This window comes from Mycobacterium gastri (assembly GCF_002102175.1).
GTDB classification, from domain to species: Bacteria; Actinomycetota; Actinomycetes; order Mycobacteriales; family Mycobacteriaceae; genus Mycobacterium; species Mycobacterium gastri.
The window spans coordinates 1-56,320 of the sequence record NZ_LQOX01000103.1 but is presented as its reverse complement, the minus strand read 5'-3'; the positions used below and the strand labels follow the sequence as shown (position 1 = coordinate 56,320).

Here is a 56,320-nt window from a genome sequence, read left to right as displayed (position 1 = left end):
CGGGGTCGACGTGGTGGTCGTTGACGACCACGGGGCCGGGTGTTCGGCGTCGCTGCGGGAGGCACTGCAACGGGTGGACCCGCAGGCCGCCGGCATCGTGTTGATGCTGGGCGACCAGCCGGGCGTGGATCGCGCGACGCTGCGGCAGCTGGCGACCGAGGGACCGGCCGCCGAGATCATGGTGTGCCGCTACGCCGACGGCATCGGACATCCATTCTGGCTGGGCCGCAACATCTTCGGTGAGCTGGCGCAACTGCACGGCGACAAGGGGGTGTGGAAGCTGATGGAGTCGGGCCGGCACCAGGTGCGCGAACTCACGGTCGACGGTTCGGTGCCGCTCGACGTGGACACCTGGGACGACTACCGGCGGCTGGTGACATCGTGATGTTCACCGACCCCGACGACGTCGTCCACCGGTTCGACGCGCACAACTACCTGCTCGACATGGGGACCGCCTCGGCGATCTATCTCGCGGTCACCCTCGGCAGACCGCTGCTGCTGGAGGGCGAACCCGGCGTCGGCAAGACGACGGCCGCCAAAACCCTTGCCGCGGTGCTGGATACAACACTGGTACGGCTGCAGTGTTATGAGGGGCTGACCGCGAGCGAGGCGCTGTATGACTGGAACTACCAACGTCAGCTGCTGGCCATCCGGCTCGCCGAAGCGCAGGGCACCGGTATTCAGGAGGCAGATCTCTACACCGAGGCCTACCTGGTGGACCGGCCGATCCTGCGCTGTGTCCGCCATCGCGGCCCGACCCCACCGGTGCTGCTGATCGACGAGATCGACCGGGCCGATGACGAATTCGAGGCGCTGCTGCTGGAATTCCTCGGCGAATCCGCCGTCACCGTCCCGGAGTTGGGCACCTTCGTCGCGCAGCGGCCGCCGGTCGCGGTGCTCACCTCCAACCGCAGCCGGGACCTGCACGACGCGCTGCGGCGGCGCTGTCTGTACCACTGGATCGACTACCCGGAGCCGGCCCGGGCCGCCGCGATCGTCCGCCGGACGGTGCCCGGGGCCACCGCGCCGCTGATCCAGCGTGCCACCCAATTCGTCGGCCGCACCCGCGATCTCGACCTGGACAAGCCGCCCGGCGTGGCCGAGACCATCGACTGGGTGGCGGCCCTGGTGTCGCTGGGTGTCGCGGATCTGGTGGACCCGGGCGCGCTCGCCAGCCTGGGGGCGCTGGCCAAGACACCCGATGACCGTACGCTGATTCGTGACGCGTACACCGCTTTCACCGAGTGCAGCCGGACATGAGAGGACCCGCAGCATGAAGATCGCCAACGAGTTCAGCGTCAGCGCCCCGATCGAACAGGCCTGGGACGTGTTATGCGATCTCGAGAAGGTGATCCCGCTGATGCCCGGGGCGCAACTGACCGGCCACGACGGCGACGACTACCTGGGCAAGGTCAAGGTCAAGGTGGGCCCGGTGACCAGCGAATTTAGTGGCAAGGTGCATTTCGTCGAGCAGGACCGCGACCAGCACCGCGCGGTGATCGACGCCAAAGGCAAGGAAGCCCGGGGCACCGGCAACGCGGCCGCCACCGTCACCGCCCGGCTGCACGAGGCGGGTGAGCGTACCCAGGTGACCGTCGACACCGACCTGAAGGTCGTCGGCAAGCTGGCCCAATTCGGCAGCGGAATGCTGCAGCAGGTCTCGGAGAAGTTGCTGAGCCAGTTCGTCGATTCGCTGGAAGCCGAACTCGCGGCGACGGGCCCGGCAACCGCGACCGGCCCTGAGCCCGCGGCCGGCCCCGCGCGCTCAGCAGGCCCTGCCGCCGCCGAGCCCGCTCCGATCGACCTGCTGGAGCTCGCCGGCGCCGACCGGCTGAAGAAGTACGCTGCGGTGGCGCTGGCGGTGACGGCCGTGCTGGTGCTGCTCTGGGTGCTGCGCCGGCGGCGCTGACAAGATGAACACGCCCATCGACACGCCGTTGTTGCGGGGCGTCGATCTGGCGGCGTTCGCGGCCGCCATGGTGGCACGGCTGCGCAGCGCTGGGGTCCACGTATCCGCAAGCGGCCCAGCAAGTTTCGTGCAGGCGTTGCGCCAGCTGGGGCCGCACGCCGCGGCGACGCTGTACTGGGCCGCCCGGTTGACCCTGGTGAACCGGATGGAAGATCTCGTCGCCTTCGATGCGGTGTTTACCACGGTGTTCGGCGCCGTCGACGTTGATGCCGCCGGGCCGCCCGCGCCGTCGCTACCGCTCGGTGGCCCCCGCACCCCCGCGGCCGGGACCGTGCACCGCGCCGGCAGCCGATCCGGCGGCGGCGCCGACGGTGTGCCCTGGGCCACCCGGACCAGCACCGAGGAGACCGGCGCCCGCGGCCCCAGTGTCCAGCTGCCGCAGTACCTGCCCAGCCGCATCGCTGCCCTGGCCGACGAACCGTTCGAGCGGTTCGATCCCGACGACCTGAGGCTGCTCGGGACTTGGCTGGAGACCGCGGTGCAACGCTGGCCGCGTCGGCGCAGCCTGCGGTTGGAGTCCAGCCGACACGGCAAGCGCATCGACCTGCGCGCGACCATGAACGCGTCTCGGTCGACCGGCTGGGAGGCGATGCTGCTGGCGCGTAGCAGGCCGCGCCGCCGACCGCGGCGGATTGTGCTGGTCTGCGATGTGAGCCGGTCGATGCAGCCCTACGCCGCGATCTATCTGCATCTGATGCGAGCCGCAGCGCTGCGCCAGGCGGGAATCCGGCCCGAGGTGTTCGCCTTCTCGACGTCCCTGACCCGGCTTACCGCGGTGTTGTCGCATCGCTCGGCCGAGGTCGCGCTGCAACGGGCCAATGCCAAGGTGACCGACCGCTACGGCGGCACGTTCATCGGCCGCAGCGTCGGCGCCCTGTTGGCCCCGCCCTACGGTAATGCGTTGCGCGGCGCGGTGGTCATCATCGCCTCCGATGGCTGGGACAGCGATCCCCCCGAGGTGCTGGACCACGCGCTGGCCCGGGTGCGTCGCCGTGCCGAGCTGCTGATCTGGCTCAACCCGCGCGCCGCGGCGGCGGAGTTCCGGCCCCTGACCGGTTCGATGGCGGTGGCGCTGCCCTATTGCGATCTTTTTCTGCCGGCACATTCCCGGACCGGATTGCGCCAGCTGCTCTTGGCGCTGGCCAGGACGCCAGCCCGATGAAGTCATTCGACACTGAGTACGCCGCCGGCGACCACTTTGTTGCGCGAGTTGTCTTTGAGGGCGACACCCGAGCGGCCAAGTTTGCGGGCTTCCGAGATGAGCGCCGCAGCGGTTGCCGCGGCCGTTCGATAATCAAGGCCGTCGGGCGGGTGGATGTTGGAGATGCAGTTGCGCTCCGCGTCGGTGAGTCCTGGCGCCGGCATATGGGTCAGGTAGATGCCGAGACTGTCCGTAACCGATAGTCCAGGGCGTTCGCCGATGATCACGAGCAGTGTTTTCACCCCGAGGGCGTGACCAATCTGGTCGCCGAGGGCGACGCGCGCCTGGGTTGCGATCACCAGCGGGGCAATGCGATACCGGCCGTTGAATTCGCGGACCAGCGCCTCAACCACGCCGACCGCGTGGTTAGTGAGCGCGGCGGGTGAGAGCCCGTCGGCGAGCACGATGCCGATGTCCGCGCCGGTTTTCGGTACGGCGGACAAATCTTTTGGGCTGCGACCGAGGTCGGGCCGGCGGAGGTACTCACTTCGTGAGGTGGCCATACTTTGCACCTGCAGTGGCGCGCCCAGGTCGATTTCGCGGATTTGCTTGGTGAGGCTGTCGACATTGAGCGGGTCATGGACGGCGTCACGCGCGGCGGCGTGAGCGGCTTGGAACTCTAGGACGTGCCGCGTCGGTACCGAGTTTCCCGCACGTCCAAGTCCGATCCGTGCCTGGGTGGTGTCCCGCAACGGTGCCCAAACGTCTTCTGCGGGTGCGGAATCCGACATGCCCATCAACCGGAGGCCAGGGCGCGTAATGGCGAGTTCGCGAGATCGATAGGCAGAATTCGGCCGTTGGTGTCGGCCATGCCCAGGCCGGCCAGCCAAGCTTCGAATTCAGGCGCAGGGCGCAAACCCAGCGCTTGCCGCACATACAACGCATCGTGAAATGACAGGCTTTGATAGCCCAGCATGATGTCGTCGGCGCCGGGGACAGCGATAACGAAGGCGGCACCCGCTACGCCCAGCAGGGTCAGCAGCGTGTCCATATCATCCTGGTCCGCTTCGGCGTGGTTGGTGTAGCAGACGTCGACGCCCATAGGTAGGCCGAGCAGTTTCCCGCAGAAGTGGTCTTCGAGCCCGGCACGGATGATCTGCTTACCGTCGTAAAGGTATTCAGGTCCAATAAATCCGACGACGGTGTTGATCAATAGCGGCTGCAGCGCTCGGGCCACCGCGTAGGCCCGAGCCTCCAACGTCTGCTGGTCGACGGGCTTGCCCCCCACGCCGAGGTGGGCTCCAGCCGACAGGGCCGACCCCTGTCCCGTCTCCAGGTACATCACGTTGTCGCCGACTGTGCCGCGGTGGAGTGATCGGGCAGCCTCGTTGGCTTCCAACAACATTGCGATGGTGACGCCGAAACTGGAATTGGCGCCTTCGGTGCCTGCGATCGACTGGAACACGAGGTCGACGGGCACGCCCCGGCCGATCAGTTCCATGGTGGTCGTCACGTGGCACAGCACGCACGACTGGGTGGGGATGCTAAAGCGTTGCCGGATGTCGTCAAGTTGGAAGAGCAGCTCCGAGGTTGCGTGTGGTGAGTCGGTGGCCGGGTTGATGCCGATCACCGCATCTCCGCATCCCATCAGCAGGCCGTCGAGCACCACCGCCGCGATTCCGCGAGGGTCGTCGGTCGGATGGTTAGGCTGCAGCCGAGTGGCCAACCTGCCCGGCAACCCGATGGTGGTGCGGAAGGCCGCGGTAGCGGTTGCGGCCGCGGCGACCAGAATCAAATCCTGGTTGCGCATCATCTTTGAGACCGCGGCAATCATTTCTGGGGTAAGGCCGGGGGCGATTGCGGCGATTCGTGTCGCGCTGTCGTCTCGGGCGGCCGTATCCAGTAGCCAGTCCCGAAAACCGCCCACAGTCAGGTGGGCGAGCGGGCTGAACGCCTCGCGATCGTGGCTGTCGATGATCAGGCGGGTAACTTCGTCGGTTTCATAGGGGACCACGACATCGGTGAGAAACGTGGTCAGGGGTATGTCGGCGAGCACCCATGCGGCCGCGGCACGTTCGGCATCATGCTCGGCGGCGCAGCCGGCGAGCTGGTCACCGGACCGCAATGGCGTTGCTTTCGCCATTACATCGACCAGACCATCAAACGTGTAGGTGGTACCTGCAACAGTGTGTCGGTAACTCATCACAGTGTGCTCTCGGAATATTCGAATCCGGCCAATTCTTCGTCTGGGGAGTTGGCGACCAGTCGGTGCCGACTACAGAAGGCGAAATAGAGTATGGATGCTGAGAATACCCCGAGACGGTAAAGCGCAGCCACGCTGAACGACTCCACCACCATCAGTTGCGGCCGGTTCGACGGCACCCGCCGACGTCCTCCGACGTCCTCCGGCGTCGACGTTGTCGCCCTCCGCCGGGAGCATTCTCGACCCCGGACGGCGAATCGCACAGCCGGAAGCCGAAAACCCCGAAGTCATCGCGAATCTGAGCATGTCGGCAGCACATGGTTATTCCGACGGTGGAGGCGCCATCGCGCCGCCGGCGCATCCGCTGTTGCGTCGGCACGAGCTAATCAGTTTGGGCCCCAAGCTGTTTCGAACGGTGCTGGGCACCGCGCTGATTGCGGAGGCCATAGTAGTGGCAGCATTGCATGGATCACGTTCGCACGATGTGAGCTTCGGAGACTAGGTAGCCGTCACAGACAACAGGGTGAGCATTACCTGCCCGGCACTCTTAACCCGCTCAATGGATGTTCCGTGGAATATCGGATCCGTCGCTGACCGTAGCCAGGGCTAAGGCAGGATTTAACCCATGGACCAGCTCTGGGCAAACCGGGCCGCCACCTCCGAAGCCGCCGTCACCCAGCGGCACCTCAGACGGCTTTGGGCGATGCCGGGGACGCAGCTGGGCGTGGTGGCCTGGCCAGCGGCCCGCAAAGACCGACTGTTCGGCACCTGGCACTACTGGTGGCAGGCGCATCTGCTGGATTGCCTGCTCGATGCGCAGCTGCGCGACCCACAGCCGCAGCGGCACATCAGCATCAACCGGCAGGTCCGCTCGCATCGGCTGCGCAACAATTTCTCCTGGACCAACAGCTATTACGACGACATGGCGTGGCTGGCGCTGGCCCTGGAACGCGCCGCCCGGATCGCCGGGGTGCAGCGGCGGCGCGCGCTGCCGAAGCTGGCCGCCCAGTTCGTCAACGCATGGGCACCCGAGGACGGCGGCGGCATCCCGTGGCGCAAGCAGGACCAGTTCTTCAACGCCCCCGCCAACGGCCCGGCCGGGATATTTCTGGCCCGCTATGACGACTGGCTGCAGCGTGCCCAGCAGATGGCCGACTGGATCGACCGCACGCTGATCGACCCGGAGACGCAGCTGGTGTTCGACGGCATCAAAGACGGGTCGTTGGTCCGCGCCCAGTACACCTACTGCCAGGGTGTGGTGCTCGGTCTGGAGACCGAATTGGCGGCCCGCACCGGCGACCAGCGCCACTTCGCCCGGGTGCAGCGGCTGGTGGCAGCCGTGGACCAGCACATGGCGCCGGCTGGTGTGCTGCGCGGCGCCGGGGGCGGCGACGGCGGCCTGTTCGCCGGTATCACCGCCCGCTACCTGGCGCTGGTGGCCACCACGTTGCCGGGCGACTCCGCCGACGACGTCGCGGCTCGCCGCAGCGCCGCCAAGATAGTGCTGTCGTCGGCGAAATCAGCGTGGGACTACCGGCAAACGGTGGACGGGTTGCCGGTGTTCGGGGCCTTCTGGGACCGTGACGCCGAGCTGCCCACCGCGGGCGGACAGCAGGCGCAGTTCGTCGCGGGAGCGGTGAACAGCTCCGAGATCCCGGAGCGCGATCTGTCGGTACAGCTGTCGGGCTGGATGCTGATGGAGGCCGCCCACAGCGTCGCCGGCGTCGGCTCACTCGGGTAGTGCGGCCTCGTTCTTGTCGCGCCGCCGTGACCGGTAGGTACGCCATGCCGCCGTCATCACCGGCAGCAGCGAGACGAACAGAATGCCCAGGATGATTTTTTCCAGGTTGTGGTGCACGAACGGCACGTTGCCCAGGAAGTAGCCGGCCAGCGTCGCACCCGCGCCCCAGGCGATGCCGCCGACGATGTCGAACGCGAGAAATACCGGATAGCGCATGTAGGACACGCCGGCGACCACCGGGACGAAGGTCCGCACGAACGGCGCGAAGCGGGCCAGGATGATCGTCCAGGGCCCGTATCTTTCGAAGAATGCGTGTGACTCGGTCACGTAGTGCTTCTTGAAGAACCGCGAATCTTCCTTCTTGAACAGCGCCGGCCCGATCCGGCGGCCGATGAAGTACGCGTTCTGATCGCCGAGCACCGCCACCACAGCTACCGCCGGGGCGAGCACCCCGATGGTGACCGGCGGGTTGGTACTCGCGGCCAACAGCCCGCCGGTGAACAGCAGCGATTCCCCGGGTAGCAGCGGAAACAGCAGGCCGGTCTCGATGAAGACGATGATCAAGATCCCGGGCAGCACGGCGGATCCGAAAACCCCGTCGGCGCCCAACCAGTACATCGGGTCGAGGATGTCCGGCAGGGCCGTCACGGCGGTGCTCACGATGTCCCAACATACCGGGCCAGACCCACCGGCCTGGACACAAACTGGTGAGTTGCAATACTGATTAGACCCAGCATTCTTCGAGGAGGAAGTTTATGCCCATTGCAACGCCCGAGGTCTACGCCGAGATGCTGGGACGTGCCAAGGAGAACGCGTACGCCTTTCCGGCCATCAACTGCACGTCGTCGGAGACCATCAACGCCGCGCTCAAAGGCTTCGCCGACGCCGGCAGCGACGGCATCATCCAGTTCTCCACCGGGGGTGCGGAGTTCGGCTCCGGTCTCGGCGTCAAGGACATGGTGATCGGTGCTGTCGCGCTGGCCGAGTTCACCCATGTCGTCGCGGCCAAGTACGCGATCAACGTCGCGCTGCACACCGATCATTGCCCCAAGGACAAACTCGACAGCTACGTGCGGCCGCTGCTGGCTCTCTCGTCGGATCGGGTGAGCAAGGGCGGCAATCCGCTGTTCCAGTCGCACATGTGGGACGGCTCGGCGGTGCCGATCGACGAGAACTTGGTGATCGCCCAGGAGCTGCTCAAAGCGGCGGCGGCGGCCAAGATCATCCTGGAGATCGAGATCGGCGTGGTGGGCGGCGAAGAGGACGGCGTCGCCAACGAAATCAACGACAAGCTCTACACCACCCCAGACGATTTCGAGAAGACCATCGACGCGCTCGGCGCGGGTGAGCACGGCAAGTACCTGCTGGCCGCGACGTTCGGCAACGTGCACGGCGTTTACAAGCCCGGCAACGTCAAGCTACGTCCCGACATCCTGGCCCAGGGGCAGAAGGTGGCGGCGGCCAAGCTCGGATTGCCCGAAGACGCCAAGCCGTTCGATTTCGTCTTCCACGGCGGGTCCGGCTCGCTGAAGTCCGAGATCGAGGAGGCGCTGCGCTACGGCGTGGTGAAGATGAACGTCGACACCGACACCCAGTACGCGTTCACCCGCCCGATCGCCGGTCACATGTTCACCAACTACGACGGCGTGCTCAAGGTCGACGGCGAAGTAGGCGTCAAGAAGGTCTACGACCCGCGCAGCTACCTCAAGAAGGCCGAGGCTTCGATGACCGAGCGGGTGATCGAGGCCTGCAACGACCTGCACTGCGCCGGAAAGTCGCTCGCCGGCTGATTTCCATTCCGCGAGCAGTCGCAGACTCGCACAAATCCGCCATGTCCGGTGCGATTGTGTGTCTGCTCGGCGTCTGAGTTAGTTGCTCGGGGACTGGCAGATCTTCCACTGGTCGTCGCGGAACTGCAGATCGAGGCTGCGTGTCGAGCGGACCTGCGGGTCGTAGGCCATGAACGTGGTGACATTGGCCTCGGCGTGTTGGCCGTTGACGACAACCTGGTCGATGCTGGCGATCACCGGATACTGCTTGGCCGCCGAAACCCGTCGATAGGTTTCGCTCCAGGAGCGTTCGTCGTAGTCCACGTAGCCGTCGCGGGTGGTGCCGCAGGTGATGCTGCGCAGCGTGGTCAGGTCGCCGGTCTGGATTGCCACGTCGAAGCTCTGAATGGTCTGCCGCACCTGGTCTTCCTGCGACACCTTCGAGTGCTTGCCGCGGGTGAACAGTACCGTGCCCAGGATGGCGATGGCCGCCACCGCCAGCACGATCACGACAATCGCCAACACCCAACCCCAGTTGCGTTGTCTCAACGGCGGCTTGCCGCCGCGAGGCGGAATCGACTGTGGCGTCGCGGTTTTCGGTGGTCCGCCGATCGGCGGTGGGGGACCGGGCGGTGCCGGGGAGGTGTGGAAGACCTCGGTGGCCGGCTCGGGAGAGGTGGCGATGACCTGGGTCTCCTTCGCGTCGAAGCCCGGCGCGGTAAAGCGGCGTTCGCGCGGCAGGTCCGCGTTTGCCGATCCCGGATTGTTCTCCGGGTCAGATGTGGAGATCACCACGGTCTCGGTTTCGGCGTCGTCGGGGATCAGAGGCTGGCGCTCGGTGCCTGCGGCGCCTTCATTGCCGGCCGACTGGCCCCCGGTTTCGGTGTCGCCGCGGTCGGGTTCGGGTGCGTTGGGCATAAGCGCTGTTGTCCTCCCGCTATCGAGTGGGTAGTTCGGAGCTTAGCGATTCGACCCCCGGTTCGCCTGATCGCCGAGGTGGGGCGGGGTCCTTGGGAAATGACCACCGGCCCTAATAGGGCGGATGGGCAAAGTTGCAGAATAGGCGTCATGACGCCGATGGATGATCTTCTAGGGCCTGATCCGATCCTGCTTCCCGGCGACAGTGACGCAGAGGCCGAGCTGCTGGCCGGAGAAAACCCGGGCATCGTCGCCGCCGCACATCCGTCGGCGTCGGTGGCCTGGGCGGCGTTGGCCGAGGAGGCGCTCGGCGACGACAAGGCCATCACCGCCTACGCCTACGCCCGTACGGGCTACCACCGGGGCCTGGACCAGTTGCGTCGCAACGGCTGGAAGGGCTTCGGTCCGGTGCCCTATTCGCACCAGCCCAATCGAGGCTTTCTGCGCTGCGTGGCGGCGCTGGCGCGAGCCGCCGACGCCATCGGGGAAACCGACGAGTACGACCGGTGCCTGGACCTGCTGGACGACTGCGACCCCGCCGCGCGCCCGGCGCTGGGCCTCTGACCGGGTTGGTCACCGCAGGTCATCGACGACGTAGATGTAGGCGGGTGCGTCGGGTCGGTGCATCGACACGCCGTACAACTCGGCTGTGAAGCCGCGACGGAGCATGCTCCGATACGCCAGGCCACGATTGAGGTTGACGCCCGCTTCCACTCGGCGCATGCCCTGTTGCACGGCAAGCGTTTCGCAGGCATCCAACAACTGCCCGAAGACGTGGTCGGCTGGTGCCCTCGGGCTGACGGCGGCGAACTTGATGTAGCAGGTGTCGGCGCCGGCCTCGGTACCGGTGTCCAGGTGACAGACCGCGAATGCGTCCACCGAGTCGCCGCTACCGAGCGGCACGGTGTCGCCCAATTGCTGGGCGTCGACCGACTCAATTTCGGCGCTGACGCCAGGCCGGCGTAGATGTCGTCGGTCAGGGCACGACAGGCGTCGATCAGACCGTTCCGTTCGCCGGCTCCGGCCTGCGAGGGCCTGGTGAACGAGACGGCCGCCGGCTCGGCGGCTGTCGTGGCGAGCAGCCCGGTCAAGAACCGAGGCCAGAAGCCGAACTTCTGGTACAAGTGGATGTGGCCAGGGCTGTGGGCGAACGTGAAGAGCTCCGCCGCGGTCACGTTCCACGAGTCGATCAGATCCATCGTGGCGGTCATCAACTGCTGGGCGATGCCTTGATTCCACAGCTGCGGTGTCACTGTCAGCGGTCCGAAGAACGCGAAACTGCCCCACCTGGTCACGAAATTCGAACCCACCACGGCGCCGTTCACCTCGGCGGCGAGCGCGGCATCCGGATCGGCACGCCAACGCGTCCGGACGTACTCACGGTCCGCCCAGAAGGTCTGCGGGTCGGGCACCCTCATGAACGTCGCGAATGCTCGTCGGCAGATTGCGCTCGCCGTCGGCAGGTCGGCTTCACGCGGCGAACGAATCAGGCGATCAGTCATGGTTACAGGTTGGCAGCGCAGTATCCGGCATCCTCGGGCAGCTCTACCTGAACGGTGGCGTGCTTCAACCCCCGGGCGTAGAGCACCGCACGCGCGTCCCGCAGCACTGTGGTCAACTGGCCGTCGCTGGTCAGGTGCGCGGTGACCATGTCCTTACCCGGCGAAAGTGTCCACACGTGCAGGTCGTGCACGTCGGTCACGCCGTCCAGGGAGTACAGCGCAGTACGGAGTTCCGACACGTCGATGTGGCTGGGCGACGACTCGGAAAGGATGCGCAATGCCGCGCGGGCCAGCGACAGCGCCCTGGGCGCTACCCACAGCGCGACCAGCACGGCCACCACCACGTCGGCGTAGGGCCAGCGCGTCGTGACGGTCACCACGCCGGCGATCAACACGCCGAAGCTGCCGACGGTATCGGCCACGACTTCTGTGTAGGCGCCCTTGACCGCCAGGCTGCCCTCGGAGTGGGGCCGCAACAGCATCGCCACGACGAAGTTGGCGACCAGGCCCGACAGCGCCACCACGATCATCGGCATCCCGGGTACCGCGGGAGTCTCGCGAAGACGGTCCACCGCTTCGTAGAGGATGAATAGCGCGACCCCGATCAGCAGCACCGCGTTGGCTACCGCGGTGAACACCTCGGCTCGATGCCAGCCGAAGGTGCGATCCGGTGACGAGCTGCCCCGCCTGGCCAGCACGACGGCGGCCAGCCCCATGAACACCGCGACGACGTCGGTCAGCATGTGTCCGGCGTCGGCCAGCAGCGCGATCGAGTTGATCAGCAGCGCGGTGGTCAGCTCCACCACGAAGAACGCCGCCAGGATGGCCGCGGCCGCGATCATCCGCGGGATCATCCGCGTGGCGCTCGCCGCTGTAGTCGTGTGACTGTGATTGTGGCCGGCTCCCATGAGCATCAATATATGCATAATCACGCATGTATTGCAACGAGGTCAGATCCAGCGGCTCCAAAATCGGGTCAGCGAATTGCCGGCCGCCGCGAGCAGGTGCGGCACACCGGAGAGGTCGAACAGCCAGCCCACCACTCCGAACAGCCACTGGTTCAACACCGGCGCCAGCAGCACGAACAGCAGGATGAAGACACCGAACTGCTTGGCCGGCGCCAGCGCCCGCTGCGTCTCCGGACTCAGATGCGGCTCCAAGGCGTCGTAACCGTCCAGGCCCGGGATCGGCAGCAGGTTCAGCACCACCGCCATGATCTGCAGAAAGCCCAGGAACGCCACCCCGGCCCACAGCACCAAGTGGTGCTGGTCGTAGAGCAACCGGGTTGCGGTCAGCAGCAGCACCGCCAGCGCCAGGTTGGCCGCCGGTCCGGCCAGGCTGACCAGACTGCGACGGGTCGGCGTCATGAACCACGTCCGCAGGTAGACCGCAGCGCCCGGCAGGCCGATTCCACCTAAAGCGATGAACACCATCGGCAACAGCAGCGACATGGCCGGATGGCTGTAGCGCAGCGGGTCCAGCGTCAGATAGCCCCGCACCGCGGCGTCGTGGTCGCCGAATCGCCAGGCGGTGAACGCATGCGCGAACTCGTGCAGGCACAGCGAGACCAACCAGCCGGCGATCACGAAGGTGAACACTCCGGCATAGGCCAATGGCCGCACACTGGCCCCGGCCAGCCAGGCCAGCCCCCCACCAACGGCCGTCAGCGCGACCAGGCCCAGAAAGATCGGGCTGGGTCGCACCGACTCGTGCAGGCCCATCTTTCTCACCGGTCGAAAACTACCGGACGAGCAGCCAGCCTTCGACGTGGCGGTAGAACGACGCTCGCCGCACCGATCGGGGTGCGGCGACACCGTCGCGCACCACCACCGCGCCGGTGGTGCCCAGCTGGGCTGCGCGGCCGCTGACCCAGCGGCGCCACGGTCGGGTGTCGAGGGCGGCCCGTAGCCCAGGCAGCTGCAACGTCGGCTCGATGCACACCCCGGCGACCTCGCCGTCGAACAGCACGGTGTCGTCGACGACGGCCTCGCCATGCAGCTGCGGCCCAGCGGCCGGCAACCAACTGGCCCGGCCGACGATCACCGTCCCGGTCTCGTCGCGGATCAGCGGCACCCGATGGGCCGTGCCCCGCCGGGCGCGTCGCGCCGCCCGGCGCCCGGCGCCCAACCGGTAAACCCGGGTGGCTCTGGTACGCCGGCTGGTTGCGTAGCCCACCTCGATGTCGAGCCGGTCGGCGCGTAACAGCCGGGTCAGTACCCCGGCCAGGTCAGCGTCATCGCCGATCACGACGAGCCGCCGATAGCAGTGCACTGCGGCGTCGAGGTCGTCGGGCCGGTGCGTCGGCAGGCCGGTCAACGCGGCGGGCGTGGGCCGATCACCGAACACCAATACCGCGGTGCTGGGCGGTTTCGCCCCGTTATGCATGGTTCCTCGCAAACCGCTGGGTAGGGTAAGTCACCGGCTGGACCACAATAGGCGGGCACAACCCGCGAGACGAGGTGGGAGCGCGTCATGCCGGCAATCGTCCTCATCGGCGCCCAGTGGGGCGACGAGGGCAAGGGTAAAGCCACCGATCTGCTCGGGGGGCGGGTGCAGTGGGTGGTGCGTTACCAGGGCGGCAACAACGCCGGGCACACCGTCGTGCTGCCGACCGGCGAGAACTTCGCGTTGCACCTCATCCCGTCGGGTGTGCTGACGCCCGGGGTCACCAACGTCATCGGCAACGGTGTGGTGATCGACCCCGGTGTGCTGCTCGACGAGCTGCACGGCCTGGAGGAGCGGGGGGTCGACACCTCCAAGCTGCTGATCTCGGCCGACGCGCATCTGCTGATGCCGTACCACGTGGCCATCGACAAGGTGACCGAGCGCTACATGGGCAGCAAGAAAATCGGCACCACCGGCCGCGGCATCGGGCCCTGCTACCAGGACAAGGTGGCCCGGATGGGGATCCGGGTCGCCGACGTGCTCAACCCCGAGCAGCTGGCCCATAAGGTCCAGGCCGCGCTGGAGTTCAAGAACCAGGTGCTGGTGAAGATCTACAACCGCAAGGCCCTGGAGCCGGCGCAGGTGGTCGAATCGCTGCTGGAGCAGGCCGACGGTTTCCGCCATCGCATCGCCGACACCCGGCTGCTGCTCAACAATGCGCTCGATGCCGGCGAAACGGTGTTGCTGGAAGGCTCCCAGGGCACGCTGCTCGATGTCGACCACGGCACCTACCCCTATGTGACGTCGTCGAACCCGACCGCGGGCGGGGCGGCCGTGGGCTCCGGCATCGGCCCCACCCGGATCCGCACGGTGCTGGGCATCCTCAAGGCCTACACCACCCGCGTCGGCTCGGGCCCGTTCCCGACCGAGCTGTTCGACGAATCCGGGGAATACCTGTCCAAGACCGGCGGCGAATTCGGGGTGACCACCGGCCGGCGCCGGCGCTGCGGCTGGTTCGACGCTATCGTCGCGCGCTACGCCACCCGGGTCAACGGCATCACCGACTTCTTCCTGACCAAGCTCGACGTGCTGTCCAGCCTGGAAACGGTGCCGGTATGTGTCGGCTATCGGATCGACGGAAAGCAGGCCGACGAGATGCCGATGACCCAGAGTGATCTGTGCCGTGCCGAGCCGGTTTACCAGGAGCTGCCGGGATGGTGGGAGGACATCTCCGCCGCGCGCGACTTCGACGACCTGCCCGCCAAGGCTCGTGACTACGTGCTGCGACTGGAAGAGCTTGCCGGAGCACCGGTTTCGTGCATCGGTGTCGGCCCCGGACGGGATCAGACCATCGTGCGCCGCGACGTCCTGGCGGCCCGCCCGTGACGCACTATTCCTCCCTGGGGTCAGACGGATGCCCCGAAGAAGAAGATCCCGAATACCAGCACCACGGCGGCTTTCCGGAATACGGCCCGGCCAGCCCCGGCGCGGGTTTCCGCCGTTTCGTGACGACGATGCGCCGCTTGCAGGACCTGGCGGTGTCGGCGGACCCGGGTGACAACGTGTGGGACGAGGCCGCCGAGCGCGCCGACGCGCTGGTCGGGCTGCTGGGCCCGTTCCAGGCGGAGGAAGGCAAGGGGCCGGCCGGGCGGACCCCCGATTTGCCGGGCATGGGCAGCCTGTTACTGCCGCCGTGGACGTTGACCCGCTACCGGCCCGAGGGTGTGGAAATGACGGGTTCGTTCAGCCGATTTCATGTCGGAGGCAACAACGCGGTGCACGGTGGCGTGCTGCCGTTGCTCTTCGACCACATGTTCGGCATGGTTTCGCATGCGGCCGGGCGGCCGATCAGCCGGACGGCCTTCCTGCACGTCGACTACCGCAAGATCACCCCGATCGATGCGCCGCTGATGATACGGGGACGAGTGACGCGTACCGAGGGCCGCAAGGCGTTCGTGTCGGCGGAGTTGTTGGAATTGGTCGACGCCGGCGAAACGGTGTTGGCCGAAGGCACCGGCCTGATGGTGCGGCTGCTTCCCGGACAGCCCTGAGGGAGCTACTGGCTTTGGCTCGGGTTGGGTGGCACCACGATGATGGTCGCCCCCGGGATCGCCGCCAGCGTCGCGGCAAGGTTGGCTACCACGCCGGGCGGTAGACCGGACGGCAACCCCGGGATGTTCGTGCCGGCGGCCGCCGGGATCGAGGGTGTGTTCGCGGCGGGTCGGCCGGCCACCGCGGCCCCGCCGCCCGCTGCCGGCGCCGCCGCTGCCGGGGTCGACGAGGAGGCGCTGCCCCGGGCCGCCAGGCCCGCCAGGCTGGTCCCGGCCAAACCCGCCGCCGCCATGCCCGCATACCCGTCGTCCGAACCACCCGTCATGAACATCGGTGTGGTGCCGGGGAACATCGCGGCGACTTGGCGCACCGCCGGCGGAAGCATCCAGCTCTGCGGCACCGAAAGCCCGCCGATACTGGCCGAGGCGCCGGAAATCGCAGCGATCGGCGGCTGGGGCGGGGTGGTGATCCGGCCCGGCGGAATCGAGCTCCTTCCCCGACCCGCGGGGCTCTCGTCCGATTCCGGTGTGCAACCGGGTTCCTTCTCCCACTCGTCGACCATGTCGTGGCGATAGACCTCGCCCAGCTGCGCTCCCGATACGCTCAACGCGCCACCCGCGACCAGCACGGCTGCGAGCACAAGAAGGTCAAGATCCTCGAGGGGTCCAAGGGCTATGGAGGGGTCGATAGGTAAGACGGCTAGCGGGCCTGGTAAGGACGCCGCCGGGGCGGCTGCCGCCGCGGCCTGGGCAGCGGGTGCGGCGTCGGTCGCGGCTTCGCTCACCGGCTCGGCGCCGGTGGTTGTCGCCGGTGGGGCGACAAACGGTGGCAACTCCGCCGCGGCCGCCGAGCTGCCGGCGTAGCCGTCCATGGCGACAATATCCTGAGCCCACATTTCGCTGTAGTTGGCTTCGCTGGCGGCGATCGCCGGCGTGTTCTGGCCGAAGATGTTCGTCCGTGCCAGCGAGATCATGGTGCTGCGATTGGCCGCGATCTCCCCCGGGGGCACCGTCGCCGCATGCGCGGATTCGTATGCGTTGGCCGCGGCGACGGCCTGAGCCGCGGCCTGCTCGGCCTGGGCGGCAGTAGCCCTCATCCACGCTACGTAGGGAGCAGCCGCGGCCGCCATGGACAGCGCCGAGGCGCCCTGCCACTCCTCACCGGCGAGCCCGGAAATCACCGCTGAGTAGGACGCGGCCGTCGCGTTGAGTTCGTTGGCCAGTCGCCCCCAGGCCGTCGCCGCGTGCAGCAGCGGAGCTGCGCCGGGTCCGGCATACATCCTGGCGGAATTGATTTCCGGCGGCAGCGCCGCAAAGTCCATTCCGAGGGTCATCGCTGCGCCCCTCCCGGCCACGCGGCGCCGGCGTGGGTCGCCCCACCGGCCGCATCCACGGCAGGCGGTGTCATCACGAAAGGCATGAACTTCTCCTTGACGGAATTGCGCGGTCCGCGAAGGGCCTTTCTATTTCGGATGGCGCGAGTCACTGTCCATCACTCACCTGACCTACATCATCATGGACCAGGCAAACACCGGGCTGTGAGCAGAGTTACACAAAAGCGCGGCGAATGAGCGCAGAAGCGCCTTATCTCTTATCGAGCCCGCTATTACCGCGGGCAATAGCGCTCCCGGCACCGTTCCGCGCCAGCGCCCCTATCCTTGAGCAGCGGGACAACAACCGATTGAGAGGGTGGGCTGGTGACGGACGGCTTGACCGAGGGACGGGATGCGCTCACCGGTAAGGACGAGCGGCCGGCGGCCGGCGACGGTGCTGCCCGGGACGACAAAACGATGGCCTTGGAGGTGCCGCCCGCCGCAACCGGCCAGCCGGCCGCGGCCGAGCCCGAGGGCAGACCGCGGGTGCTGTTGCTGGGCTCGGACGAGCTGAGCCGGGAGCTGACAGTTGCGTTACAAGGTTTCGGCGCAGAGGTGATCGCCGCCGACGACCGTGCCGATGCGCCCGCGCACCGCGTCGCCGACCAGGCGCTGGTCGTCTCCATGACCGATGCCGACGAGCTGGCGGCCCTCTTCGCGCGGCTGCATCCGGACTTCGTGGTGACGCTCACCGAGGCGGTCAGTGTGGACGCACTCGATGCTCTCCAAGCCGGCCCAGCCGGCCCAGCCGGCCCAGCCGGCCAAGCCGGCCCAGCCCGGCAGGCTCAGTCTGACGGTTGGTACACCGAGCTGGTGCCCAGCGCCCGCAGCGTCCGGCTGACCCGTGACCGGGAAGGCCTGCGCAAGCTGGCCGCTGACGAGCTCGGCCTGCCTACCGCGCCGTTCTGGTTCGTCGGATCGCTTGCCGAACTCCAGGCGGTGGCCGCCCACGCCGGATACCCGTTGATAGTCAAACCCGTCGCCAAAGTGAGCGGTCGGGAGCGGTCGGTGGTCCGCGGGCCGGACGAGATCGAGCGTGCGTGGCACCGCGCGACCGGCGGTGAGCTCGCGGGTCCACACCCTAGGGTGTGGACCGAGACGGTGGTCGATATCCAGGTTCTGGTCACCCTGATCGTGGTGTGCAGTGACGGGCCGGCGGGACCGGAAATCACGTTCTGTGCGCCGGTCGGTTATCGCGGCGCAGACGATCGGGGTGACCGGGACCTGGAATCCTGGCAACCGCAGCAGCTGAGTACCGCCGCGCATGACGCGGCGAGGTCGATCGCCGCGCGCATCGTGAAGGCGCTCGGTGGACGGGGCGTCTTCAGCGTCGAATTGATGGTCAACGGAGACGAGGTGTACTTCGCCGACGTCACCGCGTGGCCGGGCGACAGCGCCTGGGTCACCCTGCGCAGCCAGCGGCTTTCCGCCTTCGAGCTGCAGGCCCGGGCCGTCCTGGGCCTCGGGGTGGACACGTTGATGGTGTCGCCGGGCGCTGCTCGGGTGGTCGGCCCGGGCCGGGCCGCCGCGGGCGTGGCGCCCAGTGCCGAGACGCTGACGGCCGCGCTGAGCGTCCCGGAAAGCGATGTCCGGGTGTTTACCAGTGCGCACCCCGGGAGGCCACGCAAGCTCGGTGTGGCGCTGGCTACCGCGGCCGACGTGGGGACCGCGCGCGGCCGCGCCCGGGACGTCGCCGACCGGCTCAGTATGCGAGACTCGGGCAAGTGAGCTACGCGGGAGACATAACGCCGCTCGAAGCATGGAAGATGCTCAGCGACAATCCTGAGGCTGTATTGGTGGACGTGCGGACCGCCGCCGAGTGGCATTTCGTCGGTGTGCCGGACTTATCCAGCCTTGGCCGTGACGTCGTCTACATCGAGTGGAACACCGTCGACGGGGCACGCAACCAGAACTTCGTCGCCGAACTGCAGGACGCCATCGCGCCCGCGGAAGGTCCGGGCGAGCGGCCGGTCGTTTTCCTGTGCCGCTCCGGTCAGCGCTCCATCGGCGCTGCCGAAGCCGCAACCCGCGCCGGGATCTCCCCGGCCTACAACGTGCTGGACGGCTTCGAAGGACACCTCGACGCCGAGGGGCATCGTGGTGTCGTCGGTTGGCGGGCAATCGGATTGCCCTGGAGGCAGGGGTGATCCGGTGACGGGGTGGCGGCGATGACCGGCGAACGTTCGGTCCGCACGCCCAAGCCGCTGCCCGACGGTGTCAGCCAGGCCACCATCGGCGTGCGCGGCGGGCTGTTGCGCTCGGGGTTCGACGAGACCGCCGAGGCGATGTATCTGACGTCCGGCTATGTCTACGAGTCGGCGGCGACGGCCGAGCAGTCGTTCAGCGGCGAGTTGGACCACTATGTTTACTCGCGCTACGGCAACCCCACCGTGTCCATGTTCGAGGAGCGGCTGCGGCTGATCGAGGGAGCGCCGGCCGCGTTCGCCACCGCCAGTGGCATGGCGGCGGTGTTCACCTCGCTGGGCGCGCTGCTGGCGGCGGGGGACCGGTTGGTGGCCGCGCGCAGCTTGTTCGGGTCGTGCTTCGTGGTGTGCGACGAGATACTGCCGCGCTGGGGTGTGGAGACGGTTTTCGTCGACGGCGACGACCTTTCGCAGTGGGAGCAGGCGCTGGCCGACCCCTCCAAGCCCACCCGAGCAGTGTTCTTCGAGACGCCGGCGAATCCCATGCAGTCGCTGGTGGATATCGCCGCGGTGACCGAGCTGGCACATGCCGCAGGTGCAAAAGTGGTGCTGGACAACGTTTTTGCCACGCCATTGCTGCAGCAGGGCTTTCCGCTCGGGGTCGACGTGGTGGTGTACTCGGGCACCAAGCACATCGACGGACAGGGCCGGGTGCTGGGCGGCGCCATCCTCGGTGACAAGGAGTACATCGACGGCCCGGTGCAGAAGCTGATGCGCCACACCGGACCGGCGATGAGCGCTTTCAATGCCTGGGTGCTGCTGAAAGGCCTTGAGACACTTGCGGTTCGGGTCGAACACAGCAATTCCTCGGCGTTGCGGATCGCGGCGTTCCTGGAAGCCCATCCCGCGGTGAGTTGGGTGCGCTACCCGTTTTTGCCGTCGCATCCGCAGTACAACCTGGCCAGGCGCCAAATGTCCGGCGGCGGAACCGTCGTCACCTTCGCGCTGGACGCTCCGGAGAGTGCGGCCAAACAACGGGCGTTCGAGGTGCTCGACAAGCTTGCGCTGATCGACATCTCCAACAACCTGGGGGACGCGAAATCGCTTGTCACGCATCCGGCTACCACGACGCACCGGGCGATGGGCCCGGAGGGCCGCGCCGCCATCGGCCTGGGCGACGGCGTGGTCCGCATCTCGGTCGGCCTGGAAGGCACCGACGACCTGATCGCCGATCTGGACCGGGCGTTGAGCTAGCAGCCCGGGTCAGTCACGTTGTTGGGATCATGGAGTGTGCTCGACGCGCGAGCCTGCATCCAGGGCGTCCACTCTGCGCCGAGAGCGCTGCGGAGTGCTTGGATTCAAGTGCGATTTCGTCGCCCTCAGCGCAGAATGAAAACCTGACCCCGGTTGGGCTGCGCCGGACCCGCGTGAACCGTTACTGGCCCGCGCTCCTAATTCCTAATCGGCCAGTCACCGGTTATCGGTGGCGGGAGTGCCCGCCTACTTGACAATCCGCCCGCCACCGACATCGCCAAGGCAGTGACGGCCGCGGCGCCATCCGAGTCGCAACTTAACCGGCGGCTCGCTGTTCGGCTCTTTCGGCCTGTTCGGCGGCGGCCAGCGCGCCTTCTTCGGCCCGCGCCTGGACATAGCGCATCGCCAGCCTGGCGTAGACCATCTGGCTGGTGATGGCCATCTGCCCGCGCGTGCGGCCCAGGAAGGCCAGCCCCCAGGAGAATGCGGCGGCAATGCGATTGCGGTGGCCCACCAGGTACAGCAGATGCAGCAGCAGCCACGCCAGCCAGGCGAAGAAGCCGGCGAACTCCACCTTGCCGATCTTGGTGACGGCGCTGAAATGGGAGATGAGGGCCATGCTGCCCTTGTTGAAATAGTGGAATGGCTTGCGGTTGGCCGGGTCGTCGTGGCCTTTCACGGCGTGCTTGATGATCGTGGTGGCATAACGTGCCCCCTGGATGGCGCCCTGGGCCATCCCGGGTACGCCCGGCACCGACATCAAGTCACCGACAACGAAGACGTACGGGTGTCCCTTGACGGTGAGGTCGGGTTCCACGACCACCCGTCCGGCGCGGTCGGTTTCGGTTCCCTCGGACTGTTCGGCCACCATCTTGCCCAGCGGGCTGGCCTGCACGCCGGCCGCCCACACCTTGCACGCGCAGTCGATGCGGCGCTCGGTGCCGTCTTTGTCCCTGACCGTGATGCCCTTGTAATCCACGGCGGTCACCATCGCGTTCAGCTGGACTTCGACGTCCATCTTCTCGAGCTTCCGTTGCGCCTTGAGGCCCAACTTCGGGCCCATCGGCGGCAGTACCGCGGGCGCTGCGTCGAGCAGGATCACCCGGCACTCGCTGGGCGTAATGGTTCGAAATGCCCCGGCTAGGGTGCGCTCGGCGAGTTGGACAATCTCCCCGGCGAGTTCCACACCGGTGGGGCCGGCCCCGACCACGACGAAGGTCAGCCGGCGTTCGCGCTCGGCATGGTCGGTGGCGACTTCGGCGGCCTCGAACGCGCCCAGGATGCGGCCGCGCAGCTCCAAGGCATCGTCGATGGTCTTCATGCCGGGCGCGAAGATGGCGAAATCGTCGTTGCCGAAATAGGACTGCTGCGCACCGGCCGCCACGATGAGACTGTCGAACGGCGTGACCGTCCTCATGTCCATCAATTTCGACGTGACCGTTTTCGCGTTCAGGTCCATGCCGATGATCTCACCCAGCAATACCCGCACGTTCTTTTGGTTGCGCAGGATCAGCCTGGTGGTCGGGGCGATGTCACCCTCGGACAAGATTCCGGTGGCCACTTGGTACAACAGCGGCTGGAACAAATGGGTGGTCGTCTTGGAAATGAGGGTGACGTCGACGTCGGCCCGTTTGAGCCTCTTGGCGGCGGTCAGACCGCCGAAACCGCTGCCGATGATGACGACGTGATGGCGCCTGCCGACGGACGAGCCTTCGCTGGGTGGGGGCGTCATGGTCCTCCTTCAGTTTCGTCATTCGCTGCGACAGTCTCAGGGCCACTGCGGCGCATGTACACCGTACGACTTCGCCCGGCTAAGGTCGATTGTTTCCGGACCCAACCGTGTGCCGAGCACCGTCTCGGTCTGCTTTCCGGTCGGATTCCCGAGCAAACCTATTGCCAGCCAGTCTCGTTCGTTTCGTGACGTTATAGGACGGGTGCCGTCGCGATGAATGGCGGCGCCATTCCGCAGAGTGCCACAACGGTTGCAATATACGGCAGGGGGTACACAGCTGCCGCCTCGGACATCCGGCAAGCGGGCAGTGCCTCGAGGCTGCTTGGCGGCCTGAACGGCCGCGACGTCACGGGCCGGGGCACCGCCCACGGTGATACCGCGCCCGCTGTTCGGCGGTTGAGCCAGCCGGGCCCGGTGCGTCGCGACCGACCGGGTGACGAGGACTAGGCGAGGACTAGGCGCGGACTAGGCGGGTCTAGTTCACGGCCAGCCGCTGGCGTTGTCCGCGTATCTGGCGTTGAGTCCGGTGCAGAAATCCGCGGAGGTGCCGGCGAGCAAGACGTAGTAGACCTCGGTGCGACGCAGATCGCCGTCGGTCGGGGTAGTCCAGCCGTTGTTACACATGGCGTTTTCGCCGCCCGCCGTCGACCGGCGCCAATTGGTCTTGACGCAGCTGACCAACGCGTCGACGTTGGGAGTGGTGCTCTTGGCCGTGACCAACATCGCGCCTCCCCATTGCCCGTCGGCCCGTCGGTAGGCGCGTGCCGCGAACGGGGAGCCCGAGCCCGTGCCGTCGCTCTGGCACGCCAACGCGCGGCGCAGCAGCACGAAGGGTGCGGCCAACTGCGGGTTGGTCACCGCGGCGGCCGCGGTGATGAATTGCGCCGCGTCCGAGCCGTCGACCTCTTGGACGTCCGGGTTGGCGAGGTTGGTCAGTTGCTGCGAAATGCCCGGCGCTGCGACGGCGCCGTCGATGTTCGGTCCGCTGCCGGTGGAGGTCATCGGCGGCAGCGTAACGGTGGGGTCGGCGGTGGCCGTGGAGGTTACCGCCAGGGCGCTCACGGACAGCCCGAACACAGCGACGGCGACAACGATCCGGTGTGACATAAGCCCATCATCTACCGTCGCGGCGCCAATAGTGGGCCAGATTCGGCAGGAGGGCCCGGCTGAACCATCGGGCCACCTGCCTGGGCCGGCACCGGGTCAGCGGAATGCTGCCAGGCCGGTGAAGGCCTGGCCGAGCACCAGCTGGTGCATCTCGGGGGTGCCCTCGTAGGTCAGCACCGATTCCAGGTTGACCATGTGCCTGATCACCGGGTACTCCAGCGATATTCCGTTGCCGCCCAGGATCGTCCGCGCGGTCCGGCAGATCTCGATCGCTTCGCGGGTGTTGTTGAGCTTGCCGAAGCTGACCTGTTCGGGACGCAGGCCGACACGGTCTTTGAGGCGTCCGAGATGCAGCGCGAGCAGCTGGCCCTTGTGCAGTTCGACGGCCATGTCGACGAGCTTTGCCTGAGTCAACTGGAAGCCGGCGATGGGACGGCCGAATTGGGTGCGCTGCATCGCGTAGTCCAGCGCGGACTGCCACGCGGCGCGCGCCGCACCCATTGCGCCCCAGACGATTCCGTAACGCGCCTCGGACAGGCAGGCCAGCGGCGCCCGGAGTCCAATAGCGTTGGGCAGCATCGCTTCGGCGGGCAGCCGGACGCTGTCGAGCACCAACTCGCTGGTGATCGACGCCCGCAGCGACAGCTTGTGGTGAATGGTGTTGGCGGCAAAGCCCGGGGTGTCGGTGGGCACGACAAAGCCGCGGATCCCCTCGTCGGTGCCGGCCCACACGATCGCGACGTCGGCGACCGAACCGTTGGTGATCCACATCTTTCGCCCGTCGAGCAGCCAATCCGAGCCATCACGTCGTGCCCGCGTTTTCATGGCGGCCGGATCGGACCCGGCGTCGGGCTCGGTCAGCCCGAAACAGCCGACCAGCTCACCGGCCGCCATGCCGGGCAGCCACTGTTGCTTCTGCTCCTCGGAGCCGTTGTGCCAGATCGCGAACATCGCCAGCGAACCCTGCACCGACACCAGCGACCGGATGCCGGAATCGGCGGCTTCGAGCTCCAGGCAAGCCAGGCCGTAGTGGACCGCGGACGAACCCCCACATCCGTAGCCGTGCAGATGCATTCCCAGCAGGCCGAGTTGACCGAACTGCTTGGCCAGGTCGCGGGCCACCGGCAGGTCGCCGTCCTCGAACCACTCGGCGACGAACGGTGTCACGTGCTCGGCGCAGAATTGCCGTACGGTGTCGCGCACCGCGAGCTCGTCGGCGGACAGCGACGCGTCCAGCCCGAGCGGGTCGTAGCGGTCGAAGGCGGGCGGTGTGTCGGTGCTCATGAACCCCATCCTGCCCGGCCCGGTAATCTCGCTGCATGCAACCGCGGCGCAGGCTGTGCTGGCTGGGCTCGTTGGCCACCGACGTGGTCGCCGTCCTGATCTTCTGCACCCTCGGGCGCCGCAGCCATGCCGAGGGCATCAGTGTCAGTGGCGTCGCGACGACGGCATGGCCGTTCCTCAGCGGGACCCTTGCCGGATGGCTGGTGTCGCGTGGTTGGCGACGGCCCACCAGCGTGATACCCACCGGGGTGATTGTCTGGATCGGCACCGTCGCGGTCGGCATGGTGTTGCGCAAGGCCAGCTCGGCCGGTGTGGCGGTGAGTTTCGTCGTGGTCGCCTCGTCGGTCACCGGCGTGTTGCTGCTTGGTTGGCGTGCGGCCGCCGGGCTGCTGCTGCGCCGCCGCTCGGATGCTTGACGGTGCTTGACGAGGCTTGACGAGGCGCTGCAAGGTGAGGCCCGATGGTACGCACCGATGACGACGACTGGGATCCGGCCACCGGCGTCGGGGTAACCGCCACCTTCGGCGCCACCGCCAGGGCCGTCGCCGCCGGCGCCGGGTTGCTCAACGATCCGTTCGCCGAACCGCTGGTACGCGCCGCGGGAGTGCCGTACTTCACCCGGATTATCGACGGAGATCTGGACGAGGCCGACGAGGCCGACAACCGGACAACGGCCGGGCTCATCGACATCCTGGTGACGCACACCCGGTTCCTGGACGGTTTCCTTGCCGACGCCTGCCGGGCGGGGATTCGTCAGGCGGTGATCCTGGGGTCGGGCCTGGACGCCCGGCCGTACCGGCTGTGGTGGCCACCGGGGACAACGGTGTACGAGATAGACCAGCCCCGAGTGATCGAATTCAAGACTGGTTTGCTGCACGGGCTGGGGGCCAAGCCGACCGCGCACCGCCGTGCGGTCGGCATCGACCTTCGTCAGGATTGGCTGGCGGCCTTGTGGCGGGTCGGTTTCGACGCGGACCAGCCCACGGTGTGGATTGCCGAGAACCTGCTCGTAGGCTACCTGCCGCCGGGCGGGCAGGAGCGGTTGCTGACCGACGTCACCGCGGTGAGCGCGGTCGGCAGCCGGTTCGCCGCCGATCACATGCCCACGTGGACACCGTTGCAGCAGAAGGCGGGACGGGCTTTCGTCGACCGCTGGCGAAAGTTCGGCCTGGACGTGGACCTGGCCGCGCTGACGTATCCGGGTGAATACCGTTATCTGCCGGAATGGTTGGCATCCCACGGCTGGGAGACAGTGGAACGCGACGTCGTCGAGCTGTTCGGCGCGATGGGAATGCCGGGCCGCTGGAGTGTCCGGCCCCGTGACGTGGCGATCACCCCCAGGTATGTCACCGCGACGCTGGTGTAGAGCTGACATGACGGATCTGCTGCATCTGGCTGTCGCGCTGGACGGGTACGGCTGGCACCCGCAAGCCTGGCGGGCCACCGCGGCGGTCGAGTCCCGGTCGGTGCTCAGCGGGGATTACTGGGCCGACGTGGCGGTCATCGCCGAACGGGGGCTGCTCGACTTTCTGACCATCGAAGACACCCTGATGCCGCAGCCCGGCCGGCGCGAGCGGATCGATCCGCGACGCCTGGCCGGACGCGCCGACGCCGTGCTGGTCGCGGCACGCATCGCCCCGGCGACCCGGCACATCGGTCTGGTCCCGGTGGCCACAGTCACCCACACCGAGCCCTTCCACATCTCGAAAGCCATTGCCACGCTTGACTTTGTGTCGCACGGCCGGGCCGGCTGGCAGCCGAGGGTCAGTGTTACCACCCACGAGGCGGCCCTGTTCGGCCGGCGCTCGGTGAACCCCGACGAGCTGTTCGACGAAGCCCGGGATTACGTCGAGGTGGTGCGCCGGCTCTGGGACAGCTGGGAAGATGACGCGGTGATCCGCGACGTGGCCACGGGACGCTACATCGACCGGGACAAATTGCACTACATCGACTTCGCCGGTAAGTACTTCTCGGTCAAGGGCCCGTCGATAACGCCGCGACCGCCGCAGGGCCAGCCGGTGGTGGCCGCCCTGGCGCACGCGGTGCCCGTCTATGAATTCGCCGCCGCCACGGCGGATGTCGTCTTCATCACGCCGGCCGACGACACGCTGGGAAGCATCCTCGACGACGTGCGCGCCGCCGGCGGGCAGCTGAAAGTGTTTGCCGATGTGGTTGTTTCCTTCGACGGCGCCGGCGACTTCCGCTCCGATGCGCTGGTCTTCCCGGGCAGCGCATCGGATTTGGTTGAGTTGCTGCTGAATTGGCAACGCCTCGGCATCGACGGTGCGCGGCTGCGGCCGGCGGTGAACGCCTTCGACCTTCCGGTGATCATCGACGAGGTGGTGCCGCTGCTGCAGCGCGCCGGCCGGTTCCGGAGCGGGTATCGCGACACTGAAACGCTGCGCCAGCGCCTCGGCCTGCCGCCGGCGCCCAACCGATACGCGGCGGTGAACCGGTGATCCCGTTGTCGGTCTTGGACTTGTCGCCGATCAGCGCCGGCAGCGACGCCGCGACGGCGTTGCGCAACACCGTCGAGTTGGCTCAGCAGGCCGAGCGGTGGGGCTATCGTCGCTTCTGGATCGCCGAGCACCACTTCGTCGCCGTCGCCAGCGCCGCACCGGCAGTGCTGATCGGTCAAATTGCCGCGGCTACCAATCGGATTCGGGTGGGGTCGGCCGCAGTCCAGCTCAGCCACACCACCGCCGCCGCGGTGGTGGAAAGCTTTGGCATGCTTGACGCCTTCTATCCCGGGCGCATCGATCTGGGCCTGGGCCGGTCCGCGCAGCGACGCGGCGTCAAGCCGAGAGACCCGGCCAAACCTCGCACACCGCGACCGCCGGCGCACTGGCGCGAGGTCGACGGTGTGGTGATCCCGCCGCCGTTTGACCTGCGCACCCTGCTGGCAAGCGGCCGGGTGCAGGCCACCATGGCGATCCTGCAGCAGCCCGAGGCGATCGCACCCGACTTCGCCGAGCAGGTCGGCGACATCATCGCCATGCTGGCCGGCACCTACCGGGTGGACGGCTTCGACGTGCACGCGGTGCCCGGCGAAGGGGCCTCGCTGACCCCGTGGATCTTCGGCAGCAGCAAGGGGCGCAGTGCCCAGCTGGCCGGCGCGCTGGGACTGCCGTTCGTGGCCAGCTATCACCTCACCCCGGCCACCGCGCTGGACGCCGTCGACGCCTACCGCGCCGCCTTCGTGCCGTCGGCGACGCTGCCGCGGCCATATGTCGTGGTGTCGGCGGACGTCGTGGTCGCCGACGACACCACCACCGCCCGCCACCTGGCATCTGGTTACGGGCACTGGGTCTACTCCATCCGGGCCGGCGGCGGCGCCATCCCCTATCCCGACCCCGCCGATTGCGCTCCGCTGACCGACGAGCAGCGCGCCGTGGTCATCGACCGGTTGGCAACGCAATTCGTCGGCAGCCCGGAGGAGGTCGCGCGGCGGTTGCACGCACTGCAACGGGTCACCGGCGCCGACGAACTCGTCATCACCTCGGTGACGCACCGGCACCGGGATCGACTGCGATCACATGAATTGATTGCGCGGCATTGGGGGCTAACCTCGTGAGCCGCAAGCCCATTCACCTGGCCGCGCATTTTCCCGGAGTCAACAACACCACCGTGTGGACCGATCCGAATGCCGGCAGCCAGATCGAATTCGACTCGTTCGTGCATTTGGCCCGCACCGCCGAGCGCGGCCTGTTCGACTTCTTCTTCCTGGCCGAGGGACTGCGGTTACGGGAGCACCGCGGCCGGATCTACGACCTGGACGTGGTGGGCCGGCCGGACACCTTCAGCGTGCTGGCGGCGCTGGCCGCCGTCACCGACCGGATCGGCCTGACCGGAACCATCAACACCACCTTCAACGAACCATTCGAAGTGGCGCGGCAATTCGCCACGCTCGACCAGCTGTCCGACGGCCGCGCCGGCTGGAACATCGTCACCTCGTCGGACGCGTTCACCGGTGCCAACTTCCGACGCGGCGGCTTTCTCGACCATGCCGACCGCTACGCGCGGGCCGAGGAGTTCCTGGCGGTCGCCCGGAGGTTCTGGGACAGCTGGGCGCCCGGCGCGGTGCCGGCCGACGTCGAGAACGGCGTCTACCTCGACCCGGACCGCATCCGCCGCGTCGAATACTCGGGCACCCACTTCGAGGTACGCGGTTTCGCCACGCTTCCGGCTGGACCGCAGGGGCATCCGGTGCTGCTGCAAGCCGGCGACTCCGCGGCGGGACGGGCATTTGCGGCCCGCCGCGCCGACGCCGTGTTCACCCTGCACACGTCGCTGGAGGAGGGTCAGCGCTACTACGCAGACATGAAGGCCCGGGCACGCTCCTACGGCCGGGACCCCAACCAGCTCAAGGTATTTCCGGCAGTGACCGTTGTCATCGCAGACACCGATGCGCAGGCGCAGGACAAGGCGCGACACATCCGCCGGCAACAGGTCAGCGGCCCCACCGCGATCGCGATGCTCGAGCAGGTGTGGGGCCGTGACCTGTCAGGCTACGACCCGGACGGCCCGTTGCCCGATGTGGAGCCGATCGCCTACAGCACCATCAGCCAGGGGCGGGTGCGCCACGTGGACCCCGTTGTGCTGGCCCGTCGGTATCGGGATAAGGCCGCGGCGGAAGACCTCTCGATCCGAGAACTCGTCATCGCCGTCACCAGCCGTCAGCAGTTCGTCGGCAGTCCGGCGCATATTGCCGACGAAATCGACCGCTACGTCCAGGCCGACGCGTGCGACGGGTTCATTCTGGTGCCGCATCTGACACCGCACGGCCTGGACGAATTCGTCGAACGGGTGGTGCCGCTGTTGCAGGAGCGCGGCGCGTTTCGCACCGAGTACGCCGGTGCGACCTTGCGCGCGCATCTGGGCCTGGCGCCGGGCCCGCAGCTGTAAGGATTCCGCAAACGCCGCCATTGACCGCGGCGCCATGGCGCAATAGTGCATCGACAACCGTGGGTGACAATATGCCGGTGATCGACGCTGCCGAGAAAGCCACCTGAATGTCAAGCAGCACAACGATACCCGGTGTCAGTGTCGTGGCACAGGACGGCAGCGCGGTCCCGGATGCCCAGCTGCGCAGGTCGATGCTGGCCACCGTTGCCCACAATCTCGCCCCCAGCGGGCAGGCCATCATCGAATGGGTGCCGCCCTCGCACATGGCGTCCCGGCCACCGGGCTGGACCAAGACAGTGACGTCCGGGCAAGCAGCAGCGCGCTGACGATCCACTCCAACGCCGGCGGCGTCACGACGGGTGAGTTCATCTTGACGGCCGCCGGCCGGCGATGGCACCAGTCGCTCGTGCTGCAGCGCGTCAGCCCGGCGACCGTGCGAGACGACCTGACGGCGGCCGGGCTCGTCCTGACGACCGCCGCGCCCAATTCGACGCGGTGGTTGCTGGCGAAGCGAGCTGAAAATCGCGTCGTCCCTGAATCGGGAAGGAGGTGATCGAGGTGACTACGAGCAATTGTTCTGCGACGTGGAAATGACCTGCGCGAGCGTCTGGTTCGGGGCGGGCGAACTAGCGGAGTGAGCGGGTCGCCCTTGATCAGCGGGCGAACGCTCCCGCTCGCTGCAGGGCTTCATCGGTGGCCGCACGGATCGGGCCGCGCCACAGCTCACCGTGACCGGGCGCCAGGATCTCGGTTTCCAGCAGCGCCAGCGCCGACAGGCTGCGGATGCAGTTCTGCTGGCTGTGGCTGAACACCGCCGGCAGCAGCTGCGGCCCGCCGCAGCGCAGCAGGGGATGACCGGTGATCAGGGCGTCGCCGCTGGCCAGTACGCCGTCGACCAGATACGAGCAATGCCCGTTCGTGTGCCCGGGGGTGAAGATCGCCATCGGATGGCCCGGCAGCCCCGCCGCCACCTCGGCGGTCAATGGCTGTGTCGTCGGGATGCCGTCGCGGACCAGGCCGCCGTTGCGCACCACGTGAACGGTCCACACCGCCCAGCGGGGTCGCCAGATGCGCAGTGCGACATCGATTATCGACACCTGCTCCAGGTACTCGCGCTTGGCGTGCCCGACCTCGTCGGCATGGCAGTACACCGGGGTGTGATGCTCTCGAGCGAACCAGATCGCGGTGCCCAAGTGGTCGATGTGCGCGTGGGTCAGCAAAATCGCGCGCACATCCCCGGGCTGATAGCCCAACAGGCGCAGCGACCCCAGCACCTCCTCGCGATCGCCGGGATAACCGGCGTCGATCAACATCACCCCGGTGTCGTCGGTGACCAGCACCCAGTTGACCGCGTGCCCATGGGCGAAGTGAACCTTCTCGGTAACCTGAACAAGCTCCGTCTTCAGCTGGTGGGCCATGTCTTCTCCTACGTCAAGGCATTGCCAGCCCGATAACCGCGCGATCAGCTTAACGGCCGCAACGCGTTTGAGCGTCAACAACCGATTATCGCCACGGCCGGACCCTGGTCCGGGCCGTCCGGAGAACAATCGGGGCGCCGTTCGGCCGCAGCGCTCACACCTGGTTTCGGTGCGGCACCGACACCGGCTCCCTGGGTCCAGGAGTAGGTGCAGGAGTAGAAAGAACGAGTGGCTGAACTCAAACTCGGATACAAGGCATCGGCTGAACAATTCGCCCCGCGCGAGCTCGTCGAGCTTGCCGTCGCCGCCGAAGCGCACGGCATGGACAGCGCCACCGTCAGTGACCATTTCCAGCCGTGGCGCCACAAGGGCGGGCACGCGCCGTTCTCGTTGTCGTGGATGACTGCCGTCGGCGAACGCACGACGCGGCTGCTGCTGGGCACTTCGGTGCTCACGCCGACCTTCCGCTACAACCCCGCCGTCATCGCGCAGGCCTTCGCCACCATGGGTTGTCTGTACCCGGGCCGGGTCTTCCTCGGCGTGGGCACCGGCGAGGCGCTGAACGAGATCGCCACCGGATACGAAGGGGTCTGGCCGGAATTCAAGGAGCGGTTCGCCCGGCTGCGCGAATCGGTGCGGCTGATGCGCGAACTATGGCGAGGCGACCGTGTGGATTTCGACGGCGAGTACTACCGGCTCAAAGGCGCCTCGATCTACGACGTGCCCGAGGGCGGCGTGCCGGTCTACATCGCCGCCGGCGGTCCGGCGGTGGCCAAATACGCCGGACGCGCCGGTGACGGCTTCATCTGCACGTCCGGCAAGGGCGAAGAGCTCTACACCGAAAGGCTGATCCCGGGCGTCTTGGAAGGGGCGGCCGCGGCCAACCGCGACGCCGACGACGTCGACAAGATGATCGAAATCAAGATCTCCTACGACCCCGATCCCGAGCTGGCTTTGCAGAACACCCGGTTCTGGGCGCCGCTGTCGCTGACCGCCGAACAAAAGCACAGCATCGACGACCCGATCGAGATGGAGAAGGCCGCCGACGCCCTGCCGATCGAGCAGATCGCCAAACGCTGGATCGTGGCCTCCGACCCGGACGAGGCCGTGGAGAAGGTGGGCCAGTACGTGACGTGGGGCCTCAACCACCTGGTGTTCCACGCGCCCGGGCACGACCAGCGCCGGTTCCTGCAGCTATTCGAAACGGACCTGGCGCCCCGGCTACGGCGGCTGGCCTGAAAGGCGGGCTGTGCCGGCCAACTCCGCGATCTACATCGCCGCGCCCGAACCGGCGTCCGGCAAGGCGACAATCGCGCTCGGGATCCTGCACCGGTTGGCCGCGACGGTCGCCAAAGTCGGTGTGTTCCGGCCACTTACGCGAGCATCTGGTGACGACCCGCTGCGCCCGGCTTCGCCGCGCTTGCGATCGCCACTTACGCGAGCATCTGGTGACGACCCGCTGCGCCCGGCTTCGCCGCGCTTGCGATCGCCACTTACGCGCAGCGGCGAGGCGCGCGACTATCTTCTGGAACTGCTGCTGGAGCACACCACCGCGGGCCTGCCCTACGAGCAATGCGTGGGCGTGACCTACCAGCACCTGCACGCCGACACCGACGTCGCGATCGCCGACATCGTTGCCGCGTACCACGCGATGGCGCAGCAGTGTGACGCGGTGGTGATCGTCGGCAGCGACTACACCGACGTCTCCACACCCACCGAGCTCTCGGTGAACGCCCGGATCGCGGTCAACCTCGGCGTGCCGGTGCTGTTGGCGGTCAGCGCCAAGGGTCGTACCGCCGAGCAGGTGGTCAGTGTGGTCGGGGTCTGCCTGGACGAACTGTCCGCCCAGCGCGCGCACACCGCGGCGGTGGTGGCCAACCGGTGCGAGCCGACGGAGCTGGCGGCCGTGCGCGAAGCGTTGCGCAGTTTCGCTCCAGCCAGTTATGTGCTGCCCGAAGAGCCACTGCTGTCGGCGCCGACGGTGGCCGAATTGGAGGAAGCGGTCAACGGGACCGCGATCAGCGGTGAGACGCCGCTGCGCAGCCGCGAGGTGATGGACGTACTGGTGGCCGGGATGACCGCCGATCACGTGCTGGAGCGGCTGAGCGACGGTATGGCGGTGATCACTCCGGGTGATCGCTCGGACGTGGTGCTTGCCGTCGCCAGCGCCCATGCGGCCGAGGGCTTTCCGTCCCTGTCGTGCATCGTCCTCAACGGCGGCTTCGAGTTGCATCCGTCGATCGCGGCGCTCGTGTCGGGGCTGCGGCTGAGGTTGCCGATCATCGCCACCACGTTGGGCACTTACGAGACGGCCAGCGCCGCCGCGGCGGCTCGCGGCCGGCTCACCGCATCCTCGCAGCGCAAGATCGACACCGCGCTGCAGCTGATGGACCGTCACGTCGATATCGCCGACCTGATGAGTCACCTTGCCATCCCGATCCCGACCGTCACCACACCGCAGATGTTCACCTACGGCTTGCAGCAGCGGGCCCGGTCGGATCGCAAACACATCGTGCTTCCCGAAGGCGACGACGACCGCATCCTCAAATCCGCGGGCCGCCTGCTGCAGCGCGGCATCGCCGACCTGACGATCCTTGGCGAAGAGGCCCGGATCCGGCTGCGTGCAGCCGAGCTCGGGGTGGATCTGGGTCAGGCCGAGGTGCTCGACCCGCGCACCAGCCCACTGTGCGACCAATTCGCCGAGCAGTATGCCGAGTTGCGGAAGTCGCACGGGATCACCGCCGAGCTGGCACGTGAAATCATTTGTGACGTATCGTATTTCGGCACGATGCTGGTATACAACTCCTATGTCGACGGCATGGTGTCCGGAGCCGCTCACACCACAGCGCACACCGTCCGCCCGGCGCTGGAGATCATCAGAACGGCCCCGGGCATCTCCACGGTGTCGAGCATCTTTCTGATGTGCCTGCCCGATCGGGTGCTGGCCTACGGTGACTGCGCCATCGTGCCCAACCCGACGCCCGAGCAGCTGGCCGATATCGCCATCTGCTCGGCGCGCACCGCCGCGCAGTTCGGCATCGAACCGCGGGTGGCCATGCTGTCCTACTCCACCGGGGCTTCCGGGACCGGAGCTGACGTCGAAAAGGTCAGGACGGCAACGGAGTTGGTTCGCTCACGAGAGCCGCAGCTGCTGGTCGAGGGGCCTATCCAATACGACGCCGCTGTCGACCCCGCGGTCGCAGCCGCCAAGATGCACGACTCGCCGGTGGCCGGCCGGGCGACGGTGCTGATCTTTCCCGATCTCAACACCGGCAACAACACCTACAAAGCGGTGCAGCGTTCGGCGGGAGCCATCGCGATCGGCCCGGTGCTTCAGGGCCTGCGCAAGCCGGTGAACGACCTGTCGCGCGGGGCGCTTATCGAGGACATCGTCAACACGGTTGCCATTACCGCAATTCAGGCGCAGGGGATCGACGATGGCCAGTAGCCGCCTGGTGCTGGTGCTGAATTCCGGCTCGTCGTCGTTGAAGTTTCAGTTGATCGATCCGGTGTCGGGTATTTCACGGGCGGCCGGCAACATCGAGCGGATCGGCGAATCGTCGTCCGCGGTGCCCGACCACGACACGGCGCTGCATCGTGCGTTCGACATGTTGTCCGAGGACGGCATCGACGTGCGGACCTGTGGCCTGCTGGCGGTAGGACATCGGGTGGTGCACGGCGGCACGGACTTTCACCGGCCGACAGTTCTCGACGATGCGGTGGTCGCAAGGCTTGAGGAACTGTCGGTGCTGGCACCGCTGCACAACCCGCCCGCGGTGCTGTGCATCAAGGTGGCGCGCGCCATGCTGGCCGGCGTCCCGCACATCGCGGTATTCGACACGGCGTTTTTCCATGACCTGCCCGCCGCGGCGGCGACCTATGCCATCGACCGGGACTTGGCAAAGGCGTGGCAGATCCGCCGCTACGGATTTCACGGTACGTCGCATCGCTACGTCAGCGAGCGGGCCGCCGCCTTCCTGGGCAGGCCGCTGGAAACCCTGAATCAGGTTGTGCTGCATCTGGGTAACGGTGCGTCGGCATCGGCGATCGCCGCCGGGCGACCGGTCGACACCTCCATGGGCCTGACTCCGCTGGAGGGTTTGGTGATGGGCACCCGCAGCGGTGACGTGGATCCCAGCATCATGTGGTACTTGTGGCGCAACGCGAACATGGGTGTGGACGAGATCGAGTCGATGCTCAACCACCGCTCGGGGATGTTGGGACTGGCCGGTGAGCGCGATTTCCGGCGGTTGCACGCGCTGATCGAAAATGGCGACGGTGCAGCGCGATTGGCCTACGACGTGTTCATCCACCGGTTGCGCAAGTACATCGGTGCTTACCTGGCGGTGCTGGGACATACCGACGTGCTGACTTTCACCGCGGGGATCGGCGAGCACGACAGCACGGTGCGCCGCGACGCGCTGTCCGGAATGGCTGAGCTCGGCATCGAAGTCGACGAGAAGCGCAACGCCAGTCCCGCCGGCGGGCCGCGACAGATCTCGCCGGACAACTCGCCGATCGCGGTACTGGTGATCCCCACCAATGAAGAACTGGCGATCGCCCGCGATTGCCTACAGGAAACCGAGGCTCGTCCGGCCGGTTCCGACTGACGGTGTCGGGTCGGTTCCGAGGGTATGTACCAGTAGCTCGTAATAGGTGTCGCGGAAATCGGTGGTGGACTTGAGGTCTCCGTGGTCTTGGTCGGTGAGACTGGGCTCGTCGCCGTAGTAGCCGCCCTTGACGGGCACCCCTGCGACGAAGACCGGCCCCGCCGTTCCGTGATCGGTGCCCTGAGAAGCGTTGGCGGCCACCCGCCGCCCGAACTCCGAATACGCCAGCACGACGACGTTGCGGCCGCAGCGATCCCCGGCCATCTCCTGCAGGAATCCGGTGACGGCCTCGTCGAAGGTCTGCAGGAGCCGCTGCTGCGTGTCGCGTTCGTCGGCGTGGGTGTCGAATCCGTCCAGGTGGACGGTGTAGACCCTGGTCGGCACCCGTGCCTTGATCGCGCCGGCCACCATGTTCAGCTGGGTGGCCAGCGAATTGTGGGCGCTTTCCGGCTTGATGGACGCGAACGCCGCGTCGGTGGTGCGCGCGTCGCGATAGGCCCTGGACACCGCCGCCATCGCCGGGGTGTCGTTCGGGTCGGTGGCGCTCAACGCCTGCGTCGTCGCGTCGAACGCATCGGCGGCTTTCGGCACGGCAGTGGTCGAAAGCGCTGCGGCGGTGTGCTTTTCGCCCACAGCCAGCGGAGGCAGCACGGCACCGATGTTGACCGCGCGCAGCGGGTCGTCGCCGGTGGCGTCGAGCCAGCGGCCGATCCAGCCCGTCGAAACCGGTTCGGCCGGTGATGCGGTTTGCCAGATGTCCATGGACCGGAAGTGGCTGTGGTCGGGCTTGGGATAGCCGACGCCGCGCACGATCGCGAGTTGCCGCTGACTCCAAAGCTGGGCCAGGCCCCGCAGTCCCGGGTTGAGGCCCAGTTGTCCGTCCAATGGCAAGACATCGCCGGCAGCGTAGCCGAGTTCGGGACGAGCATCATGATATGCGTTGTCGGCGTAGGGGATTACGGTGTTGATCCCGTCGTTGCCGCCGTAGAGGGTGACAATGACGAGCACGCCGGCGTCGTCGGGCAAGGGCCGGTCGTAGGCCGCGCGCTGCAGATCGCGCCAGCTGACCGCCACCGCTCCGGAGAGCAGACCGGCCGCGCCGACACCGGCGCTGGCGATCAGGAACCTGCGGCGATTGATCATGACGTCAGGTATTCCGGTGTGTTGACGGCGGCGGCGACCAGCTGGGGTGGGCGTCGCACCAGCGGCCCGAGCGCGCGGGCGCTCCGGTCGGTCCACGCGCCCACGCCGATCAGATAGCCGACGGCGTCGATACGGTTTGGGGCGGAGGCACTTTCGACGGCTGACAGGTCAGCGGTATTCGCCAGGTGCAGGGCGACGCGCAGTCGCGTCCCGGCGGACGCGGTGGACAGCCACACCTGGCCCCGCGGCCAGCCGCCGACGTCCGGTGGGAAGAAGGGCCGTTGTCCCAGCGCCGCGAGGGTCCGGTCGATCAGCTCGAGGTGGTTGTCGACCGGGGTCCGAAGCGACCGGATGACGCCAGCCAGCCATTCGACCGGGGTGGTGACGACCGTCGCGCGGCTACCGGTGAACTCGTCGTCGGTGAGTATGGCCCGGGTCAGGGCGCGCAGATCGCGCGTGGTGCCATAGGCGCTGATCAGTCGATCGAGCACCGCCGCCGACGGGGGTTCGTCGGACGCCAACTGCTGCCACATGCGACCCGCGACATACTGTGCGGAGTTCGGCTGGGCGAGTACGGCGTCGCAGAACCCGGCGGCGTCGAAGTTGCCGGTGACCCCGAACAGCGTTTTGGGGGTGAAGTCGTGTCGCCTGGGCAGCATCGACGTCCGGCCGTCGGCGCCGATGACCCATCCGGTCAGCGCGCGGGCACCGGCCCGCACGTCATCCTCGGTGTAGCCGTTGCCGTGGCCCAGCGCGAACAGTTCCATGAATTCCCGGGCCAGGTTTTCGTTGGCGGCCCTGGCGGTATTGCTCTGCCCGTCCAGCCAGCGCAGCATCGCGGCGTCGGTGAGCATGGTATAGGCCAGCGTGCGGAAGTCGCCCAGTGCCAGCGTGCGCAGCTTCTGGTTTTGTGCTGCCAGATATGCCGGGGCCCGGACTTTCCGCGCCGAGGTGGCAAAGTGGTTGTGCCACAACAGGGTAAGCTTCTCGCGTAACGGCTGCCGGACGGCGATCATGCGGCGCAGCCACCATCCGGACAGCTCGGCTTGCTGCGCGGCCAGCTCGCGGGTGAACTCCGCACGAGCCGCCGGCGTTGCCCTTTTGCCCGGGGGCCGCGGCGCGGTCAGTTCGGGCATCGGGGTTTGTCGGACGCCCGGGTCCGCGTCGAGGTCGGCGGCCAGGGCGGCGTCGAGGTAGACGGGCCAGTCTTGATTGGCCACCGCGTCCACCTCGACGCCGCTCACCCCGAACCCGGCCCTGCGAAGGAGTCGGGCCGTGGTGATCCACCGCGTGGATTGCCCGGCCATGTTCAAACTGTGACGGGCGAAGCTGTGTTTTCACTATGTTTGCCGTGTGTGCCGCCGAGTGGCTTCGAGATCGCGCGGCTCATGCGCCCACTCGAAGCCCAGGACGCACAGTCGATTTCAAGCCTGTGGATACGCGGAATCACTGTTGGCGGTCGACGTGCCATCCTCTGCGGCATGTGGGATTCGCAAGCACCTTTCCTCGGCAGCGCGGTGTTGGCGTCAGGAACGTTGACCCGGCATCAACTTCGCACCCGGTACCGGGCAGTGCTGCCGAATGTCTACCTGTCGCGGCGGGTGCAGTTTTCTTTCGAGCAGCGGATTGCTGCAGCTTGGCTGTGGTCGCGTGGTTCAGCTGTTATTGCGGGTGCGGCGGCCGCGGCGGTGCACGGGGCCAGATGGATTCCCGACGACTTCCCCGTAGAGCTGATTTGTGTCAAGTCCCGGCCGCCGCGTGGTGTGCTGACGCGCCGCGACGTGCTGAGCGACGGCGAAATGCAGATCGTGGACGGTCGCGCAGTCACCACACCCGAGCGCACCGCCTTCGACATCGGCCGGCGCGGAGCGGTCCGCTCGCCGTCGTCCGGCTGGACGCGCTGGCTCGGGCGACGGGTTTCAAGGTGGACGATGTGCTGTGTGTCGCCGGCCGCCATCCCGGGGCGCGCGGACTGCGGCAGCTGGAGACTGCGCTGGAGCTCGTCGACCCCGGCGCACAATCACCGAAGGAAAGCTATCTGCGGCTACTGCTGATCGATGCGGGATTCCCGCGACCGCGCACGCAGATACCGGTACCGGGCGCGGATGGCATTCCGTTCGCGTACCTCGACCTTGGCTGGGAGGACTATATGGTCGCCGTCGAATACGACGGCGACCATCATCAACGAGATCGCCAACAGTATGTCAAGGACATTCGACGCGCCGAGCTGCTCGAGCAGATGGGGTGGGTCATCATCCGGGTGGTGGCCGAGGATCGCCCCGCGGACATTCTGCGCCGGGTACGGGCGGCGGTTCGAGAGCGGACTTCGGTTGTACGGTGAGGTGCGGCGGTGGGGATGGGGTTCGGTTGTGCGGTAGGGGTTTCCAGTGTGCGCCAATGGCGTCGACGGTGCATCCTTGGCGGTGTTTGGGCGATTCTTACGCCCTGGACGCACAGTCGACGCCCTGGACGCACAGTCGACGCCCTGGACGCACAGTCGACGCCCTGGACGCAGACTCGCCGCCCTGGACGCACAGTCGACGCCCTGGACGCACACTCGAGGCCCTGGACGCAAACTCGAATCCCCAGCCCGATGCTGAGGTAGTAAACCCGCACTTCCGGCGAGACGGCGGCCGATCACGTCAGTCACATCAGCCACAAGGAGGTCGCGGCGTCCGTCGTGCCCACCTGATAGCGACAAATCCGTTGTGCGCGTTAGGTTGTCGCTGATAGGTGGGCAAATTGTGCACCGCCCCAGACAGCGATTCATGTGGCAGATGTGATTACCGTGGCCCGGGACATCCGTAAGCCTAGGGAAACACCGGCCAGGACGCCCTCCCAACGCCCAAGCACCCCAAACAACAAACCTAGAACGTGCTGGTGGGACGCACGTTGTTGGCCATGTCCACCAAGGTGTAGCGGTGCCGTTGCGTGGGCGCGATACGCGCCAGGCTACGCAACGCCGCCTCGACGCCGAGCCGCAGCCCGTGATCGGTGAACGGAAACCCGAGGATGTGATTGGTGCTGGCCTGGTTGTCCTGTAGCCAGTCCATCGCGCCGCCGAGCACCAGCGCACGAATCTGCAGCACGCGCGGTTCGGTGGGCGGCAGCGACTCCACTCGCCGGGCGGCGTCACGGATCTGATCCTCGGTGATTTCGCTACGTGACCGTTCCGACAGCAACGTCACCGCGCTGGTCAGTCGGGCGGTGGTGAAATGCCTTGAGCTGGGCGGTACTTCATCGAGGGTGCGAACCGCGCCGGCCCGATCGCCTTTGGCCGAAAGGGTTCTGGCCAGTCCGAAGGCCGCCGAGATCACGCCGTCGTTGGTCTGCCACACCGTCTGGTAGAAGTTGTGCTCGTCGGTGTAGCCGGCCAGTTCCGCGGTCGCGGCCAGCGCCAGTTTGGGCGCGAGTTCGCCTGGGAAGGTATCCAGCACCTCGGTGAAATGCTTGATGGCAGAGTCGTAGTCGCCGGTGAGCAACTCGGCAACCGCCTTGTACCAGACCAGCCGCCAGCGCCAGCCCACCCGGTCGGCCAGGTCGTCGAGTTTGCGGGTGGCCTTGGCGACATCACCGAGGTCCAGCAGCGCCCGCACCTCCATCAGCGGCAGTTCGACAGATTCGGAAAGGTCGACGCCGTCGGCGCCCAGGGCGCCGTGCCGGGCAGCGCGCAGCGAGTCCAGCGTCTGCACCGGCTGAGAGAGCACGGTGGCCTGCAGGACCGGTGCCGCGACGTCGGTCGGGTCGACCAGCGGTACCTGCAGCGCGGTCACGATCTCCTTGGCAGTCAGCTTCTCCGCATGGACCTGGCCGTCCAGATACACGTCGGTGTGCGCGACCAGCAGGTCCACGCCGAAGGTAGACCGGCTGGGACTGAAGATGGTCGACAGCCCGGGCCGGGGCACCCCGGTGTCGGCGGCAACCACCTCCCGCAACACGCCCGTCAACTGCGCCGACATTTCGTCTGTGTTGGCGAATCGCCGTCGCGGATCGGGGTCGATGGCGCGGCGCAGCAACCGGCCGAAGGAGTCGTATTTGTCCAGCACCGGGTCGTCGTCGGGCAGCCCGTCGGCATACCGGCCGTGGCGGGTCGGCAGGTTCAGCGTGAGCGCCGCCAGCGTGCGCCCCACGGTGTAGATGTCGGTGGCCACGGTCGGGCCGGTCCGCACGATCTCGGGCGCCTGGAAGCCGGGAGTGCCGTAGAGGTATCCGAACGAGTTGATCCGCGACACCGCACCCAGATCGATCAGCTTGAGCTGCTCCTCGGTCAGCATGATGTTTTCCGGCTTCAAGTCGTTGTAGACCAGGCCGATCGAATGCAGATAACTCAGCGCCGGAAGGATTTCCAGGATGTAGGCGATCGCCTCGGCGACCGGCAGTTTCTCGCCGCGGCCGCGCCGCAGCGACTGCCCGCCGATGTACTCCATGACGATGTAGCCGACCGGATCTCCGTGCCGGTCGGTGTGCTCGACGAAGTTGAAGATCTGCACGATCGACGGGTGCACGACTTCGGCCAGGAACTTGCGTTCCGCCATCGCGATCGCCTGCGCCTCGGCGTCCCCGGAGTGCACCAGGCCTTTGAGCACCACCGGACGGTCGTTGACGTTGTGGTCGAGGGCCAGATACACCCAGCCCATTCCACCGTGCGCGATGCAGCCCTTGACCTCGTACTGACCGGCAATGATGTCGCCGGGGCTCAGCTGCGGCAGAAACGAGTACGGACTGCCGCAGTAGGGGCACCAGCCCTCCGAGGCGCCCCTGTCCTCCGCGCCGCTGCGACCGACCGGGCGTCCACAGTTCCAGCAGAACCGCTTCGACTCGGGAACCACCGGGTCGGTCATCAGGGCCTTGAGCGGATCGGTATCCGGTACCCGCGGAATCTCGACCAGGCCACCGCCGAGCTTCCTGACCGGCGGCAACGCCCGCGTCGCAGCCGACATCCGCTCCTGCGGCTGGGTGTCCATGGCGCCCAGCGAGATGGACAAGTCCTCGTCGTCATCGTCGAAATCGGGACGGAAAATCGCCTGAGTCGCCGGCGGCCGGCTTCCGGCGGCCGCGCCCGTCTGCACGTCGGCCGACTGCGTGCCGGGAGCCAGGTCTTGCCGGCCTTCCTGATCGTCGGTCGCTGAGTCGTTGTGCGCGGGCTTGGCGGACATCAATCCAGATACCTCGGCTGGGGCGGCACCGGTGCTGGACCAAGGACCGATAACCACTTGCGGTACAACGTATTCCAGGTGCCGTCGGTACGGATCCGTTCGAGTGTGCCGTTGACGAACCGGACCAGCCCGGTGTTGTCCAGCCTGATCCCGATGCCATAGGGCTGATTGGCCATGTCGGGCCCGACGATGTGCAGATAAGGGTCTTCTTCCACCAGCCCGGCCAGAATCGAGTCGTCGGTGCTGACGGCATCGATCTGGCGCTGCTGCATTGCCACCAGGCAGTCGGCCCAGTTCACCACCGACACGACGACCGGTGGCGGCGCGATCTCGCGGATCCGGCGCAGCGACGTGGTGCCCCTGGCCACGCAGACACGCTTGCCGGACAGGTCCGACACCTTCGCGATGGACGAGTCGCGGGGGGCCAGGATGCGCTGGTTGGCATCCAGGTACACGGTCGAGAAGTTCACCAGCTTGCGTCGCTCACAGGTGATGGTCATGGTCTTGACCACGACGTCGACCTGGGAAATCTGCAGCGCGGTGATGCGCTCCGCGGCTGACAGGATCCGGTACTCGACGTGTGACGGGCTGCCGAAGATGTCGCGCGCCACCTCCCCGGCGATGTCGACGTCGAAGCCGGTGATATCCCCGGTGATCGGGTCGCGGAAGCTGAACAGGTTGCTGCCGATGTCGAGCCCGACGATCAGCCGGCCTCGCGCGCGGATATCGGCCACCGCGGCATCGGCCTCGGCTTTGGCGGGGAAGGGACGCAGGCTGGCGGTCGGGTTGCAGTCCTGGCTCGCCGCGTCCGGCGGCAGCGGCGGCTCGGGCGGCATCACCTCCATTCCGACCGGCGTGGGATACGGGAGCGTCGGCGTCGTCTCGACTTTCAGCGATTCGGCGTGGCCGCAACCGGCGAGCAGGACCGCCGAGGCGAGGAGCGCGAGAGGCGTTGCCGCCCTCCGGAAACTGGGCAGGCCCTTCATCACCGATATTCTTTCAGTCTGGGCCACAGTCCGAGCGCGACCGCAGTGGCGGCGCCCACACTGAGCACCACGCCGCCAACCTGGGCGCCGGCCAGTCCCCGCCGGGCATTGAGCACGTCGTCGCGAAGGTGGTGGCGGCTCTGCTCCATGGCCCTGGTCAGCGCCTCGTCGAGCTTGTCGAACGCGGGCGTGGCGTCGTCCTTGCCCTTGCCCAACGCAACCTGGATGGCGGCCCGATAGTTGCCGACCGAAATGTAGGAGTTGATCCGGTCGTTGGCCTGCTGCCAGCGGACGAGCAGCTGATCGGCACCCTGCAAGTCGGGTTTGTCGACGGCGTCGCGGCGGGCCATGTAGTCGTCGAGCTGGTGATGCATGGCCTCGATGCGCTGGTAGAACGACCGCTTGCGGATCTCTTCGTCGCCGCGCCGGATCAGCGACAGCGTCTCGTCGGCTCGCGCCTGCTGGGCGGTGATCGCCAGGTTGGTGACGATCTTCAGCGACTCCGCCGCCGAGTCTTTGGCGCTGCGGCTGGCCGTCGTAGAGATTGCCAATGCGGTTCCGACCCAGACCACCATGACGAGAATACCGAGCGCACCGACGACAAGACCGGGATTGATCCGTCTGCGGGTGCGCCGGGCCAGCCAGCGGTGCGAGAAGGCGCCGAAGGCCACCGTGCTGGTGACGACCAGGATCACCGGAGCCGGGATCTGGGTGGACGCGGTGGTTTCCCGGTCGACCCGTTCCGACGTCGCCTGGTACAGCTGTTGCGCGTCGGGCAGGATCGTCGACTGCATCAGCCCCGATGCCTCCGACAGGTACGACGACCCGACCGGGTTACCCGCCCGGTTGTTGGTGCGCGCGATCTCGATGAGGCCGGTATAGACCGCGAGTTCAGCGTTGATCCGGCCCAGCAATTGCACCAACGACTCATCGGTGAGCCCACTCGACGCGCGGGTCACCGCCACCGCCGCGTCGGTGATGGCCTGCTCGTAGCGCAGCCGGACGGCGCGGGGTTCGGCCTGGGCGATGAACGCGGTGGCTGCCGCGGCGTCGGCCACCGACAACGTGGTGTAGAGCCGTCCGGCCGCAAACGACAGCGGCTCGGTGTGTTCCAGCACGGTGGTCAGCACTTGCTGACGGTGGTTGATCGTCGTCGACGTGGCGAACGCGCTGGACACGCCCAGAGCTGCCAACACGATGCCGATGGTCAGGATGCGCCCGGGTGTGGTCGAGACGAACCACCAGCGCGGATGGGCCGGTTCGGCGGGCGACCGCGATCCCAGCGGCTCGGTCGACGGGTGCGCCAGCTCAACCGTCACGTCTGGTCCGACCTCAGCTTTCGATATCTATTCGGCTTGTTCGGCGAAGTCACCAACCCGGATAAGCGAATTCTAAGAGAATGCGCCGACAGATGTGGGGAGGCAGACTTAATTACCCTAAGTCCCCGGCGGCGTCGCGTGCATATCCTGAATTGGTGCAGGGCGACGGGGACGGATGGGTGGTATCCGACAACGGCGCCCACTACTGGGGCCGATTCGGCTCGGCCGGGCTGCTACTTCGGGCCCCGTTGTCCGACGGCGGACCCGCGGTGCTGCTGCAGCACCGGGCGGTGTGGAGCCATCAGGGTGGCACCTGGGGCTTGCCGGGCGGCGCCCGGGACAGCCATGAGACTCCGGAACAGACCGCGGTCCGCGAAGCCCGGGAAGAGGCGGGCCTGGCGGCCGAGCGCCTGACCGTGCGGGCGGTGCTGGTGACGGCCAGCCCGCGCGGCACGGCCTGGACCTATACGACGGTCGTCGCCGACACCGACGAGTTGCTGCACACCGTGCCCAACCGGGAAAGCGCCGAGCTGCGCTGGGTTGCCGAGGACGACGTGACCGACCTTCCGCTGCATCCCGGATTCGCCGCCAGCTGGCAGCTGCTGCGCACCGCCCCGGTCACCGTGCCGCTGCGCCGCGGCGATGAACGCCGGCGACGGCTGCCCTGCACGGTGGAAATCGAGGACGGGGTCTTCGTGTGGTGCATGCCGGGCGACGCGGATCTGGTGCCGTCGCAGCTGAGTCCGCGGGTCAGCTCGTTGCTGGAAGCGCTGACCTGAGCCGTTCGGCGGCTGCCTTCGGGTCGTCGGCCGCCGCGATGGCGCGCACCACCACGATCCGGCGGGCACCGGCGGCCACGACGTCGGGCAGGCGCTGCGCGTCGATGCCGCCGATAGCGAACCACGGTTTGTCGCCACCGATTGCGGCGGCGGCCCGCACCAGGTCCAGCCCCGGTGCCGGGCGCCCCGGCTTGGTCGGGGTGGGCCAGCAGGGTCCCACGCAGAAGTAGTCGTCATCGGCGACGGCGGCCGCGGCAACCTGGTCGCGGTCATGAGTGGACCGGCCGATCAGCACGCCGGGCCCGACGATCTTCTGGGCGATGCTCGACGGCAGGTCGCGCTGACCCAGGTGCAGCACGTCGGCGCCGGCGGCCGCAGCGATGTCGGCCCGGTCGTTGACCGCGAACAGGGCGCCGTGGCGGCGGGCCGCGTCGGCGAGGACCTCGCAGGCGGCCAGTTCGTCGAGTGCCTCCAGCGGCCCGAACCGCTGCTCGCCGACCGAGCCCTTGTCCCGAAGCTGGATGATGTCCACGCCACCGGCCAACGCCGTATCGGCGAACTCGGCCAGGTCGCCGCGCTCGCGACGGGCGTCGGTGCACAAATAGAGCCTCGCTTCGGCCAGACGAGCCAGACGGGCCAGACGGGACTGCACACTGCGACGCTAGCGCGCTAGTTTGGAACCAGAAGAACCCTGTAGGCACGGGAGTCCCGGGTAACCAGCGGGACTGAGAGTGGGCACCTTGGACCTGCCCTGACCGTCACACCTGATCCGGGTCATGCCGGCGAAGGGAGCAAGGATGTCAGCACCCACACCCGCGGGGTCATTGGCCGTCATCGGCGGCGGCGTCATCGGCTTGTCGGTGGCACGCCGGGCGGCCCGGGCCGGATGGTCGGTGCGGGTGCATCGCAGCGGTGAGCCCGGCGCGTCGTGGGTCGCCGGCGGCATGATCGCCCCGCACAGCGAAGGCTGGCCCGGTGAGGAAGGGTTGTTGCGGCTCGGGCTGCAGTCACTGCGGCTGTGGCACGACGGCGGTTTTCTGGACGGGCTGCCGTCACACGTGGTCACCGCGCGCGGGTCGCTGGTGGTGGGTGTCGACCGGGCCGACGTCGCCGACCTGCATACCGTCGCCGACTGGTTGTCGCAGCAAGGACACCCGGTGGTGTGGGAGTCGGTCGCCCGCGACGTCGAACCGCTGCTGGCCCAAGGCATCCGGCACGGCTTTCGCGCGCCTACCGAACTGGCGGTCGACAACCGCGCCTTGCTCGACGCGCTGATAGTGGACTGTGAGCGCCTCGGCGTCGCCTGGGCCGCTCCGGTGACCGGGCTGTCCGAGGCCGAGGGGGACGCGGTGGTGATCGCCAACGGCATCGACGCCCCCGCGTTGTGGCCCGGCCTGCCGGTGCGCCCGGTCAAGGGCGAGGTGTTGCGGCTGCGGTGGCGGAAAGGTTGTATGCCGTTGTTGCGCCGAGTGATTCGCGCCCGCGTCCATGGCCGTCAGGTGTATCTGGTGCCGCGGGCGGACGGGGTGGTGGTGGGTGCCACCCAGTATGAACACGGCCGCGACACCGCGCCGGTGGTGTCGGGCGTGCGTGACCTGCTGGACGACGCGTGCGCGGTGCTGCCGGCCCTGGGTGAGTACGAATTGGCCGAGTGCTCGGCGGGACTGCGGCCGATGACGCCCGACAACCTGCCGATCGTGCAACGCCTGGACGCGCGGACTCTGGTCGCCGCGGGCCATGGCCGATCGGGGTTCCTGTTGGCGCCGTGGACGGCCGAGCAGATTGTGTCCGAACTCGCTGCGGTCGGGGCGAGCGCATGATCGTCGTCGTCAACGAGGAGCAGGTGGAGGTCGACGAACAGACCACCGTTGCCGCGCTGCTGCGGTCGCTGGGTTTCCCCGACCGTGGCATTGCGGTGGCCCTGGACTGCGCGGTGCTTCCTCGATCTAACTGGGCGACAATGCTTTCCGAAGGTGATCGGCTCGAGGTGGTGACGGCGGTGCAGGGTGGTTGACGTGGGTGACAAACTGACGATCGGCGACCGCAGTTTCGCCTCCCGGCTGATCATGGGCACCGGGGGAGCGACGAATCTGGCGGTGCTGGAAGAGGCCTTGGTCGCCTCGGGTACCGAGCTGACCACCGTCGCGATCCGCCGCGTCGACGCCGAGGGCGGAACCGGTCTGCTCGACCTGCTCAACCGGCTGGGTATCACGCCGTTGCCCAACACCGCAGGGTGCCGTAGTGCCGCCGAGGCGGTGCTGACCGCGCAGCTGGCCCGCGAGGCGCTGGACACCAACTGGGTCAAGCTGGAGGTGATCGCCGACGAGCGCACCCTGCTGCCCGATTCTGTCGAATTAGTCAGGGCCGCAGAACAATTAGTCGACGACGGGTTTGTGGTGCTGCCGTACACCAATGACGACCCGGTGCTGGCCCGCCGCCTCGAGGACACCGGTTGCGCGGCGGTGATGCCGCTGGGCTCACCGATCGGCACCGGTCTCGGCATCACCAACCCGCACAATATCGAGATGATCGTGGCGCGGGCCGGCGTTCCGGTGGTCCTCGATGCGGGCATCGGCACCGCCAGCGATGCCGCGCTGGCGATGGAGTTGGGTTGTGACGCGGTGTTGTTGGCCACCGCGGTGACCCGGGCCGCAGATCCTCCGGCGATGGCCGCCGCGATGGCGGCGGCCGTCACCGCCGGCTATCTGGCGCGCCGTGCCGGCAGGATCCCGAAACGCTTTTGGGCACAGGCCTCCAGTCCTGAGCTATGACCAAACGCTATGTGGCGCTTGGCAGTTCGATGGCAGCCGGCCCGGGCATCCGGCCCCGCGCGGCCGGCGCGCCGTGGCGGTCCGGCCGATCGGCCCGCAACTACCCGCACCTGGTCGCCGAACAACAACGCCTGGAGTTGGTGGACGTCACCTACTCCGGCGCCACCACCGCCAATGTGCTCGGTGACCAGCAGCACGGCGCGCCGCCCCAGATAGCCGCGCTGGACGGCTCGGAGTCATTGGTCACGGTCACCATCGGCGGCAACGACGTCGGCTACATTCCGCTGCTAATGGCCGCGGCGTTGCCGCGACCGGTGCGGCGCCTGCCGCTGCTCGGCGCGTGGATAGCCGAACTGCGCGACCGCAATTCCCGCGATCAGGCCCTGGCCCAGGTATTCGATTCGCTGTGCGAGGTCGGTCGTTCGTTACGGCGGCGAGCGCCGCGGGCGCGGGTGCTCTTCGTCGACTACCTCACGGTGTTGCCACCGGCGGGCGTGCCGGCTTCGCCGCTGTGCGCAGCGGACAGCGAGCTCGGCCGCCACGTCGCCGCGACGCTGGAACGACTTACCGCCGACGCCGCCGCGTTCACCGGCTGTGAGGTCGTGCGCGCCGCGGCAGCCAGCCGTGACCACCACGCGTGGTCGCCCGAGCCGTGGACGGAAAAGCCTGCCCGGTTCGGGGTGCCGCTACCGGCGCGGCCGGCGCCGCTGCACCCCAATGCGGCCGGGATGCGCGCGGTGGCGAAACTGGTTGCGGCCCAACTGTAAGCGTCAGCCGTTGGTCCGCCACCACTGATAAAGCGCGGGGACATCCGAGTTGCCGGCACGGATGTAGCTGAGCACGTTCTTGGCGTCGGTGGTCCAGATGATCTCGGCGGCACCCTGGTAGGTGCCGCAGGCCACCTGTCCGGCGGTGGTGCCCGCGCTGCCCTGGCGCCAGGTGGTCGGCGACTGGCCGCTGTCCCCGCACGCGGTGAGGGTTTCGTCCTTGATGCTGGCTTTGAATGATCCGTTCATATCGTCGGGGTTGGCGAAGAGGATGTACTTGGCTTGGGCGGGTCCCGCGGCGTCGGGGCTTTGCCCGCAGGAAAGCGCGGCGAGTTCGCCACTGGTGATTGTCTGGGCCGTGCAGTTGTTGAGACCGTAACCTTTGGACACCGAACCAGCGAGTGTGTTGACGTCGGACGCAGTGCCGGTGGGGTCCGCCTTCGCGGTAGCAATACCCAGGCAGCCGAGGCTACCCATGAGTGCTGCAGCCGTCGCGGCTCGCAGCGCGGTGGTGAAGTGAGACATCCTTGACTCCTTGGTGTGTCGGACCGACGATGCGGCTGCGTTGACATCGGTGAGTGTATTGGTGTCGCTCGTCGGAAAACAGGGCTTCGCCGATCGGTATGGGAGAGCCGTGACAGGGCTATGTCGGCGCCCGAATACAAATTCGGTTAGAAATTGTCTGTTGTGACATCAATTTCGGTGTGCGGCCGATATTGATTCAACCTGCGAGCACGTCTGGGCACTGGTGCCGATGATTCGTGAAATCATCGGTCGGACAATTCCTTTCGCCAGAGGTCGATCACAGGTTCTGGCGCCGGCTGACCCTGATGGCAGCGGTAAACGATTGCCCCCGGGGGTAATCCGGGTCGAGCCGATTCGGACGAGGGCGCCACGTTGCGTCACGGAAACGGTTCAGCGGGCGCCCGCCGCCGCGCGGATTTTTCCGATTAGATGATGCCGTCACGACGGCTCTCGGGTATGGTAGGCACCGCTTTAGGGCCAGCTAACTTCTCTTGATCTGGAGTTTTCATGACACAACCACCACCGCCTGGTTACCCGCCGCAGCAGCCACCCGCCGGGCAACAACCTGACAACTACTTGGTGTGGTCCATTCTGGTGACGTTGTTCTGCTGTCTTCCGCTTGGGATCGTTGCGATCGTCAAGTCCACCCAGGTCAGTGGTCTGTGGGCACAGGGGCGCTATGCAGAGGCCCAGGCGGCCGCCGACGCCGCCAAGAAGTTCTGCATCTGGTCGGCCATCGCGGGTGTGGTCGTGCTTGTCATCTACGGCATCTTGATGGCGGTCGGCGCGCTGAACGCGGGGACGTCGAGCGCGGCCATGCTCGTGGGGATGTTTTAAGGCGAGTACATGTTGACCCACCAAGGGTCGGTGCCGTTGCGGTTGGGTGCGCCACTGCTGGTGGCCGCGGCCACCATGTCGGTGTGCGCCGTTGTCTGGGTGGGTGACCCGACAACGCCGAACGGTCCACTGCCGGTATGCCCCACCAAGGCATTGCTGGGAATCGATTGCCCCGGCTGTGGCAGTCTGCGAATGCTGTACAGCCTGCTGCACGGCAATCTGTTGGCCGCCGCCAGATTCAACGCTCTCGGCCTGGCGGCGGTGGTGCTCTTGGTGTGGGCCTACCTGGCGTGGACTTATGGTCGCCTGGTAGGCCGGCGAATACGCGGGTGGCAGCGCAGTCGCTGGGCAGCCCTGGTGACGCTGTCGCTGGTGCTGGCCTGGTTCGTGGTGCGCAACATCCCGGTGGCACCGTTCAGCGCTCTGTTCGTTTGAGTTCACCTGCATTCACTAAGTCCGGATCGATTGCTCGCCGGATGGGTGTCAAGCGCCGCCACTGCCGAACCGCGGTCTAATCTGGGCGCGATGGCGAACAAATCAAGGACCCCGGCAATGGCCGTGGTGGTGGTCGTTGCCTTGCTGGTGGTCGGTTGTGTTCATTCGTCAACCTGCCCGCAGACCCCTACCGGCAATCCCGCCGCGGCCGAGTTCGCCGACACGTTGCATAACCGGGTGCATATCGAAGCGATGATGGCGCATCTGACCAAACTGCAAGACATCGCCAACGCCAACAATGGCACCCGGGCGGTGGGCACCCCGGGCTATGAGGCCAGCGTCGACTATGTGGTCAACACCTTGCGCAACAGCGGTTTCGACGTGCAGACACCGGAGTTTTCGGCCCGCGTGTTCCACGCCGAGAAGGGGTCGGTGAGCGTCGGCGGCCTGACCGTGGAGGCGCATGCGCTGGAATACAGTCGCGGCACCGGCCCGGACGGGGTGAGCGGACCGTTGCTGTCGGTTCCCGCAGACGACAGCCCGGGCTGCACCGCCGCCGACTACGACAAACTGCCCGCAAGGGGTGCGGTGGCACTGGTGGACCGTGGCAGCTGCGAATTCGCCCAGAAAGAAGACGTCGCCGCGCAGCAGGGCGTCGCGGCGCTGATCATCGTCGACAACGTCGACGAGCAGTCGATGGGCGGCACTCTGGGGGTCAACACCGACGTCAAGATCCCGGTCGTCGGTGTCACCAAGTCGGTGGGCATGCAGCTGCGCGGCAAGTCCGGGCCGACAACCGTCAAGCTCACCGCGAGCACCCAGAGTTTCAAGGCGCGCAACGTCATCGCGCAGACCAAAACCGGGTCTAGCACCGATGTGGTGATGGCAGGCGCCCATTTGGACAGCGTGGCCGAGGGTCCCGGTATCAACGACAACGGCTCCGGAGTGGCCGCGGTCCTGGAAACCGCAGTGCAACTGGGCAACTCGCCACAGGTGCACAACGCGGTGCGGTTCGGATTCTGGGGTGCCGAGGAGCTGGGGCTGATCGGGTCCCGCAACTATGTCGAGTCGCTCGATCTCGACGCGCTGACGAACATAGCGCTCTATCTGAATTTCGACATGCTGGCCTCCCCTAATCCGGGCTATTTCACCTATGACGGAGACCAGTCGCTGCCGCTGGACAGCCGTGGCCAGCCGGTAGTGCCGGAAGGCTCGGCCGGGATCGAACGGCTGCTGGCCGCCTATCTGAAGTTGGCCGGCAAAACCGCGCAGGACACCGCGTTCGACGGTCGTTCCGACTATGACGGATTCACCTTGGCGGGGATCCCGTCCGGCGGGCTCTTCGCCGGCGCGGAGGTCAAGAAGACCGACGAGCAGGCAAAGCTGTGGGGCGGCACCGCAAACGAGCCTTTCGATCCCAACTATCACCAAAAGGGTGACACCTTAGAGCACATCGACCGCACGGCGCTGGGCATCCAGGGCGCCGGTGTCGCCTACGCCGTGGGCCTGTACGCACAGGACCTGACCGGCCGTAACGGTGTTCCCCCGGTAGGGGATCGCACCCGTCACGTGCTCGTCAAGCCATGATGCGGAGCCTGATAACGACGCTGGTGCTGGCCTGTTTGCTGGCCGCATGCTCGGCGCCCAAGCCGGCGCCGCCGGCAGCGGCGCCCGACCTGGGTCGCACGCTGGCCGGCAAGGTCACCGCCGACGGGATGTTCACCCACCTGCGTGCGCTGCAGGCCATCGCCAACGCCAACAACGGCAACCGGGCGACGGGTACGCGTGGCTACGACGCCAGCGTCGACTATGTGGTGAACGCCCTGCGCACCAAGGGGTTTGAGGTGTCAACCCCACAGTTCGAGCGGGTGTACACCGCCTTGCAGGGTAAACCGGCGCTGACGGTTGCCGGCCGCAGTTATCCCATCGACCAGGCCTCGCTGCTGGTTCGGACACCGCCCGGTGGCCTGACCGGCCAGCCGGTACGGCCCATCCAACCGGCCGGCTGTGCCGTCGGCGACTACCCGTCCGTCCTGCCGAAGAGCGCGATCGCCGTGGTGGACGATACGCGCTGTTCGATCGTCGACAAGCAGAACAGCGCGCTCGCCAAAGGCGCTATCGGGCTGATCGTGGTGAGCGGGCCCACGAGACAGGGAAGCCCGCCGACCCTCTTCAGCCCCGGCTACTACAACCAGCTCACCGTACCCGTCGCGGTGGTCGACACCAACGTCGCCGCGGCCCTGGGACGCGCAACCGCCCCGGTGCGGCTGGTGCTGGACACCGAGAACGTCAAGATCACATCGCGGAATGTGCTGGCGCAGACCAAAACCGGGACGCCGAATGAGGTGATCATGCTCGGCGCACATCTCGACAGCCCGGCCGGGGGCCCGGGCATCAACGACGGCGGGTCCGGGGTGGCCGCGGTGCTGGAAACGGCGCTGCAGTTGGGTCCGCTGCCGCCGGTGAACAATGCGGTGCGATTCGCCTTCTGGGGCGCCGGGCTCACCGGCGCGATGGACTACGTCTTCGGTCTGAATGGCGAACAGCTCAACAACATCGCGATGTACCTGAATTTCGACATGCTGGGCTCGCCCAACGCCGGCTTCTTCACCGACGACGGCGACCAGTCCGGCCCGCCGGGTCCCGGTGTGGCGTCAGCCGATGTGCCGGAAGGTTCGGCCGGCATCGAACGCACCCTCGCCGGCTATGTGAACCTGGCGGGTAGGCGGCCCGCCGACATGCCGCTGACCGCCAGTGCCGACTACCATCCGTTCCTGGTCGCCGGTGTGCCGATCGGCGGTCTGACCACCGGCGCCTCGCAGCCGAAAACCACGGTGCAGGCACGCCTTTGGGGTGGCCAGGCCGGCGTCGCATTCGATCCCGACTACCTGAGCGTCCGGGACACCGCCGACAACGTCAACAGGGAAGCACTGGCCGTGATGGGCTCGGCAGTGGCGTTCGCGGTGGGCAGCTATGCGCAGTCCATCGGGGGCGTCAACGGCGTCACCCCACACGGCAAGCGCCATCGCGCCCCGGTGTCGTAGCGGCTGCCGCGCCGGCCGGCGTCCGGCAGGCCCGGCAAGTATAGAAACCGTTGTGGCACCGGCCTGCTCGGGCCGAATGCGGCACCAGGATTTTTTGCGGCGTCGCCGCTTGGTTTGCGCACTGACTTCCAACCAACCGATCTAAACTGGGACCCTTGGGTGCAGGCCGGTCGGGATCGGGGTCGATTACATGGATAACTGCGGTCGGACAAGACGTCAATTGCGGCGGCGACGCACGCGCGGGCTGACCGCATCGCTACGCGCCGCGGCAGCCGGCCTGGGTGCCGTGCTGGTGGTGGCCGGCTGTACCACCATGGTGGAGGGACGTGCGCTGTCGATCCTCAACGACCCGTTCCGGGTCGGAGGTCTGCCCGCGACCAACGGTCCCAGCGGCCCCCGTCCCAACGGGCCCGCTGCGACCGGCACGGTGATCAACACCAACAACGGACCGATCGACAAGTTGTCGTTGCTGTCGGTCAACGATATCCAGGATTACTGGAAGGAGGTCTACAGCGAAGCCCTCAAGGGCACGTTCAAGCCCGTCGACAAACTGGTGTCCTACGACTCCAACGACCCCAGCAGCCCGATGGTCTGCCGCAACGAGACCTACCAGCTGGTCAACGCGTTCTTCACCTCGCGCTGCAACATGATCGCCTGGGACCGCGGAGTATTCATGCCGGTCGCCGAGAAGTATTTCGGCGATATCTCCGTCACCGGCGTGTTAGCACACGAATTCGGGCATGCCCTTCAGGTGATGGCGAAGTTGGTGACCCGCAACGACGCCACCATTGTCCGTGAGCAACAAGCGGATTGCTTCGCCGGCGTCTATTTGTACTGGGTGGCCGCGGGTAAGTCGCCGCGCTTCACGTTGAGCACCGCGGACGGGCTCGACCACGTGCTCGCCGGGATCATCACCACCCGCGACCCGGTGATGGACGCGGATGCGGAAAACGACGACGAACACGGGTCCGCCCTGGACCGCGTCAGCGCCTTCCAAATGGGCTTCCTCAGTGGGACCGAGGCGTGTGCGGCGATCAACAAGGCCGAGATCGAGCGGCGCCGTGGGGATCTGCCGAAAGGCCTGCGGGTCGACAGCAGCGGGAACCAGGAGACCGGTGAGGTCGCGATCAACGAAGACACACTGAAGACGCTGATGGAGCTGATGGGCAAGATCTTCTCGCCCAAGAATCCGCCCACGCTGTCCTACCAGCCGGCCGGCTGCGGGGACGCCAAGCCGAGCCCGCCGGCGTCATACTGTCCGGCCAGCAACACGATCGTCGTCGACCTGCCGGCGTTGGCGACCATGGGAAAGGTCGCCGGCACCGGCGAGCAGTCGTTGCCGCAAGGCGATGACACCGCGTTGTCGATCGTGATGTCAAGATACGCACTGGCGGCGCAGCATGAACGCGGGCTGGCGATGCAGAGTCCGTGGACCGCCCTGCGGACGGCCTGCCTGACCGGCGTCGCGCACCGGAAAATGGCCGAGCCGATCGACCTGCCGTCCGGTCAGCAACTCATTCTGACCGCCGGTGATCTCGACGAAGCCGTTTCCGGGTTGCTGACCAACCACATGGTGGCCAGCGACGCCGACGGGATCAGCGTGCCGGCCGGGTTCACCCGGATAGCAGCGTTCCGTGCCGGAGTGGGCGGCGATATGGACGCGTGCTATTCGCGCTACGCGTTGTAGCGCTGGCGGCCGCATTCGTTCGAATTCCGTTGCTGTGCACGGGATTATTGGACAGCGTCGGCAAGGAGCGAGTTACCAGATGCAGAGTGGCTCGGTGCGGGCTAAGGTAAGGATCTCGTTATCCGCGCAAGCCGGCTGCGGCGGATGTGGTTTCGGCGCGAGCTGCGCTGCCGGGTTGGTGAGGTGGTTCGACACGATGGTGGAGCTGAGATGCCGCGGTTGATGTGCGGTGGGCGCCGGGCCCTTGCCATGGTCGGTGCATCCTTGGGTCTCGCACTGCTCAACGCCGGTGTGGCACATGCCGACGGCCCGATCCAGTTGAGAAGCCGATTAGGCGATGTCTGTCTGGACGCGCCGAGCGGAAGCTGGCTCGGCCCGGTGGTGATCAACCCCTGCAATGGGACAGACTTCCAGCGCTGGAATCTCAATGACCAGGAGATCGAAAGCGTGGCCTTCTCCGGGGAGTGCCTGACGCAACCGGGGGAGAGTTGGTGGGCGAAACTCAATCCCTGCACCAATTGGATCAGCCAGCATTGGACCATCCAGTCCAACGGCCAGGTGACGAATGACCTTGGGGGTTGCCTCGCGGTTCTCGGCGGCCCAGACCCGGGGACTTGGGTGTCGACCCGATGGTGTAACGCAAATGCGCCTGAGCAGCAGTGGGATAGCGTTGCCTGACCGGGCTTGCCGGGTACTTCCGCCTCAGCATCGGCGCGTGGTTGTCATGGGTCGTCGTTGTTGTCGTGCAGGAGCTTTTCTGGGTGGAAGTAGGTGTTGGTTCGTGGCTGGCCGTGGTCGAGATGGGCTGGTGGGATCCATTGGGTGGTTCCGTCGTTGAGTTTGCGGGTGGTCCAGCCGCCGGAGGTGACCAGTTGGTGGTGGGGGCCGCAGGCCAATGTCAGGTCGTCGATGTTGGTTTGTTGGCATTGGGCGAAGTCGGTGACGTGGTGTACCTCGGTGAGGTAGCCCGGTACGTCGCAGTTGGGGAATGAACACCCTCGATCCTTGGCGTACAACACGATTCGTTGTCCGGGTGTGGCGATGCGTTTGGTGTGATGCAGGCCCAGCTCGCGTCCTTTGGTGAAGATCCGCAAGTAATGATGGGCATGGGAGGCCAGCCGGATCACATCGTGCATGGGCAGCAGGGTGCCGCCGCCGGTAAGGGCGTTGCCGCAGCCGGATTCCAGTTCGGCCAGCGTGGTGGACACGATGATGGTGGCGGGCAGCCCATTGTGTTGACCCAGATCAGTCGAGCACAGCATGGCCCGCAACGCGGTGTTGATCGCGTCATGGGTGCGTTGGGCGGCGCTGCGGGTGTCGGATTCGATCGCGGTTTGGGTGGGGGTGCCGCTGACACAGGGGTCT

General features: G+C 67.2%; 54 protein-coding genes, 2 pseudogenes and 1 riboswitch (1 of these 57 cut by a window edge). Of the genes and pseudogenes, 34 read left to right on the top strand and 22 right to left on the bottom strand.

Features of this window, described 5'->3' with window-relative positions; genetic code table 11:
* The 4 genes in view from AWC07_RS11910 to AWC07_RS11895 are tightly spaced (at most 13 nt apart) and all read left to right on the top strand, a layout consistent with a single transcriptional unit that may run on beyond the window.
* Positions 1-385 carry the 3' portion of a nucleotidyltransferase family protein gene (locus tag AWC07_RS11910; RefSeq protein ID WP_036412477.1) on the top strand. It extends 191 nt beyond the left edge of the window, so the window shows 385 of its 576 coding nt (coding positions 192-576); its start codon lies off the left edge, out of view; its stop codon occupies positions 383-385.
* Entirely contained in the window at positions 382-1,260 is an 879-nt protein-coding gene (locus tag AWC07_RS11905) for an AAA family ATPase (protein ID WP_139829657.1), read from the top strand. Before AWC07_RS11910 ends, AWC07_RS11905 begins: the two co-directional genes overlap by 4 nt.
* 13 nt (positions 1,261-1,273) lie before the next feature.
* A complete protein-coding gene (locus tag AWC07_RS11900; protein ID WP_036412462.1) occupies positions 1,274-1,909 on the top strand; it encodes an SRPBCC family protein in 636 nt (211 codons plus the stop codon).
* Positions 1,910-1,913: 4 nt separating this feature from the next.
* The gene (locus tag AWC07_RS11895) at positions 1,914-3,131 is read left to right on the top strand and encodes a vWA domain-containing protein (RefSeq protein WP_085105081.1); all 1,218 of its coding nucleotides are present in this window, start codon (positions 1,914-1,916) and stop codon (positions 3,129-3,131) included.
* A 2-nt stretch (positions 3,132-3,133) separates the two neighbouring features.
* Here AWC07_RS11895 and eutC read toward each other — a convergent pair whose 3' ends face one another.
* Both eutC and AWC07_RS11885 read right to left on the bottom strand, forming a co-directional pair.
* A complete protein-coding gene (gene eutC, locus AWC07_RS11890) occupies positions 3,134-3,907 on the bottom strand; it encodes an ethanolamine ammonia-lyase subunit EutC (RefSeq protein ID WP_036411271.1) in 774 nt (257 codons plus the stop codon).
* On the bottom strand, positions 3,907-5,313 hold the full coding sequence (locus AWC07_RS11885) for an ethanolamine ammonia-lyase subunit EutB (protein ID WP_036411268.1): 1,407 nt from the start codon (positions 5,311-5,313) through the stop codon (positions 3,907-3,909). The genes eutC and AWC07_RS11885 overlap by 1 nt, the downstream gene beginning before the upstream one ends.
* A 625-nt stretch (positions 5,314-5,938) precedes the next feature.
* Here AWC07_RS11885 and AWC07_RS11870 point away from each other — a divergent pair.
* Positions 5,939-7,054 (top strand): glycoside hydrolase family 76 protein, encoded by a 1,116-nt coding sequence (locus AWC07_RS11870; protein WP_036411262.1) that lies wholly within the window; start codon positions 5,939-5,941, stop codon positions 7,052-7,054.
* On the opposite strand, the gene AWC07_RS11865 is transcribed toward AWC07_RS11870, so the two are convergent.
* Positions 7,043-7,714, bottom strand: coding sequence for a VTT domain-containing protein (locus tag AWC07_RS11865; protein ID WP_036411259.1), 672 nt, complete (start codon positions 7,712-7,714; stop codon positions 7,043-7,045). The two genes, AWC07_RS11870 and AWC07_RS11865, sit on opposite strands and share 12 nt — an antisense overlap.
* A gap of 95 nt (positions 7,715-7,809) precedes the next feature.
* Between AWC07_RS11865 and fbaA the strand changes: the two genes are divergently transcribed.
* Positions 7,810-8,844: a class II fructose-bisphosphate aldolase gene (fbaA, locus tag AWC07_RS11860; RefSeq protein WP_036411256.1), complete on the top strand. Its 1,035-nt coding sequence runs from the start codon at positions 7,810-7,812 to the stop codon at positions 8,842-8,844.
* A 78-nt stretch (positions 8,845-8,922) separates the two neighbouring features.
* Here fbaA and AWC07_RS11855 read toward each other — a convergent pair whose 3' ends face one another.
* The gene (locus AWC07_RS11855; RefSeq protein WP_036411255.1) at positions 8,923-9,741 is read right to left on the bottom strand and encodes an Rv0361 family membrane protein; all 819 of its coding nucleotides are present in this window, start codon (positions 9,739-9,741) and stop codon (positions 8,923-8,925) included.
* Between the two features lie 150 nt (positions 9,742-9,891).
* On the opposite strand from AWC07_RS11855, the gene AWC07_RS11850 reads away from it, so the two are divergent.
* Positions 9,892-10,305: a DUF3151 domain-containing protein gene (locus AWC07_RS11850; protein WP_036411254.1), complete on the top strand. Its 414-nt coding sequence runs from the start codon at positions 9,892-9,894 to the stop codon at positions 10,303-10,305.
* 9 nt (positions 10,306-10,314) lie between these two features.
* Here the strand turns inward: AWC07_RS11850 and AWC07_RS28095 are convergent, their stop codons facing one another.
* Complete coding sequence (locus AWC07_RS28095) at positions 10,315-10,656, bottom strand: hypothetical protein (protein WP_051507880.1); 342 nt, start codon at positions 10,654-10,656, stop codon at positions 10,315-10,317.
* Between the two features lie 123 nt (positions 10,657-10,779).
* Here AWC07_RS28095 and AWC07_RS28090 point away from each other — a divergent pair, with 123 nt between their 5' ends.
* Positions 10,780-10,974, top strand: a complete 195-nt coding sequence (locus AWC07_RS28090; protein ID WP_208622406.1) for a hypothetical protein — start codon at positions 10,780-10,782, stop codon at positions 10,972-10,974.
* Here the strand turns inward: AWC07_RS28090 and AWC07_RS29800 are convergent.
* From AWC07_RS29800 to AWC07_RS11830, 4 genes and pseudogenes are all read right to left on the bottom strand, one after another.
* Positions 10,905-11,159: pseudogene (locus AWC07_RS29800) on the bottom strand (GNAT family N-acetyltransferase); the annotation flags it as partial. The gene AWC07_RS28090 and the pseudogene AWC07_RS29800 overlap by 70 nt on opposite strands.
* Before the next feature lie 86 nt (positions 11,160-11,245).
* Positions 11,246-12,151 (bottom strand): cation diffusion facilitator family transporter, encoded by a 906-nt coding sequence (locus tag AWC07_RS11840; RefSeq protein ID WP_085105080.1) that lies wholly within the window; start codon positions 12,149-12,151, stop codon positions 11,246-11,248.
* A gap of 42 nt (positions 12,152-12,193) precedes the next feature.
* Positions 12,194-12,964 carry a site-2 protease family protein gene (locus AWC07_RS11835; protein ID WP_036410516.1) on the bottom strand — a complete coding sequence of 257 codons (771 nt, stop codon included), beginning with the start codon at positions 12,962-12,964 and terminating at the stop codon, positions 12,194-12,196.
* 19 nt (positions 12,965-12,983) lie between these two features.
* Positions 12,984-13,628, bottom strand: coding sequence for a hypothetical protein (locus tag AWC07_RS11830; protein WP_036410514.1), 645 nt, complete (start codon positions 13,626-13,628; stop codon positions 12,984-12,986).
* A gap of 87 nt (positions 13,629-13,715) precedes the next feature.
* On the opposite strand from AWC07_RS11830, the gene AWC07_RS11825 reads away from it, so the two are divergent.
* Both AWC07_RS11825 and AWC07_RS11820 read left to right on the top strand, forming a co-directional pair.
* Positions 13,716-15,014, top strand: coding sequence for an adenylosuccinate synthase (locus AWC07_RS11825; protein ID WP_036410512.1), 1,299 nt, complete (start codon positions 13,716-13,718; stop codon positions 15,012-15,014).
* 14 nt (positions 15,015-15,028) lie between these two features.
* Positions 15,029-15,679 carry a PaaI family thioesterase gene (locus tag AWC07_RS11820; RefSeq protein ID WP_139829662.1) on the top strand — a complete coding sequence of 217 codons (651 nt, stop codon included), beginning with the start codon at positions 15,029-15,031 and terminating at the stop codon, positions 15,677-15,679.
* 5 nt (positions 15,680-15,684) lie between these two features.
* Here the strand turns inward: AWC07_RS11820 and AWC07_RS11815 are convergent, their stop codons facing one another.
* Positions 15,685-17,001 carry a PPE family protein gene (locus AWC07_RS11815; RefSeq protein WP_036410530.1) on the bottom strand — a complete coding sequence of 439 codons (1,317 nt, stop codon included), beginning with the start codon at positions 16,999-17,001 and terminating at the stop codon, positions 15,685-15,687.
* Positions 17,002-17,376: 375 nt separating this feature from the next.
* Here AWC07_RS11815 and purT point away from each other — a divergent pair, with 375 nt between their 5' ends.
* Genes purT through AWC07_RS11800 form a run of 3 tightly spaced genes read left to right on the top strand, consistent with a single transcriptional unit; the run spans position 17,377 to position 20,450 of the window.
* Positions 17,377-18,780 carry a formate-dependent phosphoribosylglycinamide formyltransferase gene (purT, locus tag AWC07_RS11810; RefSeq protein WP_036410508.1) on the top strand — a complete coding sequence of 468 codons (1,404 nt, stop codon included), beginning with the start codon at positions 17,377-17,379 and terminating at the stop codon, positions 18,778-18,780.
* The gene (locus AWC07_RS11805) at positions 18,777-19,199 is read left to right on the top strand and encodes a rhodanese-like domain-containing protein (protein WP_036410505.1); all 423 of its coding nucleotides are present in this window, start codon (positions 18,777-18,779) and stop codon (positions 19,197-19,199) included. Before purT ends, AWC07_RS11805 begins: the two co-directional genes overlap by 4 nt.
* Before the next feature lie 21 nt (positions 19,200-19,220).
* Entirely contained in the window at positions 19,221-20,450 is a 1,230-nt protein-coding gene (locus AWC07_RS11800) for an O-succinylhomoserine sulfhydrylase (protein ID WP_036410528.1), read from the top strand.
* 316 nt (positions 20,451-20,766) lie between these two features.
* On the opposite strand, the gene AWC07_RS11795 is transcribed toward AWC07_RS11800, so the two are convergent.
* The 3 genes from AWC07_RS11795 to AWC07_RS11785 all read right to left on the bottom strand — a co-directional run bounded on the left by AWC07_RS11795 (position 20,767) and on the right by AWC07_RS11785 (position 24,573).
* On the bottom strand, positions 20,767-22,182 hold the full coding sequence (locus tag AWC07_RS11795; RefSeq protein WP_051507839.1) for an NAD(P)/FAD-dependent oxidoreductase: 1,416 nt from the start codon (positions 22,180-22,182) through the stop codon (positions 20,767-20,769).
* A 480-nt stretch (positions 22,183-22,662) separates the two neighbouring features.
* The gene (locus AWC07_RS11790; RefSeq protein ID WP_036410503.1) at positions 22,663-23,289 is read right to left on the bottom strand and encodes a hypothetical protein; all 627 of its coding nucleotides are present in this window, start codon (positions 23,287-23,289) and stop codon (positions 22,663-22,665) included.
* Positions 23,290-23,385: 96 nt separating this feature from the next.
* The gene (locus tag AWC07_RS11785) at positions 23,386-24,573 is read right to left on the bottom strand and encodes an acyl-CoA dehydrogenase (protein WP_036410522.1); all 1,188 of its coding nucleotides are present in this window, start codon (positions 24,571-24,573) and stop codon (positions 23,386-23,388) included.
* Positions 24,574-24,608: 35 nt separating this feature from the next.
* On the opposite strand from AWC07_RS11785, the gene AWC07_RS11780 reads away from it, so the two are divergent.
* From AWC07_RS11780 to AWC07_RS26840, 6 genes are all read left to right on the top strand, one after another.
* Positions 24,609-24,989: a DUF3054 domain-containing protein gene (locus AWC07_RS11780; RefSeq protein ID WP_036410500.1), complete on the top strand. Its 381-nt coding sequence runs from the start codon at positions 24,609-24,611 to the stop codon at positions 24,987-24,989.
* Between the two features lie 44 nt (positions 24,990-25,033).
* Positions 25,034-25,939, top strand: coding sequence for an SAM-dependent methyltransferase (locus AWC07_RS11775; protein ID WP_051507838.1), 906 nt, complete (start codon positions 25,034-25,036; stop codon positions 25,937-25,939).
* A gap of 7 nt (positions 25,940-25,946) precedes the next feature.
* A complete protein-coding gene (locus AWC07_RS11770) occupies positions 25,947-27,032 on the top strand; it encodes an LLM class flavin-dependent oxidoreductase (protein ID WP_036410498.1) in 1,086 nt (361 codons plus the stop codon).
* Positions 27,029-28,147 (top strand): LLM class flavin-dependent oxidoreductase, encoded by a 1,119-nt coding sequence (locus tag AWC07_RS11765; RefSeq protein ID WP_036410495.1) that lies wholly within the window; start codon positions 27,029-27,031, stop codon positions 28,145-28,147. Before AWC07_RS11770 ends, AWC07_RS11765 begins: the two co-directional genes overlap by 4 nt.
* Positions 28,144-29,478 carry an NtaA/DmoA family FMN-dependent monooxygenase gene (locus tag AWC07_RS11760; protein WP_036410492.1) on the top strand — a complete coding sequence of 445 codons (1,335 nt, stop codon included), beginning with the start codon at positions 28,144-28,146 and terminating at the stop codon, positions 29,476-29,478. Before AWC07_RS11765 ends, AWC07_RS11760 begins: the two co-directional genes overlap by 4 nt.
* A gap of 107 nt (positions 29,479-29,585) precedes the next feature.
* Positions 29,586-29,804 carry a hypothetical protein gene (locus AWC07_RS26840; protein WP_139829655.1) on the top strand — a complete coding sequence of 73 codons (219 nt, stop codon included), beginning with the start codon at positions 29,586-29,588 and terminating at the stop codon, positions 29,802-29,804.
* A 327-nt stretch (positions 29,805-30,131) separates the two neighbouring features.
* Here the strand turns inward: AWC07_RS26840 and AWC07_RS11750 are convergent, their stop codons facing one another.
* Entirely contained in the window at positions 30,132-30,896 is a 765-nt protein-coding gene (locus AWC07_RS11750) for an MBL fold metallo-hydrolase (protein ID WP_036410489.1), read from the bottom strand.
* 228 nt (positions 30,897-31,124) lie between these two features.
* Here AWC07_RS11750 and fgd point away from each other — a divergent pair, with 228 nt between their 5' ends.
* The 3 genes from fgd to AWC07_RS11735 are packed head-to-tail and all read left to right on the top strand — an operon-like array spanning position 31,125 to position 35,506.
* Positions 31,125-32,135: a glucose-6-phosphate dehydrogenase (coenzyme-F420) gene (gene fgd / locus AWC07_RS11745; protein ID WP_085105079.1), complete on the top strand. Its 1,011-nt coding sequence runs from the start codon at positions 31,125-31,127 to the stop codon at positions 32,133-32,135.
* A 10-nt stretch (positions 32,136-32,145) separates the two neighbouring features.
* On the top strand, positions 32,146-34,344 hold the full coding sequence (gene pta, locus AWC07_RS11740) for a phosphate acetyltransferase (protein ID WP_085105078.1): 2,199 nt from the start codon (positions 32,146-32,148) through the stop codon (positions 34,342-34,344).
* Complete coding sequence (locus AWC07_RS11735; RefSeq protein ID WP_036409370.1) at positions 34,334-35,506, top strand: acetate kinase; 1,173 nt, start codon at positions 34,334-34,336, stop codon at positions 35,504-35,506. The genes pta and AWC07_RS11735 overlap by 11 nt, the downstream gene beginning before the upstream one ends.
* Here AWC07_RS11735 and AWC07_RS11730 read toward each other — a convergent pair.
* The gene (locus AWC07_RS11730; RefSeq protein WP_036409368.1) at positions 35,468-36,649 is read right to left on the bottom strand and encodes a DUF1501 domain-containing protein; all 1,182 of its coding nucleotides are present in this window, start codon (positions 36,647-36,649) and stop codon (positions 35,468-35,470) included. The two genes, AWC07_RS11735 and AWC07_RS11730, sit on opposite strands and share 39 nt — an antisense overlap.
* Entirely contained in the window at positions 36,646-37,956 is a 1,311-nt protein-coding gene (locus AWC07_RS11725) for a DUF1800 domain-containing protein (protein ID WP_036409366.1), read from the bottom strand. Before AWC07_RS11725 ends, AWC07_RS11730 begins: the two co-directional genes overlap by 4 nt.
* A gap of 174 nt (positions 37,957-38,130) precedes the next feature.
* Here AWC07_RS11725 and AWC07_RS11720 point away from each other — a divergent pair.
* Positions 38,131-38,990 (top strand): annotated as a pseudogene (locus tag AWC07_RS11720) (endonuclease domain-containing protein).
* Positions 38,991-39,516: 526 nt separating this feature from the next.
* Here the strand turns inward: AWC07_RS11720 and AWC07_RS11715 are convergent.
* From AWC07_RS11715 to glnX, 3 genes are read right to left on the bottom strand one after another with little or no spacing between them, the layout of a single operon-like run.
* Entirely contained in the window at positions 39,517-41,805 is a 2,289-nt protein-coding gene (locus AWC07_RS11715) for a serine/threonine-protein kinase PknG (RefSeq protein ID WP_036418702.1), read from the bottom strand.
* Complete coding sequence (locus AWC07_RS11710) at positions 41,805-42,791, bottom strand: glutamate ABC transporter substrate-binding protein (RefSeq protein WP_036418699.1); 987 nt, start codon at positions 42,789-42,791, stop codon at positions 41,805-41,807. The genes AWC07_RS11715 and AWC07_RS11710 overlap by 1 nt, the downstream gene beginning before the upstream one ends.
* Entirely contained in the window at positions 42,791-44,110 is a 1,320-nt protein-coding gene (glnX, locus tag AWC07_RS11705) for a protein kinase G-activating protein GlnX (protein ID WP_036418697.1), read from the bottom strand. Before glnX ends, AWC07_RS11710 begins: the two co-directional genes overlap by 1 nt.
* Before the next feature lie 155 nt (positions 44,111-44,265).
* Here glnX and AWC07_RS11700 point away from each other — a divergent pair, with 155 nt between their 5' ends.
* The gene (locus AWC07_RS11700) at positions 44,266-44,889 is read left to right on the top strand and encodes an NUDIX hydrolase (protein ID WP_036418694.1); all 624 of its coding nucleotides are present in this window, start codon (positions 44,266-44,268) and stop codon (positions 44,887-44,889) included.
* Here the strand turns inward: AWC07_RS11700 and thiE are convergent.
* Positions 44,861-45,520 (bottom strand): thiamine phosphate synthase, encoded by a 660-nt coding sequence (gene thiE, locus AWC07_RS11695; RefSeq protein WP_139829658.1) that lies wholly within the window; start codon positions 45,518-45,520, stop codon positions 44,861-44,863. The two genes, AWC07_RS11700 and thiE, sit on opposite strands and share 29 nt — an antisense overlap.
* A gap of 58 nt (positions 45,521-45,578) precedes the next feature.
* Positions 45,579-45,697, top strand: a riboswitch (TPP riboswitch).
* Between thiE and thiO the strand changes: the two genes are divergently transcribed.
* From thiO to AWC07_RS11675, 4 genes are all read left to right on the top strand, one after another.
* Positions 45,687-46,709: a glycine oxidase ThiO gene (thiO, locus tag AWC07_RS11690; protein WP_036418691.1), complete on the top strand. Its 1,023-nt coding sequence runs from the start codon at positions 45,687-45,689 to the stop codon at positions 46,707-46,709. Its footprint overlaps the riboswitch before it by 11 nt.
* The gene (gene thiS, locus AWC07_RS11685; RefSeq protein WP_036418688.1) at positions 46,706-46,903 is read left to right on the top strand and encodes a sulfur carrier protein ThiS; all 198 of its coding nucleotides are present in this window, start codon (positions 46,706-46,708) and stop codon (positions 46,901-46,903) included. Before thiO ends, thiS begins: the two co-directional genes overlap by 4 nt.
* Position 46,904: 1 nt before the next feature.
* Positions 46,905-47,660, top strand: a complete 756-nt coding sequence (gene thiG / locus AWC07_RS11680) for a thiazole synthase (protein ID WP_036418686.1) — start codon at positions 46,905-46,907, stop codon at positions 47,658-47,660.
* Positions 47,657-48,427: an SGNH/GDSL hydrolase family protein gene (locus tag AWC07_RS11675; protein ID WP_036418683.1), complete on the top strand. Its 771-nt coding sequence runs from the start codon at positions 47,657-47,659 to the stop codon at positions 48,425-48,427. The genes thiG and AWC07_RS11675 overlap by 4 nt, the downstream gene beginning before the upstream one ends.
* Before the next feature lie 3 nt (positions 48,428-48,430).
* Here AWC07_RS11675 and AWC07_RS11670 read toward each other — a convergent pair whose 3' ends face one another.
* Complete coding sequence (locus AWC07_RS11670; protein ID WP_036418681.1) at positions 48,431-48,952, bottom strand: hypothetical protein; 522 nt, start codon at positions 48,950-48,952, stop codon at positions 48,431-48,433.
* Positions 48,953-49,459: 507 nt separating this feature from the next.
* Between AWC07_RS11670 and AWC07_RS11665 the strand changes: the two genes are divergently transcribed.
* The 6 genes from AWC07_RS11665 to AWC07_RS11640 all read left to right on the top strand — a co-directional run bounded on the left by AWC07_RS11665 (position 49,460) and on the right by AWC07_RS11640 (position 55,633).
* Complete coding sequence (locus tag AWC07_RS11665; RefSeq protein WP_036418679.1) at positions 49,460-49,789, top strand: CD225/dispanin family protein; 330 nt, start codon at positions 49,460-49,462, stop codon at positions 49,787-49,789.
* A 9-nt stretch (positions 49,790-49,798) separates the two neighbouring features.
* Positions 49,799-50,224, top strand: a complete 426-nt coding sequence (locus tag AWC07_RS11660; protein WP_036418676.1) for a DUF2752 domain-containing protein — start codon at positions 49,799-49,801, stop codon at positions 50,222-50,224.
* 90 nt (positions 50,225-50,314) lie between these two features.
* Positions 50,315-51,811 (top strand): M28 family metallopeptidase, encoded by a 1,497-nt coding sequence (locus AWC07_RS11655; RefSeq protein WP_036418716.1) that lies wholly within the window; start codon positions 50,315-50,317, stop codon positions 51,809-51,811.
* On the top strand, positions 51,808-53,268 hold the full coding sequence (locus tag AWC07_RS11650) for a M28 family peptidase (RefSeq protein ID WP_036418674.1): 1,461 nt from the start codon (positions 51,808-51,810) through the stop codon (positions 53,266-53,268). The genes AWC07_RS11655 and AWC07_RS11650 overlap by 4 nt, the downstream gene beginning before the upstream one ends.
* A gap of 190 nt (positions 53,269-53,458) precedes the next feature.
* Entirely contained in the window at positions 53,459-54,955 is a 1,497-nt protein-coding gene (locus tag AWC07_RS11645; RefSeq protein ID WP_051508240.1) for a neutral zinc metallopeptidase, read from the top strand.
* A 210-nt stretch (positions 54,956-55,165) separates the two neighbouring features.
* On the top strand, positions 55,166-55,633 hold the full coding sequence (locus AWC07_RS11640; RefSeq protein ID WP_036418672.1) for an Rv1419 family lectin: 468 nt from the start codon (positions 55,166-55,168) through the stop codon (positions 55,631-55,633).
* A 44-nt stretch (positions 55,634-55,677) separates the two neighbouring features.
* On the opposite strand, the gene AWC07_RS11635 is transcribed toward AWC07_RS11640, so the two are convergent.
* Positions 55,678-56,320: HNH endonuclease signature motif containing protein (locus tag AWC07_RS11635; protein ID WP_139829653.1), on the bottom strand; the 643-nt coding region annotated here is incomplete at its 5' end.

Coding starts and splice junctions, on each gene's coding strand:
- AWC07_RS11825 (WP_036410512.1), top strand. CDS start 13,716: ATGCCGGCAATCGTCCTCATCGGCGCCCAGTGGGGCGACGAGGGCAAG.
- AWC07_RS11710 (WP_036418699.1), bottom strand. CDS start 42,791: ATGAAGGGCCTGCCCAGTTTCCGGAGGGCGGCAACGCCTCTCGCGCTC.
- thiS (WP_036418688.1), top strand. CDS start 46,706: ATGATCGTCGTCGTCAACGAGGAGCAGGTGGAGGTCGACGAACAGACC.
- AWC07_RS11900 (WP_036412462.1), top strand. CDS start 1,274: ATGAAGATCGCCAACGAGTTCAGCGTCAGCGCCCCGATCGAACAGGCC.
- AWC07_RS11675 (WP_036418683.1), top strand. CDS start 47,657: ATGACCAAACGCTATGTGGCGCTTGGCAGTTCGATGGCAGCCGGCCCG.
- AWC07_RS11800 (WP_036410528.1), top strand. CDS start 19,221: ATGACCGGCGAACGTTCGGTCCGCACGCCCAAGCCGCTGCCCGACGGT.
- AWC07_RS11670 (WP_036418681.1), bottom strand. CDS start 48,952: ATGTCTCACTTCACCACCGCGCTGCGAGCCGCGACGGCTGCAGCACTC.
- AWC07_RS11640 (WP_036418672.1), top strand. CDS start 55,166: ATGCCGCGGTTGATGTGCGGTGGGCGCCGGGCCCTTGCCATGGTCGGT.
- AWC07_RS11725 (WP_036409366.1), bottom strand. CDS start 37,956: ATGGCCGGGCAATCCACGCGGTGGATCACCACGGCCCGACTCCTTCGC.
- AWC07_RS11645 (WP_051508240.1), top strand. CDS start 53,459: ATGGATAACTGCGGTCGGACAAGACGTCAATTGCGGCGGCGACGCACG.
- AWC07_RS11795 (WP_051507839.1), bottom strand. CDS start 22,182: ATGACGCCCCCACCCAGCGAAGGCTCGTCCGTCGGCAGGCGCCATCAC.
- AWC07_RS11735 (WP_036409370.1), top strand. CDS start 34,334: ATGGCCAGTAGCCGCCTGGTGCTGGTGCTGAATTCCGGCTCGTCGTCG.
- AWC07_RS11855 (WP_036411255.1), bottom strand. CDS start 9,741: ATGCCCAACGCACCCGAACCCGACCGCGGCGACACCGAAACCGGGGGC.
- AWC07_RS11840 (WP_085105080.1), bottom strand. CDS start 12,151: ATGGGAGCCGGCCACAATCACAGTCACACGACTACAGCGGCGAGCGCC.
- AWC07_RS11650 (WP_036418674.1), top strand. CDS start 51,808: ATGATGCGGAGCCTGATAACGACGCTGGTGCTGGCCTGTTTGCTGGCC.
- thiO (WP_036418691.1), top strand. CDS start 45,687: ATGTCAGCACCCACACCCGCGGGGTCATTGGCCGTCATCGGCGGCGGC.
- AWC07_RS11815 (WP_036410530.1), bottom strand. CDS start 17,001: ATGGACTTTGCGGCGCTGCCGCCGGAAATCAATTCCGCCAGGATGTAT.
- eutC (WP_036411271.1), bottom strand. CDS start 3,907: ATGGGCATGTCGGATTCCGCACCCGCAGAAGACGTTTGGGCACCGTTG.
- AWC07_RS11715 (WP_036418702.1), bottom strand. CDS start 41,805: ATGTCCGCCAAGCCCGCGCACAACGACTCAGCGACCGACGATCAGGAA.
- AWC07_RS11750 (WP_036410489.1), bottom strand. CDS start 30,896: ATGGCCCACCAGCTGAAGACGGAGCTTGTTCAGGTTACCGAGAAGGTT.
- AWC07_RS11870 (WP_036411262.1), top strand. CDS start 5,939: ATGGACCAGCTCTGGGCAAACCGGGCCGCCACCTCCGAAGCCGCCGTC.
- AWC07_RS11835 (WP_036410516.1), bottom strand. CDS start 12,964: ATGGGCCTGCACGAGTCGGTGCGACCCAGCCCGATCTTTCTGGGCCTG.
- AWC07_RS11660 (WP_036418676.1), top strand. CDS start 49,799: ATGTTGACCCACCAAGGGTCGGTGCCGTTGCGGTTGGGTGCGCCACTG.
- AWC07_RS11655 (WP_036418716.1), top strand. CDS start 50,315: ATGGCGAACAAATCAAGGACCCCGGCAATGGCCGTGGTGGTGGTCGTT.
- AWC07_RS11830 (WP_036410514.1), bottom strand. CDS start 13,628: ATGCATAACGGGGCGAAACCGCCCAGCACCGCGGTATTGGTGTTCGGT.
- fbaA (WP_036411256.1), top strand. CDS start 7,810: ATGCCCATTGCAACGCCCGAGGTCTACGCCGAGATGCTGGGACGTGCC.
- AWC07_RS11770 (WP_036410498.1), top strand. CDS start 25,947: ATGACGGATCTGCTGCATCTGGCTGTCGCGCTGGACGGGTACGGCTGG.
- AWC07_RS11790 (WP_036410503.1), bottom strand. CDS start 23,289: ATGTCACACCGGATCGTTGTCGCCGTCGCTGTGTTCGGGCTGTCCGTG.
- AWC07_RS11665 (WP_036418679.1), top strand. CDS start 49,460: ATGACACAACCACCACCGCCTGGTTACCCGCCGCAGCAGCCACCCGCC.
- AWC07_RS11895 (WP_085105081.1), top strand. CDS start 1,914: ATGAACACGCCCATCGACACGCCGTTGTTGCGGGGCGTCGATCTGGCG.
- AWC07_RS11775 (WP_051507838.1), top strand. CDS start 25,034: ATGGTACGCACCGATGACGACGACTGGGATCCGGCCACCGGCGTCGGG.
- AWC07_RS11785 (WP_036410522.1), bottom strand. CDS start 24,573: ATGAGCACCGACACACCGCCCGCCTTCGACCGCTACGACCCGCTCGGG.
- AWC07_RS11850 (WP_036411254.1), top strand. CDS start 9,892: ATGACGCCGATGGATGATCTTCTAGGGCCTGATCCGATCCTGCTTCCC.
- AWC07_RS11730 (WP_036409368.1), bottom strand. CDS start 36,649: ATGATCAATCGCCGCAGGTTCCTGATCGCCAGCGCCGGTGTCGGCGCG.
- AWC07_RS11780 (WP_036410500.1), top strand. CDS start 24,609: ATGCAACCGCGGCGCAGGCTGTGCTGGCTGGGCTCGTTGGCCACCGAC.
- AWC07_RS26840 (WP_139829655.1), top strand. CDS start 29,586: ATGTCAAGCAGCACAACGATACCCGGTGTCAGTGTCGTGGCACAGGAC.
- AWC07_RS11885 (WP_036411268.1), bottom strand. CDS start 5,313: ATGAGTTACCGACACACTGTTGCAGGTACCACCTACACGTTTGATGGT.